Origin of the sequence: Ensifer sp. ENS10 (assembly GCF_014852025.1) — a bacterium.
Lineage (GTDB): Bacteria > Pseudomonadota > Alphaproteobacteria > Rhizobiales > Rhizobiaceae > Ensifer.
Genome location: NZ_JACVAS010000004.1, coordinates 505,880 through 547,470, shown reverse-complemented (window position 1 = coordinate 547,470; position 41,591 = coordinate 505,880). Strand labels below are relative to the sequence as shown.

The following is a 41,591-nucleotide window of genomic DNA, read 5'->3' as shown; positions in this document are numbered from 1 at the left end:
ATGCCGTCACTTCGCTGGTGAAGGAGCATTCCGGCGCCTACGGCATGGGCATCGACTACGCCGTCACCATGGTTCACAAGGGCGACGAACGCGTCAGCCACGGCAAGACGATCGGCCCGAACCCGGCGAAGTGAGCCCGGCCCGGACCAGCGAACATCCGCAATCGCTTCGGCGTGAATGGCAAGGCTGGCCCCGCAGGGGGCCGGCCTCTCCGTTTATGCGATGTCATTGTCAAAAGAAGATGCAGGAAGCTCGCGAGCGTCACCTGGGGCGGAAGCCCGCCCTGGTTCTGCGGCCTGGGATCGCGCAGCAGCAGGACAGCGGCTAGGGCTTTCTGGTGGTGATCCAGCTTGGGTCACCTCGTGTCGCAAGCCCTGTCGCGGGCGCTCGATTGCGACCTTGGCATTAAGGAATACAACTGCTTTCCAAATTCGATTGACAATTTGGATCCGCGCGCGCATTTTAGAAAACAATAATTTTCCTAATTTGGCGACGGGCGTTTTGGACGCCCCGCCACACCGGGGAAAGGAACCGGTCATGAACCAGCACACGCCAATCGCCATCATCGAAAACCCCTCGCCTACTGCGGAGACAATGCCGACCATTCGGCTCCCCGAGGAACTGCCTGCGATCTTGCCTGCCGTGACACCGGCCTCGAACATGCCCGCAAAGCGGTGGCTGCGCGGCCTGCTCTTCGCCTCCGTGGCCGTCGCGGCCGTGGCGGCCGCCGCCGATTTCGGGTGGGGGTATTGGACGACAGGCCGCTTCCAGGTGTCGACCGACGACGCCTATGTGAAGGCTGACAGCACGACGATTGCGCCCAAGGTCTCCGGCCATATCGCCGAGGTGCTCGTGGCCGACAACGAGCGGGTAAAGGCAGGACAGATCCTCGCCCGCATCGACGACCGCGATTTCAAGGTGAGCCTCGAGCGGGCCATGGCCGAGGTCGAGGCAGCGGAAGCCAACATCTCCAACAAGCAGTCGGCCCTGGTGGCTCAGCAATCCGCGATCGACGCGGCAAGGGCGACCGTCGAGGCCGACAAGGCCGACCAGACCTTTGCCGAGCAGGACGACAAGCGTTACTCCGAGCTTGCAAGACAGGGCTTCGGCACCATCCAGAATGCCCAGCAGGCGGCCTCGCGCATCATGGCCGCCCGTGCAGCGGTAACGCGTGACACGGCGGCACTTGCCAATGAAACCAAGCAGCTCGACGTGATCAGGGCCGAGGTCGCCCAGGCGAAGGCAGCACTCGACAGCGCCAAGGCGGCGCAGGACCAGGCCCGCCTGAACCTCTCCTACACTGCGCTTGCCGCCCCCATCGATGGCGTGATCGGCAACCGCACTCTGCGGGTCGGTCAATACGTGCAGGCCGGCACCCAACTGATGGCGGTCGTCCCGACGGAGGCGGCTTACATCGTCGCCAACTACAAGGAGACCCAGCTCACCGACGTCTATCCCGGCCAGAAGGTGACGGTCGAAGTGGACACCTTCCCGGGGCAGGTCTTCGAGGGTCACGTCGACAGCATCGCGCCGGCGAGCGGCCAGGAATTTGCGTTGCTGCCGCCGGACAATGCGACGGGCAACTTCACCAAGGTGGTGCAGCGCATCCCGGTCAAGATCGTGCTCGACCGCGGAACCCCACGATCGGTGACCTTGCGGCCCGGCATGTCGGTCTACCCGACCATCGACACCAACCCGACGGCGACCGAGGTCGCGTCAAAGTCGGGAAAGATCTACTAGAGCGCCGTGCGTTCAAGTGAACGCATAGACAAGGCAGGAGGGTGTTATGTCCACCATTGCTGATACAGTTGCGCCCGGTTCGCTGCCAGCCGCTGCGGAGCCATCGGAAAAGGCGAGCACGACGGCATGGATCGCAGTGCTCGCCGGCCTGATCGGTGCCTTCATGGCGATCCTGAACATCCAGATCACCAACGCCTCGCTGCTCGACATCGAGGGCGGGATCGGCACCGGCGTCGACAACGGCGCCTGGATATCGACCTCCTACCTGATCGGCGAGATCGTGGTGATCCCCCTTACCGACTACTTCAGCCGCGTCTTCTCGTTCCGGCGCTATATCCTGGCAAATGCGATCCTGTTCCCGATCTTTTCCGCGGCTTGCGCCTTCGCCCATGACCTCGGCTCGATGATCGTGCTGCGCGGTCTGCAAGGCGTTGCGGGCGGCGTGCTCATCCCCATGGCTTTCACGATGATCCTGACCCGGTTGCCCAAGACGCAGCAGCCGTTCGGATTGGCACTCTTCGCCCTGTCCGTCACCTTCGCGCCGGCGATCGGCCCGACGATCGGCGGCTACCTCACCGAGAACTACGGCTGGCAGTCGATCTTCTTCGTCAACACGCCCCCAAGCATCATCATGGTGGTTGCGCTCTACTTCACGCTCGAGAAGAAGCCGATGCAATTGTCCTTGCTCAAAGAGGGCGACTGGGCCGGCATCGTCACCATGGCGATCGGGCTCTCGGCTCTACAGACCGTGCTCGAGGAAGGCAATAAGGACGACTGGTTCCAGTCGCCGTTCATCGTCAAGCTCGCCATGATCGCAGCCGTGTTTCTGACCGCCTTCGTCATCATCGAGCTAAAGGTCGAAAAGCCGCTGGTCAAGCTACGCCTGCTCAAGCAGCGCAACTTCGGTGTCGGCGTTCTCGTCAACGTGCTGGTCGGCGTGGCGCTGTTCGGCACCGTTTACATCCTGCCGCAGTATCTGGGCCAGGTGCAGCGCTACAATGCCGAGCAGATCGGCTTCGTGCTGGCCTGGACCGGCTTACCGCAGCTCCTCATCATTCCGCTCGTGCCGGCACTGATGAAGCGGTTCGACGCGCGCTACGTCGGCTTCGTCGGCATCAGCATCTTCGCAGCGAGCTGTTTCATGAACACGACGCTCTCGCTCGACAGCGCCGGCGACCAGTTCTTCGTGCCCAATATCGTGCGCGCCATCGGCCAGGCACTGGTGCTGACGCCGATCACGGTGATCACGACCGCCGGCATCGCGCCTGGCGACGCGGCCGCCGCCTCCGGCCTGTCGAACATGCTGCGCAATCTCGGCGGCGCGGTTGGAACGGCCACGCTCGCGACTGTGTTGACCAAGCGGGAGCAGTTCCATTCTAACATCATCGGCCAGTCCGTCACGCTTTCCCGCGATGAGGTCCGTGACCGGATCAGCGATCTGACCCAGCACTTCATGACCCATGGCGTATCCGACGTCGCGGTTGCACAACACAAGGCGATCGCCGTGATCGGCGCGACGGTTCACCGCCAGGCGCTTATCCTGGGGTTCAGTGATACCTTCGCGGTGATCGGCACTGTGTTGGCGCTCGCCGCCATCGCCCTGCTTTTCACCCGGAAGATCCAGCTTGGCGGCGCAGGTGCGGGCGGCGCCCATTGAATGTCTGCAGGTCAAAAGACGTGCACTGAAAGGAGGCAGGTTATGAGCAATTCGACGCCCGGTCGTCTCTTTCTGGACGACCTCTATGTGGGCCAACGCTTTACAAGCGGGACCCACACGATCGACGCAGCACAGATCAAGGCTTTCGCTCTGCAGTTCGACCCGCAGCCGTTTCACATCGACGAGGCGAGGGCCAAGGACACGCTCTTTGGGGGTCTGGCTGCAAGCGGATGGCACACCGCCGCCATCACGATGCGTCTCAATGTCGAGACGGGCCTGCCATTTGCCGGCGGTCTCATTGGCGCCGGCGGAGAAATCAACTGGCCGGCTCCGACGCGCCCCGGGGACACGCTGCATGTGGAAAGCGAGGTCCTGGAGATCATACCTTCCCGCTCGAAGCCTGATCGAGGCATCGCCGTCGTTCTCAGCAGCACCATCAACCAGCACGGGGAAGTGGTGCAGAACCTCAAGGCCAAACTCGTCCTCCAGCGGAAAGCGGCGGGTTGACGCCGATTTAGCTCGAATATGCAGAGGCGGGCGACTTTCATTCCGTCGAGACGAAATCGTCCTCCCGAGAGTTCAGCAGCGCCGCCAGCGTGCGGAGGCCAATGTCGAGCTGATCCATTGCCGGACTGGCCAGCGCGAGCCGGACCGCGTTGGGCGCGTGGCCCGGCGTGATGGCGAAGGTCGTCGACGGGGTCAATGCAATGTCGCGCCTGGCGGCAGCCGCAACAAACGTCTGCGAACGCCAATGGGGCGGCAGCGTCAGCCAGAGATGGTAGCACTTTGGGTTGGCCTTGACCTCGAAGCCCTGGAGATGAGCGGCGGCCAGCTTCTGCCGCGCCTGCGCATCAAGGCGTTTCATCGTCATGAGCGCGGCAACGGTGCCATCGGCCATCATCCGCTCGGCCGCCGCAAAGGCAAATCCCGTCGCGGTCCATCCACCCGAACGCACAGAGGCGATCACACTTTCCCGTAGCCGCTCGGGCGGCACGATGAAGCCGAGCGCCAGGCCGGGCGCCACCTTCTTGGAGAGGCTGTCGACGACAATGCAGCGATCCGGTGCGAGGGCGGCAAGCGGCGGCTCGTCGTCAAGGAACCCATAGACATTGTCTTCGATAACAGGAAGATCAAGCATCTCGACGACCCGCAGAAGATCGGCCCGGCGCGCCTCACTCATCGTCGCGCCCAGCGGATTCTGGACCGCCGGCTGGATGTAGATGGCCGAGAGATGCGCCTCGCGATGCGCTTTTTCAACGGAGTCGGGGCGCACCCCGCCTTCGTCCATCGAAAGCGGCACCAACGCAATTCCGAGCCGAGCGGCAATGCCCTTGACGAAGGGATAAGTCAAAGCCTCGACACCGCAGCGCCCGCCCGCCGGAACCACAGCCGCGAGAGCCGCAGCAATGCTCTGCCGGCCATTGCCGGTGAAAACGAGGTGTTCAGGACTGGGCGACCAGCCGCCCTTGGAGAGATGCGCTGCTCCAATGTTTCTGATCGCCGGCGTTCCGATGCTGATCGCCTGGCGCGATGCAACGTCGAGCAAGGCAGGAGCAGCCAACCCCTCCAGGCTTCTTGCGATAAGCGCTGTCTGGTTGGGCAAGATCGGGTAGTTGAACTCGAAGTCGGTACGGACACCACGCGGCTCTGCGAGCGCCGCCACGCCTCGCCTCGCCTCCCCGGAGATGAAGGTGCCCCTGCCCACTTCGCCGACGACGAGACCGCGGCGCAACAACTCGGCATAGACGCGGCTTGCCGTGGATACGGCAATCTTGCGTTCATAAGCAAAGCTACGCTGCGGCGGCAGGCGGTCGCCCGGCCTGAGCGACCCAACCGCAATTTCCGCGGCGATCGTGTCGGCAAGCTTCAGGTATTCCGACCTCGACATTATTGCACCGAGTACAATGTTTCAATTGCACCGAGAATTATATCGGAACATTCTATTCTCATCAAATCCCATTCGCCCGGAACCGCGACGGTTTCGCAGGCCCGAGCGCTCTTTTCGAAGCGCGCTCAGGCTGGCGGCATCGCACGCCCGGAGCAAGGGCTGGAAACGAGACAATGCCTGTATTTCTCAACCAACCGACCACTGTCGCGTTCAACGCGCGCGAATGCGGAGGCACTCCGATGGAACTGACCGTCCCGACGATCCTGGTCGCCTTTGCCGGGGTATTCCTGATCTGCTTCATGAAGGGGGCGTTTGGCGGAGGCTTCTCCATAGTCGGCATCCCGCTGCTGTCGGTCGTGATGGACCCGGTCACCGCTGGCGGCCTTCTCGCGCCGCTCTTCGTGGCGATGGATCTGTATGGGTTGCGCTACTTCAAGCGGGCAACCTGGTCTGGCCCCGACCTCGCGCTGCTGCTTCCGGGGCTCGTGATTGGCATCGGGCTCGGCTATCTGCTGTTCCGCTTTCTCGATCACCGCACCGTCGCGATCGTGATGGCGGCAACCACCTTGCTTTTCGTCGGCCTGTGGCTGGCAAGGGGCGCAGAGGTCACGGCACGCCCACGCTCGACCCCGAAGGCGATTTCTGCCGGTCTCGCCTCAGGCATAACCACGATGGTCGCCCACTCGGGCGGACCGCCGCTGGCGATGTATCTGCTGCCGCTCGGTCTCAGCAAGGAGGTCTACGCGGGAACGACGAGCCTCTTCTTTACCGTCGGCAATGCAACCAAGGCCCTGCCGTGGTTGTTGCTGGCGAAGCCAACCGCCGATCTCGGAGTGCTGATGGCGATCTGCCTGCTCGCCATTCCAAGCGGCGTTACGCTCGGCTGGCGGCTCCAGGGCATGCTCGACCAACGGCAGGTCTATCGCGCCTGCTATGGATTGCTGGTTCTGGTGGCGCTGAAACTACTATGGGACGGCGTTTCCGGCTTTCTGGTCTAACCGTCGTATCGCCCACCTGCGCAAAGAAGATGCTTGCGACGGAGCAACATCTCGCGCCATAGGGGCGTATTGCGCAGGCTGCGCCCGCAAAGCTTTTCACTTTGCGTATTGACCTAAGTTTCTCAAAGGGTTGAAGTGCTCTGGCCATTCAAGCGAGGTACTTCACCCTGCAGAGCAGCGCCCCTTTCACAGCAGCAGGAGAGATGGGTCGGTTGATCCAGTCTTACCGCTGGGACGACAGCCCGCTCGGCCCCATGGAGGCTTGGCCGCCATGCCTGGCGGCTGCGGTCGACATCATGTTGCCGGCGCAGGCGCAGATCGTGATGTTCTGGGGCGAGGAGTTCGTCGCTCTCTACAACGATGCCTATGCGCCGACCATCGGAGACAAGCATCCTCGCGCATTGGGGCGCCCGGCGCGCGAAAACTGGGGTGAACTCTGGAGCGACCTCGAACCTCTGCTGCGACGCGTGCTGGAACGCGGCGAGACGGTGGTCGCGAAAGACCGTCCCTTCTACATCGAGCGACACGGTTATCCCGAAACGGCTTACTTCGATATTTCCTATTCGCCCGTCCGGGACGAAGAAGAGAGGGTTCGGGGCGTGTTCTGCATCGTCAATGAAACGACGGAACGCGTGAAATTCGAGGGCGCGCTGCAAGCCAACGAAGAGCGGCTTCGCGCCATTTTCTCGCAGTCGGCCGCCGGCATTTGCCAGATGGACCTGACGGGCCGCTTCCTCCTGGTCAACAATCGGTTCTGCGAAATCGTCGGCTATAGCGAAGCCGAACTGCTGACGATGCGGATGCACGACATCACGTTTCCCGAAGACGTCGCCCAAAGCGCTCGCCTGTTCAAGACGATGGCGAGCACCGGCGAAAGCTACGAAATCGAAAAGCGCTATCTGCGCAAGGATGGTGGTCTTGTCTGGGTGACGAGTTCGGTCTCCGCGCTTCGCGATGAGCGCGGCAATTTTCGCGAGGCGGCCGCCGTCATCGTCGACATCACCGAGCGCAAGCGAGCCCAGGAGGTCGAGCGTCGCCTTGCGGCCATTATCGCATCCTCCAACGACGCCATTCTCGGCATCGATCTCCGGATGAGGATTACGACCTGGAATGCCGGGGCCGAAAGGCTCTACGGCTATTCGGCCGAGGAAATGGTCGGCCGCTCCGTCATGACGCTGGTTCCCGAAGACCGGATTGACGAAGAGCCTGCGATCCTCAGGCAGGTCAATGCGGGCCTCAAGGTCGAGCCATATGAGACCAAACGGCTCCACAAGGACGGTCGAAGCGTCGATGTCCTGCTCAGCGTTTCGCCGATCTACGACGCCTATGGCAGCATCGTCGGCGCTTCGAAACTGGCCCACGACATAACCGTGCGGAAGGAGGCGGAGCGCCTGCAGACCGTCCTGGTCGGTGAACTGAACCATCGCATCAAGAACGTGCTTGCAACCGTCCTGGCCATTGCCCGGCAGACGCTCGGTCGCAGCGACAGCACGGACGCCGAAGAGGTGCAGGCTTTTGAAGCGCGGCTGGTTTCGATGGCACGGGCGCACGACCTGCTCACCCATGGCAACTGGGAAAGGGCGGAGTTGAAGGCGATCATCAACCAGGCGATCTCCCCCTACTCGCAGGAGACGTTCGTCGTTTCCGGCCCGCCGATCCAGGTTCCGCCGAGGATGGTCGTATCGCTGTCCCTGGCGCTGCATGAGCTCGCCACGAACGCCGCCAAATACGGCGCACTTTCGACCGGGAACGGGCGGGTCTCCATCACGTGGTCGCTCCAGGCCGGCACGCCGACCCGGCTGACGCTGCGCTGGCAGGAATCCGGCGGGCCGTTGGTAAAGCAGCCATCGCGCAAAGGATTCGGCTCGCGCCTGATTCAAACCCTGTTGGCTGCCGAACTGAATGGCCAGGTGGAGATCAGCTACCATCCCACGGGCCTGGTGTGCTCGGTCGACGCGGCCCTGCAAAGTGGGTGGGACGAACCCACCGCACCCTAACGGCGCATGGGCAACCCCCGAGCATCGCGCCCGGTAGCGGCTTACGCCCTGCCGGAGAGCACAAGCACACGATCCAATGCTGCGGCAAATCCCTTGAGCGACACGGAGAATGTCACGTTCTTTTCCGTATCGCTCGCAAAGGCACCGATCTTCAGGGCCGTTCCGCTGCGCAGCAATGCGACCGTCCCCTCGGTAAACGTCAACGACACGATGCAGCCGATGGGCAGGCAGGTGCGGAAGGGCGTTGGCTTGCCGCCGGTCGCCTCATCAACACCGAGGGTTACGCCCTTTTCCAGATAGAGGCCGAAGGGAAGCGCGAGGCTCCCCGCCAGAGCGGCGTTTTCAGCCGGCCGAAGTTCGAGCGTCAGCACGTGCTGGCCACTCTTGTGAAACTGCTGTTGCGACAGGATGCAATGCTTTTTACCCTCGGCCTCGGCGCAGGCGACGCTCCAGTCCTCATAGGTTTCAGAAAGCTGAGAGGGCGCGGCAGCCGTCCCGGCCGCCGCGTCCTCTCCGTAAAGCGGCGTGATGGCGACGAAGGTCGCCATCAGCACTGTCGATAGCCAGACGAGCCGACGCATCAGAAGCGCACATCAAGCTTGGCATCGACCGCATTCTGCGTCGTGCCGGAGCCGAACTGTCCGGTGTAGGTGATGCCAAGGCTGGCATTGCCGGTCAGCGCGAAATCGATGCCGGCCTCGATGATTGCCGCGTCTTCGGCAATCGGCGTACCGGCAACCGAGAAGGCGCTGCCCGTGCCGAAGGCCATGGTCGAGAACGGCGTCGTGTCGCCGAAGGCGTGCTGCCAGCCGAGCATGCCGCGCACCTTCGTATCTGTCGCGCCGAGGCTGAGCGGAGCAGAAGCGCGCAGACCGAGCGTCGTGAAGGTCGTGTCGGTCGTGTTGCTCTTGCTCGACAGGGCGGCCGCGGCACCGCGCTCGGTGAAGCCGTCGGTGTGCAGGCTGACATAGGCGAGGTTCGCAAAGGGCTCGAGCGCCACATCAGGCAGGTCGATGCGGTAGCCGACTTCGCCGAATGCCTGGAACGTCCCGGCGTCATAATCGGCCTTCAGCTGATCGGTGAAGCCGGGGAAGGCAACGCTGCGCGACGTGTTGATCGAATGCCAAGTGTAGGCGAGGCCGGACCTGAGCGCGACATCGCCCCAGCGACCGCCGCTATAGACGCCCAGGTGGTAGTTGTCGCTGTCACCGCTGGAGGCACGGCTGTCGACGTCGAAGTTCGTCCGGCTGTAGCCGGCCATGATGCCGATCAAGGCATTGTCCGAGACCGCTGCATCGAAGCCAGTGACGAAACCGCCCGTCGACTGGTCGAGGCTGCCGGCGTTACCGTTGCCGTCGGTATTGGTCCACGAGCCGAACACCTGGCCCCAGCCGACCATCGCCGGCGGCGCGGCGGGAACGGCGTTGACGGCGGCGACGGCACCGGTCGTGATCTTGTCTTCCGGACCATAGGCAAGGACCGGAACGCTCGCAGCACCCACGTCACCGAAGGCGTCGCGGATGCGGTCGTTCACCGCATTGCGCAGCAGGCTGCTGTCGTTGATCAGCGCGGTCTGCGCCGAAGCATGGACTTCGCCGGACAGTTGGTCGAAGGCACGACGTGCCGCGTCGCCGTCGAGGATGGTCAGCGCATTGTAGAGCCCGAGCGATGGGCCACTCTGGGCAAGTGTGTTGAGCGCAAGTGCCGTCTGCCGCTGGTTGCCGGTCGCAGCCTCGCCTTCGAAGACGCCGGGCTCGGTGGGCTTCGGCTCGCCTGGTTTCGGTTCACCGGGCTTGGGTTCTTCGCCGGGTTTCGGCTCTTCGCCTGGCTTTGTACCGCCGTTCTTGACCTTGATCTTGAGGTCGACCTGCTTCTCCTTCTGGTCAAGCGAGACCTCAAGGAACGCCGATTTCGAGATAGCCTCGGCAAACTTTCCTTCGATCGCACGGTCGGCTGTCAGGATCGTATAGGTCTGCCCGGTCTTGTAGCTCGTGTTGGGGTCGAGGGCGGTCACCTGGACATTCGTGCCGCTGCCGATCTTGGCGATACCGGAGTTTTCGTTGGTGCCAATGCTCTTGACGACGATCCTGTCGGAACGGCCGTCACCGGCAACATCCGCCTCGTAGATCGAACCGGTCGCCATATCCAGTCGGCCCATGACCGTCAGCGTGCCGGTGGAATTGTTGCCGGGCGAAATGATCGCCTTGGAGTCGATATACGTGTCGCCAACCGTGCCGGAGCCGCCGAGCCTACCGAAAGAGGTCGAGCTCGGATCGCGGATGCGGTTCATCTCGCCGAACACGTTCACCTCATTGGTATAGAAGCGATCGCCCTGTACCCGTCCCGTCTCACCATCGACGATGAGCGTGCCACCGGTCACTTCGAACCGGGTCTCGCTGTAGTCCAGGGGGCCGTTATCCGGGTCGTTATCGATCGTGTCGAGGTTGCTCTTCAGAACCAGCTTGCCACCGGAAACGTTCACCTTGCCGTTGAATTTCGTAAGGTCACCGTTGACGATGGTTTCCCCGGAGAAATTGCTGATCGTACCCTTGCCGGCGAGCGTGTTGGCAAACTCATAGCCGGTGTTCGTGTGGTTGAAGTTGACGTAACCCTTTCGCGGGCCAAAATCGATCTTCGTCGACGGATCGACCGTGCCTGCCGCCTGCGCCTGCCGAGCACGTGGCTCGGCGATATTATTCAGGTCGACCTTGCCGCCAATCGTCAGGTTGCCCATGCCTTCGTTGCTTATGCCACCGATATCGGAAAGCACGATGCCGCCGCCGGCCGAAAGCTTGGCGCCGTTGGCGACGGAAAGGTTGACCCGTCCGGCTTCGCCGATCGTCAGCTTGTCGGCGACCTTGAACTCGCTGCCGGCGCCATCGACATACACCTGAATGGTGTCGACGCTCTCATCCTCGCGCAGGACAGCAGTGTTGGTCGAGACCACGGCGCCGCTTTCGATCGTGAGGCTGTCGCCGACCGTGAGCTCGCCCGTGTTGATCCAACGCGAATTTTCACCGGTCACCAGAACCGTGCCGTTTTCGAAGTAAGCCGTCTTGGAGTTGATAAGGCCGCCGTTCTCGATCCTGACCGCAGCCGTGTTGAGCGTCAGGGCGCCGTCGGCGACACCCAGATAGTCGGTGGTGAGCATGGAGCCGGCTCCGCGCACCACGAGCGTTCCGTCTCCCTCCTGCAGAGCGCCGACATGGGTCTCCTTGGCCGATACCTTTCCGCCGTTTTCGACGATCAGAGTGCCCCGGCCGCCGTAGATGCCACCCTCAAAACCGCCGACATAGAGCACGCGGTACCCATTCGGATTGGCATCGACAATGTCCCAGGTCGACCCGGAACCGGAGACCACGACCGTACCTACGCTACCTCTCCCGTCGGCGATGTAGCCGTTGAGGCTCTTGACGACGGCACCGTTGTTGATGGTCAGGGTCGCGCCAGCGGGACGGCCGCGGATCACGAGATTGCCGTTGATCGTATGATCGCTGGACCAAGTCTCATCGTTTGGAACAAGCAGTCCGGCCGCTTTTGCCGGCGACGGCATGAGCGGCACAGCCGCCAGCATCATCGAGACGAGACCGACGCGGCCTAGCGCTGTCGAACTCAGAAGGTTGATTCTCGAAACGTCCGCCTTTGCACAGATATTCAATGTCTGCCCCTTTTCCTTTGCATCGATGGGCGCACAACTCCCAGGCGAACGGTGACGCCGGGAAAGCGCGGTCATGGGCCGGCTATAGCAAGCCCGCGAAGGGGGAGAATTCGGCTTTCTGCAAACGGCAAATTGCAGCGCTGAAGGGCTGTGGCTTTCTGCAAACGGCTTGATTTCGCCGACGAGCGTCAATCGACAAGCGTGCCGACTTCGCGGATAAAGCCTTGCATGGCGCGAACAAATGGCACGATGTCGGCGGATGAAGCAGAGTATGTCGCGGACGTTCGCCGGGCAACGCTCTCCAAGATGGGCGCCTTCATATCGGGTCTGGTGACGCCGCGCCGGTTTCGCACATCGATCATCATGCCCTTGCGGGTGGTGTGCCCCTGATCCCGACTTCGAAGCGGCAAACCGGCAAAGCCTGGGATAACCGCATTCCACAAACGGCGCGGAATCGCGACCGAGGCACCTGAGCTTTCTGCAAACGGCTTGAATTCGCCGACGAACGGCAATCGACATCGGCGCTTGCTTGAACCATAAAAATGGAATGAAACCAGAGGATGAGACCAAATCGGTGGACGAAAGCGCCTATAGCGCAAGCGTGCGGCGCGCGACGCTCTGGCTCGGATTCCTCTACTGGTTCGTAGAATTCATCATCAGCAGCATCCTGTGGGGCATACTCGGGATCGATCCGATCATGTCGGCGCCGGGAAAACTGCTGCTGATGATCTGCGGCATGACCTTTTCCTATGGCATCGCCGCGGCGATGTTTGGCGTGCGGCACCAGCACATCGCGGTCAAGATCGTCGTCGGCTTCGCCACCTCGCTCGTGGCCGCCTTTGCCAACACCGGCGTCGACTTTCTGCTCTACCTTCTCATCGTGCGTGCCGATCCGGTCACGGTCGACTGGACCAGCATCGGTTATACGCTCGTCTACAGCATGGCGACGTTCGTCGGGTGGTCGTTCTTCTTCGTCGCGCTGCTCTACAGCTTCGAGCTGCGTGAGCGCGAACGGCGCCTGGCGATCTCGCGCGAGGAAGCACTGGCCGCGCAAATGCGCGCGCTGCGCTACCAGATCAATCCGCATTTCCTGTTCAATACGCTGAACTCCATCACCGGGCTCATAGAGGAAGGGCAGACCGTTGCCGCGACCCGCATGGTGATGTCGCTTTCCAACTTTCTGCGTACGACCCTGGAGCTCGATCCTTTGCACGACGTGCGGCTGGCGGATGAACTGGCCTTGCAAGCCGGCTACCTTCACATCGAAGGCGAGCGCTATTCCGACCGGATGAAACTCAGGATGGACATTGCCAGCGGCCTGGAAGAGGCACTGGTGCCAAGCCTGATCCTGCAGCCCCTGATCGAGAACGCGGTCAAACACGGCGTTGGCCGCTCGCCTGAACAGGTCGAGATCGTCATCAGCGCCGCCAAGGTCGGTCAGTCGCTTGAGATTGCCGTCGAGAACGATATCGCCGCGGAGACCAATAGTGGGCGGCGCCAGTCCTCCGGCACCGGGATCGGCCTCAAGAATGTCGCCGATCGCGTCCAGGCGCGGTTTCCGGGGGTCGGGGCCTGTGTATCCGGGCTCGTGACGCCCAGGCGTTTCAGAGCCGCAATCACAATGCCCCTGAGGCTTGCATGAACGAAATCCAGACAGTCTCCCTTTCGATCCTCATCATCGACGATGAGCCGCTCGCCAGACGCCGCTTGCTGCGCCTGCTCGGCGCGATGCCAGGGGTCGAGGTCTTGGGGACGGCCGGCAATGTCCAGCAGGCCTGCAGTCTCATCGCCGAGCTGCAGCCGGACGTGATCCTGCTTGATATCCAGATGCCTGGCGGCACCGGCTTCGACATCCTGGAGCAAGTGGGCAGCAACGCGCCCGCGGTCGTCTTCGTGACCGCCTTCGATCACTATGCGCTTCGCGCCTTCGAGGCGGCTGCCGTCGACTATGTCACCAAGCCGATCGAGGCGAACCGCCTGCGCACCGCAATCGAGCGGGCACGCGTGGCGATTGCGGCAAGAACGAGCATCGAACGTGTGGTGGAACTCAACGAAACCGTGCGGGCGCTGCGACAGGCGCTGCGCAAACACGAAACCCAGTCGGCCGATCTCTGGATCAAATCCCGCGGAGAATTCGTTCGTGTCGCGCTCGACCGGGTCGTGCGTTTCCAGGCGGAGCGCGATTATGTCCGCATCCACATCGAAGGCCGGTCCTATCTGCATCACGAAAGCCTGGCTTCGCTTGAACGCCGGCTCGACCCGGCAGAGTTTCTGCGGCTTCACCGCAGCTCGATCGTGCGCCGCGACTGTATCGTGGGGCTGAAGCAGGCCCCCTTCGCAGCCCTCATTGCCCTTCTTTCCGACGGCAGCGAAATTCGCGTCGGGCGAACCTATGCGCGCCATATCCGGCCGACCACCGGCGAGCGCCCGCAAGCGGACTGAGGGCCGAAACCGGGGCGATGGATCGGCTTTAGCGCAAGACGCCGCGCAGCCGCGGCACCGCAAAATCCACGAAGGCCCTGAGCTTCATTGGCACGAGGCCCTGCGGGAGATAGACCAGCTGGACCGGAAGCGGCGGGTGTTCGAATGCCTCCAGCAACGGAACGAGCAACCCTTCCGAGACGGGACGCGCCACCTGATAGGAAAGCACCCGCGTCAGGCCAAGGCCGGAGATGGCGGCATCGACGGCCGATTCCGCCGTGTTTACGATCAACCGCGACCGGATCGGCGCCGCCAGTTCGCGTCCATCGTCAAGGAAGCGCCAGACATGGGCGGCCGTGACGTTTTCGAACGTGATGCAGTCGTGCTCGGCGAGTTCGTTCGGATGCCCGGGGGCGCCGTGCTGCGCAACATAGCCGGGGCTTGCATAGACCACGCGGCGGACTGAGCCGAGCCTGGTCGCCACCAGGTTGCTATCGGGAAGGTTGCCGATCCGAAGTGCCAAGTCGATATGGTCGTCAACGAGATTGGCAAACCGGTCACCCAGCGCCAGCCGCATATCGATCTCAGGATGAGCCTTCAGGAAGTCCACGACGACGGGAAGAACGTGCAGGCGACCGAAGACGATCGGGGCAGAGATCGTCAGGTCGCCCTTGACCGCGCTGTATTCGCCGGCGGCCACCCTTTCCGCCTCCTCGACCCGCGCCAGGATCTCCTTGGCGGCCTCGACATAGGAGCGGCCGGTTTCAGTCAAGAGAATCTTGCGGTTCGTGCGAGTGATGAGCTGGGCGCCCAGATGCGCCTCGAGCTCCGAGACCTTTCGGCTGACTGTGGCAAGCGGCATCTTGAGCTGCCGTGAGGCAGCCGACAGGCTGCCGCTGTCGATGACGGCGAGCAGAACCCCCATGGCGTCGAGGCGATCCATCTTTCCTTCCAAAAAACGGGAATCAGTCTATCGTTCCCGCAGTCTACTGCCAAAAATTGGAAAGTCATAGATTGATCTCGAAGGCGGTTCATCCCGAACCGTCGGAGGGCCGCGACGGTTCTCATGCTCTTCGAGGGACATCTCCCATGAAACTCTATCGCCATCCGCTGTCCGGCCATTCGCACCGGGCTCAGCTCTTCCTGTCGCTGCTCGGCGTACCGCACGAACTGGTCGACGTCGATCTCAAGGCCCGGGCGCACAAGGAGCCGGAGTTCCTGAAGCTCAACCCGTTCGGCCAGGTTCCGGTCCTCGATGACGACGGCACCGTCGTTGCCGACTCCAACGCCATCCTCGTCTATCTCGCCAAGAAGCTCGGCCGCATCGATTGGCTGCCGGAAGATCCGGCTTTGGCCGCCAGGGTGCAGAAGTGGCTTTCGGTTGCTGCCGGCGACATCGCCTTCGGTCCGGCGGCTGCCCGGCTCGTCACCGTGTTCGGTGCCAATCTGCGGGCGGAAGAGGCTATCGCCCGGGCCCATCGCGTGCTGGCGCAGATCGATGCGGAACTGACCGGCCGCGACTTCCTGCTCGGCGCCCGGCCGACCATCGCCGACGTTTCCCTCTACAGCTACGTTTCCGCCGCACCCGAGGGTAATGTGGATCTATCCGACTACCCGCAAGTCCGGGCCTGGCTTGCCCGCATCGAGCGTCTGCCCGGCTTCGTCGGCTTTGAGAAGACGGCCGTCGGCCTCGCCGCCTGACGAACCGGCCCGGGGCGGTCACACTGCCCCGCGCCTCACCCCAACGAGGTTTCAGATCATGCCGGACAATGCACAACAGAAACGGCCGGAGTCTCCCTGGCACGAAGGCGAACTCGCCATCCAGCGCAGCCTCGGCGTCGTCGAGCGCATGGATGCGACGGGGCGCAATTTCGTCCGCAGCTTCATGCCCGAGCAGCACCAGCAGTTTTTCCCGATGCTGCCTTTCGCCGTCTTCGGCGCAGTCGATGCGCAGGGTGACGTCTGGGCGACGATGCGCGCCGCGGCCCCCGGCTTCATGCAGGCGCCCGACGCCTGGAACCTCGACATACGGCTGCCCCGTGATCCAGATGATCCGGCGGATGCCGGCATGGGCGACGCACACTCGATCGGCATGCTCGGCATCCAGCTCGAAACCCGGCGCCGGAACCGGCTCAATGGCGCGATCCTGCGCGACGGCGACGACGGTTTCACCATTCGCGTGCGTCAGAGCTTCGGCAACTGCCCGCAGTATATCCAGCTCCGGCAGTTCTCCTTTTCCCGCGATCCATATGAGCCGGCATCGGAACGGCCGATCCGTTACGCGGCCCTCGACGATCGCGCCCGGGCGATCATCGCCAATGCCGACACCTTCTTCGTCGCCTCCTATGTCGACCGCGATACCGGCGAGCGGCAGGTCGATGTCTCCCATCGCGGCGGAAAGGCCGGCTTCGTTGAGCTCGGCGAAGATGACGTTCTGACGATCCCCGACTTCTCCGGCAACCTGTTCTTCAACACGCTCGGCAACTTCATGGTCAATCCGCGCGCCGGCCTGCTGTTTGTCGACTTTGCGACCGGCGACATGCTGCAGATGACCGGCAGCGCCGAGGTCATCCTGTCGTCGCCCGAAGTCGCCGCCTTTCAAGGCGCAGAACGCCTGTGGCGGTTCCGTCCCCAACAGATCGTTTATCGCCAGGACGGCCTGCCGCTCCGCTGGGCCTTCGAGGATGGCGGTTGGTCGCCCAGCCTGCTGACAACGGGTGACTGGGAACAGGCGAAGGTGCACCTGCAGGCCGCGGCCCTTGCCGAGGAGTGGCGCCCATTCCGCGTGGCGCGCGTCGAAGAGGAAAGCACGACGATCCGCTCGCTCTACCTCGCGCCGGACGATGGCGTCGGTCTCATGGCTCACCAGGCCGGCCAGCACCTGCCGATTCGGGTGAGGATAGACGCGGACGGCAAGGCGCTTGTCAGAAGCTACACGCTCTCTTCCGCCCCGACCGACGCCTTCTATCGCATCAGTGTCAAGAATGACGGCACCGTCTCGCAATACCTGCACGGGCTGAAACCCGGCGACCGGATCGAGGCGCGCGCGCCGGCCGGCAGCTTCACGATCGATGGCACCGAGCGGCGACCGGCGGTGCTGATCGGCGCCGGCGTCGGCATCACGCCGATGGTCGCCATGTTGCAGCACATCGTCCACGAGGGGCGCCGCAAGCGCCGCACGCGCCCAACCTGGCTTTTCCAGGCCGCTCGGTCCCGAGACGAACGCGCCTTCGAGCGGGAAATTGCCGCTCTGGTCGAGGAAGGCGAGGGCAACATCCGCCTCATACGCGCGCTCAGCCAGCCGGAGACCGCGACCGAAGGGCAGGACTATGACGTCGGCGGCCGGATCGATATCAGCCACCTCAAGTCCACCCTGCCCTTCGACGACTACGACTTCTATCTCTGCGGCCCGGCGGCTTTCACGCAGTCGCTCTATGACGGATTGCGCGGGCTTAATGTGGCCGATGCCCGCATCCATGCGGAAGCCTTCGGGCTCTCGTCGCTGACCCGGCGGCCGGACGGCGGTGTTGGGCCGATCATGCCACCGCCCGCCAGCGCTCCCGTGCACGTCGTCTTCGCGAGATCCGCCAAGGAGACCCGTTGGCAGCCGGGCGACGGCAACCTCCTCGATCTCGCCGAAGCGCGCGGGCTGACGCCCGAGTTCGGTTGCCGCAACGGCAGTTGCGGCTCCTGCAGAACGCCGGTGCTCGAGGGGAAGGTGACCTACCCGTCGCTGCCCTCCTTCCCGGTGGCAGAGGGCGAGGCGCTGATCTGCTGCGCCGTTCCGGCGGACGGCGAGGAACGCAAACTGCATCTTTCGCTCTGAGCTCTGGTTCGGCTATTGATGATGCACCACATCATCAGGCAGTTGACGTCGACCGAGCGGGATGCGCCATGAACGACCAACAGATACGCGATATCGTGCTCTGGCTTTCCGAACAGGGCCTGAAAGGCCTGGAAGAGCCGGAGTTGTTTGCCGGCTTCTGCGAGCAATGCCGCGCGGCCGGCCTGGATCTGGCCCGCGCGCTCGGGCTGATCGACACATTGCATCCGGAATTTGAGGGTCGCGCCTTCCAGTGGAACGACGAGAGCGAGGTCACGCCCGAAGTCATCCAGTACGGCTCGACGACCACGGGCGAAGCGCTGCTGAACTGGCAGAACTCGATCTTCTACCACATGCTTCGCGACCGAGCGGCAGAGCGCCGCATCCGGCTCTCAGCCGATGAAGGCACCACCTACAACATAATCGACAAACTGAAAGATGAAGGTCACACCGACTGCATCAGCATGATCCACCATTTCACCGAGCAGGGCCGTGTCGGCGAGATGGATTGCTTCTACTCCTATTGGACCACGCGGAGCGACAGCGGCTTCAGCGAGGATGACATTGCTGCGCTCCGGATCCTGCTGCCTACCCTTGCGCTTGCGGTGAAGGCCGGCTCATGCGTGCGCATCATCAGCACGCTCGCAGACGTCTATCTCGGCGCCGACGCTGGCCAGCGCGTCGTCAAGGGCAGCATTGCCCGCGGCTCGGCGGAACGCATCGAAACGGTCATGTGGTTCTCAGATCTGCGCGGCTACACGCGCATCTCGGACACCGCCGCCCCCGACGAGATCATCCCGCTCCTCAACGACTATTCGGGCACGGTAATCACCGCCGTTCACGACCACGGCGGCAGCGTGCTGAAGCTCATCGGCGACGGCGTGCTTGCGATCTTCAACGCCGACGATCCGGCAATCGCCTGCGCCAACGCGATTGCGGCGGAACGGCAGCTGCGCCGCATGCTGGCCGAGCTCAACGCACGCCGGCAAGAGGAGGGCAAGCCGACGACCGACGTCTATCTCGGCCTCCATATCGGCGAAGTCTTCTACGGCAATATCGGCAGCCAGACCCGGCTCGATTTCACCGTCGTCGGCCCGGCCGTCAACGAAGTGAGCCGCATTTCGTCGATGTGCCGTTCGGTCGAGCGGCACATGATCATGTCCTCTGATTTCGTCGAGGCCTGCCCGCCGGAACATCAGGTTCATGCGGTGTCGCTGGGTCGTTTCGCGCTGCGCGGCATCGCCCGGGCAAAGGAACTGTTCACCTGGGATCCGGAATTGCCGATGAATTGAAAAGGCGCGCCGTTACTGGCTCATCACGCCTTGAGAGACACGCGAGAGGTGGCGGTGCTGCAGTTCGGCCTGAACTTCACCCTGGAAGTCCATTACCTGCCGGCGTACCTCGTCTTCCGAGCACCCGCAGGCAAAAAGTTCGTCGGCAAGGGCGCGGCACCGGCGGCGCCAGAATTGCAGCGCTTCGGCGCCATGCAGGTCCTCGAGCTCGGCGGCAGCGGTGCGGATGGCGGTCAATCTCCTCGCCACTGGAAACGGAACGATCGTGCTCACATCGGATTCCGTGGCTTTCACTGATTGATTGCCTGCCATCGTCTCATTCGCCCCCTGGAACTTCGTGCGTTGACGCGAACGCTTGAAGACGCCCTACGCTTGTCGATATCGAGCACCTCAGATGCCTCCGATGTCCCCAATCGAAGGCGAAGCACTCTGGTGATTCCTGTTCTACGAAGCTTATGGTTAACGTTTCCTTCCCGCCGACGCCGCCAGGTGCGGATTGATCCTTTGCGAGACGGAAGATGTCGGCCCCGTCAAACACACGACACGGTTTTCCGCTTTTCTGGGTTGGTTTCCGGCACAAAACATGACATTGGAAATCATATTTCTGCTGACCCTCGGTCGCCGCCCCCCAGTGAGTGCACCTGCATGTTGAAGCGTTTCTTCGCGTTTTACCGCCCCTATCGCGGCCTGTTCATTCTCGACTTCTCCTGCGCCGTATTGTCCGGCCTGCTCGAACTCGGTTTCCCGATCGCGGTGAAGCTGTTCGTCGACCAGCTTTTGCCGAGCCAGGAATGGACGCTGATCCTCCTGTCCTCGGCCGGCCTTCTGCTGGTCTATCTGCTCAACACCGGCCTGATGGCGACAGTTACCTATTGGGGTCACATGCTCGGCATCAACATCGAGACGGACATGCGGCGGATGGCCTTCGACCATCTGCAGAAGCTCTCCTTCTCGTTCTTCGACAACCAGAAGACCGGCCATCTGGTCGGACGCCTGACGAAGGACCTCGAGGAAATCGGCGAAGTTGCCCACCACGGGCCGGAGGACCTGTTCATAGCGATCATGACCTTCATCGGCGCGCTGTTGCTGATGCTGATGGTGCACTGGCAGCTGGCGCTGATTACGGCCGCTGTGGTGCCGATGACCGCATGGGTCACCAGCCGTTACGGTGGCCGTATGACGCGGAATTTCCGCAACCTCTATGGTCGGGTCGGAGATTTCAACGCCCGCATCGAGGAGAATGTCGGCGGTATGCGAGTAGTGCAGGCCTTCGCCAACGAAGCCCATGAGCGCAGCCTGTTCGAGACCGACAACCAGAACTATCGCCGCACCAAGCTCGAAGCCTATCGCATCATGGCCGCGAGCACGTCGCTCAGCTACATGAGCATGCGGCTGACGCAGCTGATCGTCATGATCACCGGCTGCTACTTCGTGCTGACGGGCGAACTGACGAATGGCGGCTTCGTCAGCTTCCTGCTGCTGGTCGGCGTGTTCTTCCGCCCGGTCGAGAAGATCAATTCAGTCATCGAGACCTACCCCAAGGGCATTGCCGGCTTCAAACGCTTCCTCGAACTCATGGAAACCGAACCCGATATCGAGGACCGGCCGGGTGCTGCCGACGTCTCCGGCCTCAAGGGCGACATCACCTATCGCGGCGTCTCGTTCGGCTATAGCGCCGAGAAGCCGATCATCCAGAACATCGACCTGACGATCCATGCCGGCGAGACGATCGCCTTCGTCGGCCCCTCGGGCGCCGGCAAGACGACGATCTGCTCGCTGCTGCCGCGCTTCTACGAGGTCAGCGAGGGTTCGATCACCGTCGACGGTATCGACATCCGTGACATCACGCTCTCGTCGCTGCGCGGCCAGATCGGCATCGTGCAGCAGGATGTCTTCCTCTTTGCCGGCAGCATCCGCGACAACATCGCCTATGGGCGGCTTGGCGCGAGTGAAGCGGACATCCTGGATGCCGCGCGGCGCGCCAAGCTCGACGGCACGATCCAGGCATTGCCGGACGGCATGGACACGGTGATCGGCGAGCGCGGCGTCAAGCTTTCCGGCGGGCAGAAGCAGAGGCTGGCGATTGCCCGCATGTTCCTGAAGAACCCGGCGATCCTCATCCTCGACGAGGCGACCTCAGCGCTCGACACCGAAACGGAAAGGGCGATCCAGCAGTCGCTGGCCGAACTTTCCAAGGGCAGGACGACGCTGATCATCGCGCATCGGCTGGCAACGATCCGCGATGCGGACCGCATCGTCGTCGTCGACGGCAGCGGCATTCGCGAACAGGGGCCGCATGAAACGCTGCTCGCCGCCAAGGGCGCCTATAGCCGCCTCTATCACGCCCAGGCAGGCGCCGGCTGACAAAGCCGCGGAGCTGCAGGCATTGCATGCGGAAGGAGGGGGCGATACGAACGGCACACAACGTCCCCTACCCTCCGTCCCATAGACCTTCAGCGCCATGAACACTCCTGATCTTTCCGTCCTTGAACGCGCCCTCGCAGCCTTGCCGCAGCACTACCCCGGACCGGGCGGCGTTGCCGGTGTGGTCAGAGATGGCAAGGTCCTCTTTCGCCACGCCTGGGGCTATGCCGGCCTGACGGCCCGCAAGCCGATGACGATGGCGACGCGGATACCGATCTGCTCGATCACCAAGCATCTGACCTGCGCCGTTCTGCTGGATACGGTCGGCGATCCCGAGAAGCTCGATCGGGCGCTCGACGTCTATCTCCCCTTGCTCGAAGGCAAGCGCCCGACCGCTGCCCATCTCTGTCACAACCAGTCCGGACTTCGCGACTACTGGGCATTGACGGTGCTGCAGGGCGCCAGCCACGACGGCGTCTTCCGCCGCGAGGATGCACGCCCGCTGCTCTCCAAGGCGCGCTCGACACACTTCGAGCCCGGCACCCGCTATTCCTATTCCAATGGCAATTTCCGCATTCTCGCCGATCTCATCGAGGAGCATACCGGCCGCTCGATGGCGGAACTCTATCAGCGCTCCGTCTTTGGCCCCGCGGCCATGCAGACCGCCGCCCTGACACCGGATACGAGCCTGCCGCCGGACGGCGTCGTCGGTTACGAGGGCAACGAGACAACAGGCTATTTCGAGGCGCTGAACCGCATCTACTGGGCCGGTGACGCCGGTGTTTCCGCCTCGCTCGACGATATGCTTGCCTGGGAGTGTTTTATCGACAGGACGCATGACGATGCGGACGGGCTCTACCGGCGCCTTTCTGCACCGCAGACCTATGCCGATGGCCGCCCGGCACCCTACGGCTTCGGCCTCGCACACGAGACGATCGGCGATGCCGTCATCAGCGGCCATGGCGGTGCGCTTCGCGGTTTTCGCTGCCGCAGGCTCTACGCGCCGGCCGAGCGCCTCTCTGTCGTGGTGATGTTCAATCACGAAGGCGATGCCCATGCGGCGGCGGTCGCGCTGATGAAGATCGCCCTCGGCCACGAGGATACCGAGACCACATCCGGAAGCTGGGACGCCAAGGGCACCGGCAACTATCTGGATGCCGAAACGGGCCTCGCCCTTGTCACCAGGCCCAGCGGATCGTCCCGCGTCGAACTGCAGTTTGCTACCTCTCCCGAGTCGCTTTCCGTCAGCGCCGACGGCAGCGCCGGTTCGGCAGCAGTGACCCTGACAGCACAAGGCGCCTCGCTTCGCATGGAGCGGCCTCGCGAAAATCTGACGGTGAGCGCTGACCGCGTTTCCGGCACGGCACTTCCCGATATCGCCGGTCGCTATCACTCAGTTGAACTCGACGCCCATCTCGACATCGCTTCCACCAATGGTGTCTTCTACGGTGGCTTCGACGGTTCGCTCGGGACCGGCGCGATGCACGCCATGCGACCACTGGCCGAAGACGTCTGGCTTCTTCGCTGCAAGCGCTCGATGGATGCACCGGCACCGGGAGACTGGACCGTGCTTGTCCGACGCGACCAGCAAGGCAACGTGGCCGGCCTCACCATCGGCTGCTGGCTCGCCCGACGGATCGACTACACGAAGATCGGCTGACGCCGCGGTCGAAGCGACCGGATATTTTAAGCAGGGGTACGGCAGCGGGCCGCACACGACCAGGAACCGGAAGATCACAGCGTGAAGCAGAAGCGACCGACAGCCGCTCGAGAAACCGGACGCCACGCCGGGGCCGATGCCGGCAAGCGCGTGACGGTTGCCCGCGCACTTTCCAAGCTCGGCTATTGTTCGCGCACGCAGGCCGAAAAGCTCGTGCTCGAAGGGCGCGTCAGCGTCGGCGGACGCAAGATCACGGACCTTTCACACTGGGTCGCCGTCGACAAGGATCGCATCACGGTCGACGGCAAGCCGGTGCTTGCCGAAGAGAAGATCTATCTGATGCTGAACAAACCGCGTGGACTGGTCACGACCCGCCACGACCCGGAAGGCCGGCCGACCGTCTTCGATTGCCTGAGGGATATAGACACCTCTTTCCTGTCCCCGGTCGGTCGCCTCGACAAGGCGAGCGAAGGACTTCTGCTCTTCACCAACGACACGGTACTCGCCCAGCGCCTGCTTGATCCTGAAACCCATCTCGGCAAGGTCTACCACGTGCAGGTCGCCGGGCAGATCGGTGACGACCAACTCAAGCAGATGGTTGCCGGTATCGAGGAAGGCGGCGAAACCTTGCACGCAGCGCGGGCCGTCCACCTCAGGGGCGGCGACAAGAACACGTGGATCGAAGTCGAGCTGGAAGAGGGGCGCAACCGCCAGATCCGCCGCATGCTCGATGCGCTCGGCTTCGAGGTGTTGCGCCTGCTGCGGGTTTCAATCGGGACGATCGCTCTTGGCGATTTGCCGAAGGGGACGAGCCGCAGCCTGGCCCCTGAGGAAGTCGCCTATCTGAGGCGACGCACGGGTCTTTGACGGCAGACGACGGATCTCAGTTTCCAAAACGGGCCCTTGCCACACGCATTATCTCCCCAAAACGCGGCAGTGAACGCAGGCTGTCCAGATCGTTGTCGTTTTCCATCCATACCAACAATTCGGGGCTCATCTTCGGCGTGATACGCTCAAGCGCGTCCAGGGCCGCTTCGGCGTCACCACTGATCGCCCAGGCACAAACCAGATTTGCCTGCAGCTGGATATTGTCCGGCTCAAGCAGACTGGCGCGCGATGCCCATTCGTTGGCCCTCTCGCGATCGCCAAGGAGGGCGAGGATGCCGGCGCCATGCCCGATCGCACCGCTGTGATCCGGCTCAGCAGCGACGATGCGCTCGATCCGGGCCAAGGCACGGCGACAGGCCTCAAGTGCCGCCTGCGCGTCGCCCTTGCCCTGGTAACATTGGATAGCCATGGCGGCGGCGTTGTAGTCCGCGGGGGCCAGCGCCGCGGCCCGCTCAAAGTGGCGTATGGCGTCGTCATAGCGACGCTGCATGATGAAGGTTCGACCGGCAGCGAGATTGGTGGCGTAGTCGTCGGGCTCGAGCTGAAGGGCAATGGCACATTGCCGCTCCGCCTCCGCAAACTGGCCTCGGTATAGATACAATAGCGCCTTTGCGGCATGGGCGCTGGCGAGACCGGGATCGAGTTCGAGGGCGCGGTCGATTTCCAGCTCGCCTGTTTCCGCACCTCCGACGCTGCGCCGCAGCCGGTTGAGCGTTTCGCCAAGAAGGGCCCAAGCCCGTGCATTGCCGGGCTCCAGCTCGGTCACGCGACGGCAGAGCCGGATGATCAGCGGCAGATGTCGCTCGGACCCGGTGATGTGGTATTCGCGCGCCAGGAGAAACAGCTTGTAGGCTTCCGGATCGGTCGGCGCTTTGCGCTCCAATGCCTGGCGCTCCGCAGGTAGGAGCTGAAGCCGGAGCGCCTCGACGACGGCACTTGCCAGGTCTGACTGCAGCAGCAACACGTCCTTGATCTCTCGGTCGAAGCGCTCGGCCCAGACGGTCGCCTCGTTTGCGCCATCGATCAACTGCGCCGCCAGTCGCATTCGGTCACCGGCCTTACGCACGCTGCCTTCGAGGATGTAGGCGACGTTCAGCTGTTGTGCGACGATCCGCGCACTCTGCGCCTTCATGCCGAAGGAGGTCGCCCGCGAGACGACCGAGAGCGACGAGAGCTTGCTGAGGTCGATGATGATGTCTTCGGTAACGCCGGCACTGAAATAATCCTGTTCCGGATCGCCGCTCATATTGGTGAAGGGCAGGACGCAGATGCCGATCCGTTCGCGCTTGCCACCGGTCTCTGGCGGCCCGCCACGGTGGATGGCAAAGGCGCGGACAGCGCGCTCGATGTTCTTGAGCGACATCGGCCCGAGGTCTTCCAGGGCAAAGCTCAGCTTTCCGGCGACGTGCTCGCGGACCGCTTCGGAGAGGATGATCCCACCGGGCTCGGCGAGAGCCTGCAGCCGCGCCGCGATGTTGACGCCTTCCCCATAGAGATCGCCATCTTCGGCGATCACGTCACCCAGGTTGAGCCCCATGCGAAAGCGGAGTGAAGAGTCGGTTGCCGCGGCCACGCTCTGAAGCGCCATTGCGCATAGGGTCGCATCGACCGCACTCGCAAACTCGATCAGCGCGCCGTCACCCATCAGCTTGACGATCCGGCCATGGTGCCGCACCAGCGTCGGATCGAATGCCGCAAAGGCCGCCTTGACGCGGGCAAGTGTACCGGCCTCGTCGCGTCCCATCAGCTTGCTGTAGCCGGCGATATCGATACAGAGAACAGCGGTCAGTTTGCGCATCCAACCATTCCCATGGGCGAGCGCTCACTGTGAAGCTTTAGCCTCCCCGAGGGCAGTCCAACACACCCAGGCACAAGAAACAAGCGAAGACACCTGATCGCCCCTGAACTCAAGGACGCGGTACCACGCCGCCCTTGATGGGTGGAAATCCACCCACGCGATTGGCCGCATGTTTCCAAATCCACCCAAATCAATGCCCGCGCCCGACAAATACGCGCCGTCACCCCGCTAAGCCGTTGTCTGCTCTACGATTGCGTTTGCAAATGGGGGTACCCAGAACCGGCGCGGGAGGAAACCTTGCCGGCTGGCCGATATTTCATCCGGGAGGAAGAGATGAAAACCCTAAATGCCCTGCTCGGCGCTGTTGCCGCCCTGTCGCTTTTCGCCGTTTCCGCCAATGCACAAACCTATCCCGAACGCTCGATCACCATGGTCGTGCCGTTCTCGGCCGGTGGCCCCACGGATACCGTCGCGCGTCTCGTAGCTGAATCCATGTCGAAGGATCTCGGCCAGCAGATCATCGTCGAGAACGTCGGCGGCGCCGGCGGCACCCTTGGCGCCGGCCGCGTCGCTCAGGCCGATCCGGATGGTTACACCGTGCTGCTGCATCATATCGGCATGGCGACCAGCGCCACGCTCTACCGCAAGCTCGCCTATGATACGCTGAACTCCTTCGAATATGTCGGCCTCGTTACCGAAGTGCCGATGACCATCGTCGCCCGCAAGGATCTGGAGCCGGCCGACCTCAAGGGTCTCGTCGAGTACGTCAAGGCGAACAAGGACACCGTCACCGTCGCCAATGCCGGTATCGGCGCTGCCTCGCATCTCTGCGGCATGATGTTCATGAGCGCCATCGAGACACCGCTGACGACCGTGCCTTATAAGGGCACCGGCCCGGCCATGACCGATCTTCTCGGCGGCCAGGTCGACATCATGTGCGACCAGACCACCAACACCGCGAAGCAGATCCAGGGCGGCACGATCAAGGCCTATGCGGTCACCTCACCGGAACGCCTCAAGGTCTTCCCCGATCTGCCGACGACCGCCGAAGGCGGCCTACCGAACCTTCAGGTCGGCATCTGGCACGGTATCTACGCCCCGAAGGGCACGCCCGCCGAAGTGACCGAACGCCTGTCGAAATCGCTGCAGGTCGCACTCAAGGATCCGAACGTCGTCGCCCGCTTCGGCGAACTCGGCACCGAACCCTCCTCCGACGCCGATGCGACCCCGGCCGCGCTGAAGGCAAAGCTTGAGAGCGAAATCGCCCGCTGGAAGCCGGTGATCGAAGCAGCCGGCCAGTACGCCGACTGATCCATGGCTCGTCGCGCCGCGTCCCGGTTCACCCCGGAGCGCGGCGCCTTTGACATTGGGGAAGCTGCGACGGTGCCCGGAGAGGGGTCAAATGCCGTCAACCGCTGTTGACAGCTGTCAACGTGCGCCGCCCAATGCGCGAACCCGGCGTGACGTCGGCAATGCCAATGCGGGAGGCGGTCAGGAAAGCCTCGGCCGGCTGCCCCGCCCAGAACATATGGGGACACGATGAAATCACTCTCCTTCGACACCACCAATGCGCTCTGCGGCGGGATATTGACAGCGGTCGGGCTGTTCTTCACCTGGCAGGCCTTCAATCTCGAGCTTGGCACCGCCTTTCGCATGGGCCCCGGCTACTTCCCGCTGGTGCTCGCGATCATCCTGACGCTGCTCGGCATCGTGATCCTCGTGCAGTCCACCCGCGTCCAAGGCGAGCCCATCGGCCCGATCGCGCTGCGCGGCATGGCCTTCATCCTGCCGGCACCCATCTTCTTCGGCCTGACAGTCCGTGGCCTCGGCTTCGCGCCGGCGCTGTTCTTCACCGCGCTGATCGCCTGCTTCGCATCGGGCCGGATGAAACCGCTCATGGCGCTGGCGCTTTCACTGGCGCTGACCGCCTTCTCGGTCGCAGTGTTCAGCTATGGCCTCGGCCTGCCCTTCCAACGCTTCGGCCCCTGGGTCCAGTTTTAGGAGACGCGCGATGGAACTCTTCAGCAATCTCGCCCTCGGTTTCGCAACCGCGGCCTCCCCTGCCAATCTGCTCTTCTGCCTGATCGGCGTTTTGCTCGGCACCTTGATCGGCGTGCTTCCGGGCATTGGCGCCACGGCGACCATCGCCATGCTGCTGCCGATCACCTTCCAGCTCGAACCGGTCTCGTCGCTGATCATGCTCGCCGGCATCTACTACGGCGCGCAGTATGGCGGCTCTACCACCGCCATCCTGATCAACATGCCAGGCGAATCCTCCTCGGCGGTTACCGCGATCGACGGCTACCAGATGGCCCGCAAAGGCCGTGCTGGTGCGGCACTCGCCATTGCAGCGCTCGGCTCATTCTTCGCCGGCACCGTCTCGACGTTCCTCGTCGCAGTCTTCGCGCCGCCGTTGACCGAGATCGCTCTGAAATTCGGCGCGGCCGAATATTTCTCGCTGATGATCGTCGGCCTCGTCTCATCGATCGCGCTCGCCCATGGATCGATCACCAAGGCTCTGGCCATGGTGGCGCTGGGCCTGCTGCTTGGGTTGGTCGGCACCGACATCTATTCCGGCACGCCGCGTTTCACGCTCGGCATCCGGGAGTATGCTGACGGGCTGAACTTCGTCGCGCTCGCCGTCGGTGTCTTCGGCATCGCCGAAATCCTGCGCAACCTCGAAAGCGAACGCACCCGCGAAGTGCTGATGGCCAAGGTCACGGACCTGATGCCGACGCGGGATGACTTCAAGCGCATGTTCGGACCGGTCGTGCGCGGCACCATCATCGGCTCGGCGCTCGGTATTCTGCCGGGCGGCGGCGCGATCCTTGCCGCTTTCGCCTCCTATACGGTGGAAAAGCGCGTCTCGGACCGTCCTGAAGAGTTCGGCCATGGCGCCATCGCCGGCGTCGCCGGTCCGGAAAGCGCCAACAATGCCGGTGCGCAGACCTCGTTCATCCCGCTGCTCACCCTTGGCATTCCGGCCAACCCGGTCATGGCACTGATGATCGGAGCGATGATCATCCAGGGGATCGTCCCCGGTCCGAACGTGGCGTCCGAGCAACCCGCGCTCTTCTGGGGCATCATCGCCTCGATGTGGATCGGCAACCTGATGCTGGTGGTTCTCAACCTGCCGTTGATCGGGCTCTGGGTGAAACTGCTCAAGATCCCCTATTACGTGCTGTTCCCGATCATCATGGCGTTCTGCTCGATCGGCGTCTACAGCGTCAACTCGAACGTCTATGACCTCTATGCCGTCGCCTTCTTCGGCCTCGTCGGTTACCTGCTGTTGAAGCTGCGCTGCGAACCGGCGCCGCTGCTGCTCGGCTTCGTGCTCGGGCCGCTGCTTGAGGAGAACCTTCGCCGCGCCATGATCCTGTCGCGCGGCGATGCGACGACCTTCGTCACCCGACCGATCAGCGCGATCCTGCTTCTGATCGCGGCGTTGGTGCTCGTCGTCGTATTCCTGCCGAGCGTAAAGGCCAAACGGCAGGAGGTCTTTGTCGAGGAGGAATGATGGCTGCCAGCCATTTTCGCAACATTAACTATATAAATCAATAACTTAAGACGCAGCGCTTCCAACCGGACGCGCGGCGTTCTCTTGGCTGCGGCATTCTGCCCCTGCGCGGTTTGCCACATTGAGCTTTGTCAAGCCGCTCGCCTATTTCTCATTCATCGAAGAAAGAGACGAGGACGAAGCCGAGCGATGACACGTCACACGAAATCAAGGTGGGACAAGGCCCTGCGCACCCTGTGCGCCATGGCTCTTTTCCTGCTGGGTTTCGCCGACCTCGGCCCTGCCCTCGCCGCCCCAATCTCGTCAGCCGACTACGCGCTCTACGCCCTTCCCGACGGTTCACTGCCGGATTTCTGTCAAACCGGCAGTGACGCCGACGGGAAGGAAAAGCCGGCGCAGAAACATGTCTGCAGTGCCTGCCGGTTCTTCTGGGCGCTGCTGACGCCGCCGGATGACACCGTCGGCGAGCGCCTGCAAGGAAGCCTTGCGCCCACGGCTGCGGTGACCGCCGTACAGCCGCCAACACAGGTTCATTCGCCGAACTCCAGTCCGCGCGGACCGCCCAAAACCAACATCTGGCTTTGAAACCGCGTTGACAGCTGTCAACGCCCTCCTTCGATGTCGGATGGCAGCGAGGCGTCGTGCCTCCTTGTATCCGCAATGCGGACCTACCCCATGCCCGAAACCCAATCCACAGCCGCGCCCTCAGCGGCCCCTCCCTTGCGTCCTTGAGCAGACCGCCGCGTCTTCCTGCCCGCAGCCGTGTGGTCAGTGAAAACTTCACACTGCTTTTTGAAGGTGGCCGCAACCGCTCGCTCTTTCGCGTGCTCGGCGGCTGTATCGTCCTCTCTCAGCTGCTTGACGACGGTCGCAGGCAAATCACCGATGTGCTCGGTCCCGGCCGGCTTTTCGGTTTCACAGTCGATGGACGCAACATCGCCACGGCGGAGACCTTGAGCATCGCGCGTATCGAATCCCTGGGCGATGCCGAACTTCACGCAACCAATCCGGCTGTCGCCAGCGAGTTGAAGACGACGCTGCATCGGCTACAGACGCATGCCACCCTGCTTGGTCGCAAGACCGCGAGCGAGAAGGTGGCAAGTGCCTTGGTCGAGCTGTCGCGCCTGTTCAATCGCAGCCGCGTCCCTGCCCCGCTCAGCTTCCACCTGCATCTCACCCGGGCAGATCTTGCCGACTGGCTCGGGCTTACCGTCGAGACCGTCAGCCGCTGTCTCAACCGCTTCAAGCGCGAAGGCCTTATCGATTTCAGCCATCCGAAGACCATGCGCGTGCTCGATCCCGAACGCCTCAAAGCTGCAGCGGGCCTCACCCGCCAGCGTGCGACCCGCGGCGTGCATCCCCAGAATTGAAGATTTCCGAACGGTCCATCCCCGCCCGGACTGCCCCAGAAAAGGAAGAACAATGATTGCCAGACTTGTCTATAACGTGCCGGTGTTCGGCTGGATGCTGAAGGAAGCCGTACAGGGATCGCAGACGGCAAAAGTCCTGTTTGTGATCAACTGCGCATTGATCTGGCTGCTCGCGATCGTCGCCTTCGGCTACCCGGCGATCATCATCCCGGCGTTGGTTCTTGTGCCAGTCGTTTTCGTGCTGCTGATCCTGATCACCATGGGCTAATGGCTGCGCGCAAAAGTGCGCAGCGATTTCGCGAAAACGACATCCGAAATATCAAAACCTTGAAGCCCAAGGAGTGATTCTGAAAGATTGCGACGCGCTTTAGATCCATCCAGCGCATGGCCTAAAGCACCCCCCAGCCGCGGTAGCGTCCGCGGCCGGTCATTTCGCGGATGCCGAGTTCCCGCACGAGGTTCAACGCACCACGCGGCGTTACTCCGACATGCTGCGCGACGAGCGTGGCTGAAACGATCGGTCGGGACAGCACCAGCTCGATCAGCGCAGGCAGGCTGCTGTTGGAGCGGCGATCGCGGATGCGCATCTCCATCTGGGTCTTGGCCAGCGATAGGCGGTCGAGTTCCTTGAGACCCAGATCCGCGGTCACCGTCATCGCTTCCAGGAAAGCGCCCCATCGTGTCACTGGATCTTGCGAGCGGCGTCGTTCGTGCCGGACGACCTTCTGTCCGGCGTTGAAGGAGAGGAGATGCGAGGTAACCTTGCCGCGTGATCTCAGATAGGCGCCAACGAGCAGCGAACCCATCCAGTGTTGGCGGCGCAGCGGCTCGAGCCGCTCCCAGGCGTCGAAGAGCAGGGTGGCGCCAAGGCTGGCCGGCAGCTGATCCGCTGACGCGACCACCTGACGCCATTCGTCCATACGTGCGTCCTCGTCCCATTCCTCGTCAAAGAGCAGCCCTAGCTGCCCCATCGGCTCCTGTGCGGTCACGCGTGCCGCGCGCTCGGCGACTTCGAGCGTATCCTTGTCGTGCGCTTCCAGCAGCTGCTGTGACCGAGCGATCGCCGCATCGATGGCCGCAAACTCAGCGGCCATGGGATTGGCGTCCTCCTCGTCGTCCGCCTCAAGATGGCGATCGTTACCGGCGGCGGTCGATTGAGGCTCCAGCCTGGCCTCTGCAGGCGTACCGCCGGCACTCACCGGTGGAAGCTGTTCGCCTCGAAGGGCGGCGAGACCCTGAGGCGTAAACGCCCATGCGGGTTCGGCCAGCCAGATGCGCCGCCGCGCGCGAATAACCGAATGGGCAATCGTCAATTCATGCGTCGGGGCACGGGCATCCATATGGGCATCGTGCAGCACGAGATCCTCGACATGGACGAGTTCACCGGCAACCCATAGGGCAGCCGCAGCGTCGAAGAAGTGGCCACGCTCGCGGAAGCCGTCTTCGACCGCATGGCGGTTTGTTCGCTCGTCCAGTCGCGCCAAGCCATCTTCTGCCGAAATCAGCAGTGGAAGCAGTGTTGGATGATAGGGATCGGGGATCTGGTATCGCATTTCAAACTAAGGGTGCCAGTGTCGAAATGGAACGTAACACGATATTCATTTCCGTCACAGATGCGTGGTACCGCAGTCTTGGCTATTTGAAAGAACGCGCCGCCGGTGCGCCGGTATAGCGTGGCCTCCGCATATGGACTTATGCAGCTCAATCGTTCTCCGATTTGAGACCAGAACGACAAGGCGTCGGACTCTGGTGGCAATTACCGTCGGCTTGCAGTGGGCTAAGCGCATCGACTGTTGACAGCTGTCAACGCGCTGCGAAGTGATGAGCCAGTATCCATCTGGAGAAATGCGCTGAACACCTCAGATGGTTCACGCGAGAATGATCAAACCATCATCGAGTTCTCCGGGGCAGGGCGCGGCCAGAGGTTCGCCGGATTGGCTATCGCTTCCATGATCGTCTGCGCTGTCCGCTCCGGCGCTTCCGTGTTTGAAACCACCCGCCCGAGCTTATGCAGGTTTCGCTCGATCGCCTCGTGCGTGCGCACGACAGCATGCCCCATTCGTTCGCGCCCGACACGGTTCGCTTCCCGATCAATGACACGATCGATTGGCGCCCAAAGCGTGAAGACAGAGACCGGCGTTTCATGAGGTGGCCCGCTGCAAAACAGATCGAGCTTCTCGGCGTCGTCAAAAACATAGTCAAAAATGACCCTGGTGGCACCCATGGCCAGATAGGCAGCAGCGAGTGCAGCGCCAGCCCGGTATGTCGAACCAGCCCCCAGTGAGTTTCGAACATCTTCCGGGGCGAAATCGCGCAAAGCGTCGCCCGCGATGCTGATCGCACCGGGATGGCTCCGCGCCAGAACCCGACTTACCGTCGTCTTGCCAACGCCGGCCGGCCCGTTGATAACTACGACATGAGACATTGGCCAAGGCCCTCGGTTGATTCGTGCCCCAACATTGTTGGCGGAAGTGGAGTGCGGGACCAAGGGCTGAACTCAGCACTCCATCTTGAGAGCAGGCGGCTACATCGCTCTTTTATCCACGGAGATTGCTGGCTGAATTTCTGGCAGTCCTCGTTCCCGTCCGCCTCGAATTGCTCTTTGCCTCAAGCGCAGCCCGCTCCGTTGACAGCTGTCAACATGAGACGCGCGCACGCCGAAGCTCAACGTGCCGACGCCCTTCCGGCCCCACTAACGTTCGAAACCTAACCAGTGGAGCCGTCTTCGCAGGCAGCTGTTTCCAATCGTAGAGAGCCATCGGCAAAACCCGCGCTAGCGGATCATCCGGCCATTCCCAAAGCCGTCCGGGCGACGGAAGCAAACGCCCCTTTTCTTTCCAAAAGGGACAAAAACAACAATGTTATCGAGGAGATGGCGGGAGACTCAAATTGAATCCTGAGCACTACAATATCCCAAAGATATCAACGAATCCCTGCACACCCAGTTTCCCGCATTTGGTTGCCTTATACAAGCTCGCTTCGATCGGCGAGAGAAGTAACGGCTACATCAGAACATCGCACTCAGCTGCCTTCAAATGGCTGTCCTCCATTCATCCAACGACCGAAGCCTGGGCGCGTAGCCGTGCCGACAGCATTGCCGAGACAGCGAAGGATTGGCTCTTCGCGCGGCGCGTCAGGTCACGCAGATAGGCGCCGGCGGAATGAATGTGCTCAGCCCGCTCCAGAAGGCACGCAAGCACGGTGGCGGTCGTTTCCGGTCCGAGAGTGGCGCAGGCATCGTTGTAGGCGTCAGGGCTGATCCCAAGCATGTTTTTGACGACTGTGGCGGCTGTCAGGAGATCGCGCCAGTTGTCGATACGACCGGATGGGCCGTAGTCGCGGATTTGCGGGCAGGCCTTCAATACGAGTGGCAGCGGCGCAGCACGGTTGAGGGGAGGGGTCACCGGGGGATGCGAACGACGTTCCGGCGGCGGCGAAGCTTCGATATTTGCAGATAGACCACTCGCATTTTGGCCGACCGGCAGCACTTCCGTCGAAGCTTTGCGCGAAAATTCCACCCCAAGTCTTTCATCAGCCGGTTCAGATTCAGAAAGATAATCGGATTCTGAATTCTGTATGTGCCGCTCATTTTGGCGTTCATTGGCAGCCGTATTTTGTGTTTTCAGTAGATTTTCCAGACGATTAGTCAGTTCGTCCTGCAGCAGGGCAAGAACAGGGAGGAGGCGCTCGATTTCGGCGATGGAGGGCTTGCGCGAGAGGGACATAGAGACGGCCTGGCAGCGCGCTTCGGCCTCTTCAGCGTAGGCGACATCAGATAGGCGCAACAGATCGACCAGCTTTGCAACGTCACGGCGGCAGAGGCTCATGCGTTCGCGCATCATCTGAAGGTAACGCCGGTCAGCTTCCAGACGAGCAGCCTCAGCTTCGAACTCGGCCGCGCGAGAAAGCAACGGTGCAAGGTCGAACCCGAATGCCTGGCCAATCGCTCCCTTGCGGTCACGGCGAGCGTAACGCTTACCGTTGGGGCTATCGCGCCGGAAAATGAGGCCAGCCTCGACCAGGGTGGCGAGATGCCGCCGGAGCGTCGTCTCGGCCATGCCGTGTGTTCTCAGGGAAAGCTGAGCGTTGGAGGGAAACACGACGAGACCGTCGGCTGCCTCGAGTTCCGTCTTCGGGTAGAACGACAGCAATGCGTTCAAGACGGCAAGAGAGCGATCGGAAACGCCAAGGTTCGACTTGGCGGCGCAGACCGTTCGAAACAATTTCCATTTATCGACCTTGCCTTCGTCGACGGCCGAAGCGCTGGAAAGTTGGTGCGCCAACATCCCAAGCGACATCGCCCGCCGCCCGAAGGGCGTCGTGACAATCCCACAATCCATTTGTCTTCACCTTTTTCAAGGCAAAAGAAATTCGTTCGCCGAAACGACGTTGAAAACTCTTGACACCGATTCGCGGAAATGGGATTCTCTAGTTGCTACACGAGAGAAGGGTTTCCGCAGCGCTAGTCGTTCGGAAGCCTTTTTCTTTTGCTCTGTTTAGTCTCCTGTTTCCTCTTGGTATTCGAGGTACAGAGATTTGAGCCTCTGCCTCACGAAATCTGCAAAGCCCGGGGCCTTCTTCCTGCTGAAGGACAGCGTCGTTTCGCCATCCGTTTCACGGATCCGGACCGGGGTTGTATCGTCGGGCGCCACCCACGAGATGGCTCTGGCGCGCGCCTTGGAGGCGCTCAGGAAGGCACAAAGCGCATCAAAACGCTGATCGCTCCCGACCGTCTGAAATTGTTTTTCTTTGACAAAGACGTCTGCAGCTTCGGCCCTTCCGTCCTGGTCCAGAAGGTCGGCGAGCTCGAACCAACGACGCCGACCGATCGTCGGCGCCGGCCCAATCGCCTCGATCAGGGCGGTCGGTAGCCGACGAACGACGGAAATCATCTTTGAAAGTGCGGCCTTGTCGACGCCAAGCGAGGACATGATGATCTCGCGGGAGAAGCCGCGATCCTCAAGGCGCGTGGCGAAGAGTGATCGCTCGATGAAGGACAGATCCGTGCGAGTGTTGTTCTCCTGCCCCTGAGAGACGACCAACTGTTCGTCGCTGAGATCGCGGACAACCGCGCGGACCTTGCTGCCAAGCTCGCGTGCGGCTGCCAATCGGCGATGACCGTAGGCAACCTGGTAGCGCCCTTCGGCATCCGGATGCGGACGCACGAGGATTGGAACCTGTTGTCCGTGCTCGCGAATCTGTTCTGCTAGAGCGGATTGTGCATCTGCTCCGATCTCGAGACGATCGACGACGAAAGAGGCGTCGATGAGCGCAGGGTCGAGATCGACGATCGTCAGTCCTTCGGCAAGCTGGCGCTCCAATTCCTGGGCGCGCTCAACTTTCTGGGTGATATTCGACAGGGACCGCGTAATGCCGCCGACGGCGCTTGCTGGCCGCGTCCCGACACTCAGGCCGGCGATCGGCCGGGCTGTTGCCAGGCGTTCGAGAGCCGCTTCAGCGTCGTTTCCGGCCGTGTCGTCCGCAATTCCAATCAGATTCTTACGGGCCATGGATTACTTCCTCCCCCAAACCTGACGGATCAGTTCTTCGATCTCGCCATTGACCTGGTTCAGCGAATCCATGGCGCGGTCGTAGGTGCCGCGGACGAATTGCGAGCGCTCGACTTCGTAGAGTGTCTGCTTCGTCACGCCGGCATCGGAGATAGCCGTCGACTTCACCATCGCGTTCTGCAGCATGCGGTTGCCGAAAATGGCGCGCATAAAGCCGGTCATCTGGCTCTGCGGACCGTCATTCGGCTCGAAACGCGTGCCGAGATAGCGCATCCAGTCGTAACTTGTGCGCCCTCCGGCCTTCTCGACGACACTCATCAGCTCACTCGTCATCGACAGGAACTGCGACATCGACATGACGTCGAGCATCTGCGGATGCACGGTGATGAGAACGGATGTGGCGGCGCAGAGCGCCGACATGGTCAGGAAGCCGAGTTGCGGCGGGCAGTCGATGACGACGATATCGTAGAAACTCTCGATTTCCGCCAATACGTCGCCGATGCGCGCGAAGAAGAGGGTTTCGGCAGCGCCACCTACCATCATTGCCTTTGGCGTCTCATGCTCGAATTCCATGAGCTCGAGATTGCCGGGAATGAGGTGAAGGTTGGCCGTGTAGGTCGAACGGACGATGTCGGCGATCGGTCGCGGCTCGTCGTAGCGGATCGCGCCGTAAAGCGTTTCGCCCTCACCAACGTCCAATTCCGGCTGGTGGCCGAAGAGGGCGGAAAGCGAAGCCTGCGGATCAAGGTCGATCGCGAGCGTCCGGTAGCCGCGGAGGGCCAGATATTGGGCAAGGTGGGCAGATGTCGTCGTCTTCGCCGACCCGCCCTTGAAATTCATGACCGATATGACTTGAAGCTTCTCGTCGCCGCGGCGGTGCGGGACGTATTTCCCGGATTTGCCGCCTTCGTCGAGAACGCGGCGGATGCGCTCGATGTCCTCAACGGCGTACATGCGCCGACCGTTTGACAAGGGCGCCGGGCCGTGGCCCTCTGAGGCCACCTGCCTCAGGTAGCCTTCACCGATTCCAATGAAGGCGGCCGCTTCGGCAGGGCTGAAGAGGCGCATCGCCTTTTGGGCTTGCGGAGGGAAGATCTTCTTTTGATGCTGCTGCAGCTGATGCGCCAGTTCCAAAGCATCGGCAGCCAGAAGCGTCGGCAGATGCTCCTGTTCGTCGTGACCTTGAATTTTCTGTTGCAACATTGGGTTCCCCGAAAACTGCGCAAAAATCGTCATATCGGAACAATATGCGCAGATGCACTATGCTCCGATTCGGTTCGGTTTTACAAATGCATAGCGATCTATACCCAAGGCCCTGATTTGGCTGCGAATGAAGCCGGGATCGCGGCCGGTTGTCCGCGGACAACTGCGACTTCGTGGTGAAGGTTGCCACAGCTTGGCGGGTCATTTTCCGGTCGAGACGAGAAGCTCTAATAGAGTATAGAATTTATAGACTATTGACAGATGAGCGGATTGTGTCACGATTGTGTTTATCAGAGACGTGACGCGAGAAGGTTCGCTATGTTCTATCTTGGTGGAATGACCCTCGGTTATCTGGCGCCGCCGCCACCGAAGGCGACACGGCAATCGCGAGTGGAGGTCGGGACGGCTCCGGTTGAAAAGCCGGACTGCGATGAGTCTGACCGCAATCAGGAATGGGCGCGTGCGTTCCTGACGCCCTGGCATCTCCTTTATTGATCATCAGGCGGCGAGGTGTTTGCCGCTGCAGCTGTTGACACCTGTCAACACAGGTGTATCGCGGCATCCGCCGCCATGGTGGAAAAGCGCGAAACAGCGAGAGAAGGACTGTTTCACCGCCGGGAAATGATTAAGTTCGGTGTCATGGACACCAAGCAAGACCGAACCGTTTCGAACGATCAGCCCGACGATAATAGCCAAGGACAGCCCTTGTCGTTGCATCAGCGTATCCTCGGGGATGTGGAAGGACGCATCCTCTCCGGGGAGTGGCCGCCGGGTCACCGCATTCCATTCGAACACGAGTTGACTGAACAGTATGACTGCTCGCGAATGACCGTGAACAAGGCGCTGACCGAATTGGTCAAGCGCGGATTGATCGAGCGGCGACGCAAGTCGGGCAGCTACGTTACGTTTCCGCAGGTACAGTCGGCGGTCATGGAAATCCATGACGTCAAGCTCGAAGTCCAATCTCTGGGGCTCGACTATAGTTTTCAGCTGGACGAGCGAAAGGTTCGCAAGGTGGAGAGCCGGGACTTCGAACGCCTGGATCTTCCGACATCGGCGAGGCTGCTGGATGTAACGTGCCGGCATTTTGCCGGTGGGCGTCCCTTTTGCTTCGAAGAACGCCTCATCAGCTTAGCGGCGGTGCCCGAGGCGGAGGCGGAATTGTTTGAGGCCGCCGCACCCGGTTCGTGGCTGCTTGGCAAGGTGCCGTGGAGCACGGCCGAACACCGCATTCGCGCCGTTGCGGCGAACAAACTGGCGGCGCAGGCGCTCGACATTTCGACCGGCACCGCCTGCCTGGTCATCGAACGCCGCACCTGGAGCGGTCGTGCGCCGGTCACGCATGTGCGGCTGACCTATCCCGGTGATCGCCACGAACTCGTCGCTCAGTTCGCGCCGAGTCCGATCGGATAGCCGGCTAACGCTCCGCTACCGGCTGGCAACATGCCAGTTGTCCGCGGACAACTGGCTATTCTCCAACCACGCGCAAGACAGGGGCTGGGCCGTTGCCGGAAAAGGCGAAGACCTCGATCGGCTCGCCAATGCCCCTGACCGGATAGGAGCCGAGATGCTCCATGCTGGATGCGCAACCGGCCAGTTCGACGAAGGCCCGCGACAGAAGCACCGGCCGCTTCGTTTCCTTGGTCAGGCTCTCCAACCGCGAGGCGATGTTGACCGCGGGGCCGATCACCGTAAAGTCCAGCCGACGGCGCGAGCCGATATTGCCGTACATCACGTCGCCGACATGGACGCCGATCCCGTAGCCAAGGGGCTCACGGCCTTTTTGGACGTTGTCCTTGTTGAGGAGAGCGATCGCCGCCTCCGCCTCACGGATTGCCTGCAGCAGGTTTTCGGCAGCATCCGCTTTGCTGAGCGGGAAGATCGCCAGCAGCCCATCGCCCATGAACTTGAGGATCTCGCCGCCGTACCGCTCGATCGGTTCCGACATGGCGTCGAAATAGCCGTTGAGCAGATCGATCACGTCGTCGCGTGGCCACAGGTCGGAGAGTTTCGTGAAGTCGCGCAGGTCGCAGATCAAAATGGCGGCACCGACGGTAACGCCACTGCCGCGCGTCGTGGCGCCGGCGAGGATCTGTTCGCTGGCATGCGGGCCGACATAGGTTTCGAGCAGCGTGCGCACGAACCGGTTTTTCAGCCGGATTTCGCTGACGAGCGCCAAGGCGGGTAGAAGATCTGAGAGAAGGCCGACGTGCTCATCCTCGAAGCCGCCCTCTCGGTCGGTGGTGAAGGTCACGACATGGCGCTTGCCCAGTGTGTGTTCGAGCGGCCAGGCAATGTACTCGGTCAAGCCTTCGGCCTTCAGGTCGGCATAAAGCGAGTTTTGAGACTGCTCTTCCGTCAGGGCTTCCAGGTTCGTGCGAACCTCGGTGCCGCCGTTGTTGATCACATAGAGCGGGCTGTTGAGGTAGAGCGCGGTGTTTTGGGTCCCATAGTCGTAGAGATCGATTTCGGCCTCCGCCAGGCCCTTGCGCCACAGAATGCGGGCACCGAGCCACTGCGGGTGGTTGATCCGGAAATGCAGCGTCGCGCGTGCAACCGGGACACCGACTGCCTGCAGCCGTTCGCACATTTCAACGAGGATGTTGTCGATAAACCGCTCGTTGCGGGTTTCGATGATCAGCCAGTCGAGCACGCTCCGGCGCCGAGCGGCCCAATTTCCTTCCTCGAGCGAAGGTGAGGGGGCCTGTGAAGACATCTGCATCTGCAATTCTCCATGCTGGTTGAACGCTCAGCCGTTCCTCCGGCGAACGTTCGCGATGTATCGCTGCAAATGTGGAGCATCAGCGGCGGCTTGATAAGGGGGAAGCCGAAAGCTTTTGAGAAAAGGGGATAGTTACGTCGCATTCACGCCGATTGGTGCGCCAAGCGGCTCCCATCGAGAAGCGGCAAGTGCAAGCGGACGCGGGCCCCCCGCCACGGGCCGGCAAGGATGTCGACACGGCCGCCATGCAGACGGGCGATCTCCCGTGCCAGATTGAGCCCCAATCCGGCTCCCGTAGAACGTGGACGCAAGCGATAGAAAGGCTCGAATACGCGCTCGCGTTCCTCGACAGGAATTCCGGGGCCCTCGTCCTGGATTTCCAAACCGCCCGCGGCATTGACCTGCACGGTAATCGTGCCGGTGCCGCCGCCATGTTCGATGGCGTTGCGCAAGAGATTGGCGACAGCCTGCTCGATCTGGCGTCGCCGAGCGCTGACACGGGCCTCCGGCACCTCGGTTTCGAACGCCAGCTCGTAGCCTGCCTCGAACGCCAACGGCGCAAAGTCGGCGGCGGTGTTTCTCGCGAGTGCAACAAGGTCTACTACTTCGAGTGCGCCACCGGCATGCTCGAGCACCTGCCGGTCGAGAAGCTGCTGGGCGAGGTGGGACAGACGCTCGATATCCAGCCTCAGGCGGGCGCTTTCCGGGGCTTCCTGCAGAAGTTCGGCACGGGTTCTGAGGATCGCGATCGGGGTGCGCAATTCGTGCGCTGCGTCGGTGAGGAAGCGGTTGCGCTGGTCATATCCCTCGCCGAGCCGCGCCAACGCCTTGTTGAAGGCCCGCACCAAAGGGGCAATCTCCGTCGGTACGTGTTCGGTTTCGAGCTGAACCGCGCGATTGTCGATATCGATGCAGCCGGCCTGGTCAGCGGTCGATATGAGGCTTGCCAACGAACGCCGAACGACGGCCGGCGCCGTCACCAATGTGGTCACGCCCATGACCAGAACGATCGGCAGCAGCAAGCAAAGGATGAGCAGCGCGATCATCGGTACGACCTCGGTCCAGGTCGTCGTGCCGTCGAGGTC

34 protein-coding genes and 1 pseudogene (1 of these 35 cut by a window edge) are annotated in these 41,591 nt (G+C 62.3%); 21 read left to right on the top strand and 14 right to left on the bottom strand.

Annotated features, from left to right (window positions below; translation table 11 throughout):
* From IB265_RS18350 to IB265_RS18335, 4 genes and pseudogenes are all read left to right on the top strand, one after another.
* Nucleotides 1–134, top strand: a pseudogene (locus IB265_RS18350) (hydrolase); the annotation flags it as partial.
* A gap of 403 nt (nucleotides 135–537) precedes the next feature.
* A complete protein-coding gene (locus tag IB265_RS18345) occupies nucleotides 538–1,740 on the top strand; it encodes an HlyD family secretion protein (RefSeq protein ID WP_192494948.1) in 1,203 nt (400 codons plus the stop codon).
* Nucleotides 1,741–1,786: 46 nt separating this feature from the next.
* Nucleotides 1,787–3,397 (top strand): MDR family MFS transporter, encoded by a 1,611-nt coding sequence (locus IB265_RS18340; protein ID WP_057251276.1) that lies wholly within the window; start codon nucleotides 1,787–1,789, stop codon nucleotides 3,395–3,397.
* A 42-nt stretch (nucleotides 3,398–3,439) separates the two neighbouring features.
* Nucleotides 3,440–3,904: a MaoC family dehydratase gene (locus IB265_RS18335; RefSeq protein WP_057251275.1), complete on the top strand. Its 465-nt coding sequence runs from the start codon at nucleotides 3,440–3,442 to the stop codon at nucleotides 3,902–3,904.
* A gap of 37 nt (nucleotides 3,905–3,941) precedes the next feature.
* Here the strand turns inward: IB265_RS18335 and IB265_RS18330 are convergent, their stop codons facing one another.
* Entirely contained in the window at nucleotides 3,942–5,285 is a 1,344-nt protein-coding gene (locus IB265_RS18330; RefSeq protein WP_112994023.1) for a PLP-dependent aminotransferase family protein, read from the bottom strand.
* A 239-nt stretch (nucleotides 5,286–5,524) separates the two neighbouring features.
* Between IB265_RS18330 and IB265_RS18325 the strand changes: the two genes are divergently transcribed.
* Both IB265_RS18325 and IB265_RS18320 read left to right on the top strand, forming a co-directional pair.
* Nucleotides 5,525–6,283 (top strand): sulfite exporter TauE/SafE family protein, encoded by a 759-nt coding sequence (locus IB265_RS18325; RefSeq protein ID WP_057251285.1) that lies wholly within the window; start codon nucleotides 5,525–5,527, stop codon nucleotides 6,281–6,283.
* A 203-nt stretch (nucleotides 6,284–6,486) separates the two neighbouring features.
* A complete protein-coding gene (locus IB265_RS18320) occupies nucleotides 6,487–8,280 on the top strand; it encodes a PAS domain S-box protein (RefSeq protein ID WP_057251273.1) in 1,794 nt (597 codons plus the stop codon).
* 41 nt (nucleotides 8,281–8,321) lie between these two features.
* Here the strand turns inward: IB265_RS18320 and IB265_RS18315 are convergent, their stop codons facing one another.
* From IB265_RS18315 to IB265_RS18305, 3 genes are all read right to left on the bottom strand, one after another.
* Nucleotides 8,322–8,861: an invasion associated locus B family protein gene (locus IB265_RS18315; protein WP_057251272.1), complete on the bottom strand. Its 540-nt coding sequence runs from the start codon at nucleotides 8,859–8,861 to the stop codon at nucleotides 8,322–8,324.
* Nucleotides 8,861–11,938, bottom strand: a complete 3,078-nt coding sequence (locus IB265_RS18310) for an autotransporter domain-containing protein (RefSeq protein ID WP_057251271.1) — start codon at nucleotides 11,936–11,938, stop codon at nucleotides 8,861–8,863. The genes IB265_RS18315 and IB265_RS18310 overlap by 1 nt, the downstream gene beginning before the upstream one ends.
* Before the next feature lie 188 nt (nucleotides 11,939–12,126).
* The gene (locus tag IB265_RS18305; protein ID WP_057251270.1) at nucleotides 12,127–12,450 is read right to left on the bottom strand and encodes a hypothetical protein; all 324 of its coding nucleotides are present in this window, start codon (nucleotides 12,448–12,450) and stop codon (nucleotides 12,127–12,129) included.
* A 35-nt stretch (nucleotides 12,451–12,485) separates the two neighbouring features.
* Between IB265_RS18305 and IB265_RS18300 the strand changes: the two genes are divergently transcribed.
* Nucleotides 12,486–13,580: a sensor histidine kinase gene (locus IB265_RS18300; protein ID WP_057251269.1), complete on the top strand. Its 1,095-nt coding sequence runs from the start codon at nucleotides 12,486–12,488 to the stop codon at nucleotides 13,578–13,580.
* A complete protein-coding gene (locus IB265_RS18295; protein WP_057251268.1) occupies nucleotides 13,577–14,380 on the top strand; it encodes a LytTR family DNA-binding domain-containing protein in 804 nt (267 codons plus the stop codon). The genes IB265_RS18300 and IB265_RS18295 overlap by 4 nt, the downstream gene beginning before the upstream one ends.
* A 28-nt stretch (nucleotides 14,381–14,408) precedes the next feature.
* Here IB265_RS18295 and IB265_RS18290 read toward each other — a convergent pair whose 3' ends face one another.
* A complete protein-coding gene (locus IB265_RS18290; RefSeq protein ID WP_057251267.1) occupies nucleotides 14,409–15,302 on the bottom strand; it encodes a LysR family transcriptional regulator in 894 nt (297 codons plus the stop codon).
* Between the two features lie 146 nt (nucleotides 15,303–15,448).
* Between IB265_RS18290 and IB265_RS18285 the strand changes: the two genes are divergently transcribed.
* The 3 genes from IB265_RS18285 (at nucleotide 15,449) to IB265_RS18275 (ending at nucleotide 19,474) form a co-directional block, all read left to right on the top strand.
* Nucleotides 15,449–16,060, top strand: a complete 612-nt coding sequence (locus tag IB265_RS18285) for a glutathione S-transferase family protein (protein WP_057251266.1) — start codon at nucleotides 15,449–15,451, stop codon at nucleotides 16,058–16,060.
* Nucleotides 16,061–16,118: 58 nt separating this feature from the next.
* Nucleotides 16,119–18,185: a pyridoxamine 5'-phosphate oxidase family protein gene (locus IB265_RS18280; protein ID WP_057251265.1), complete on the top strand. Its 2,067-nt coding sequence runs from the start codon at nucleotides 16,119–16,121 to the stop codon at nucleotides 18,183–18,185.
* Nucleotides 18,186–18,253: 68 nt separating this feature from the next.
* On the top strand, nucleotides 18,254–19,474 hold the full coding sequence (locus IB265_RS18275) for an adenylate/guanylate cyclase domain-containing protein (protein WP_057251264.1): 1,221 nt from the start codon (nucleotides 18,254–18,256) through the stop codon (nucleotides 19,472–19,474).
* 12 nt (nucleotides 19,475–19,486) lie between these two features.
* On the opposite strand, the gene IB265_RS18270 is transcribed toward IB265_RS18275, so the two are convergent.
* Complete coding sequence (locus IB265_RS18270; protein WP_244495613.1) at nucleotides 19,487–19,747, bottom strand: DUF6074 family protein; 261 nt, start codon at nucleotides 19,745–19,747, stop codon at nucleotides 19,487–19,489.
* 372 nt (nucleotides 19,748–20,119) lie between these two features.
* Between IB265_RS18270 and IB265_RS18265 the strand changes: the two genes are divergently transcribed.
* From IB265_RS18265 to IB265_RS18255, 3 genes are all read left to right on the top strand, one after another.
* Nucleotides 20,120–21,838 (top strand): ABC transporter ATP-binding protein, encoded by a 1,719-nt coding sequence (locus IB265_RS18265; protein ID WP_057251262.1) that lies wholly within the window; start codon nucleotides 20,120–20,122, stop codon nucleotides 21,836–21,838.
* Between the two features lie 97 nt (nucleotides 21,839–21,935).
* Nucleotides 21,936–23,498, top strand: coding sequence for a D-aminopeptidase (locus IB265_RS18260; RefSeq protein ID WP_057251261.1), 1,563 nt, complete (start codon nucleotides 21,936–21,938; stop codon nucleotides 23,496–23,498).
* 81 nt (nucleotides 23,499–23,579) lie between these two features.
* The gene (locus IB265_RS18255; RefSeq protein WP_057251260.1) at nucleotides 23,580–24,365 is read left to right on the top strand and encodes a pseudouridine synthase; all 786 of its coding nucleotides are present in this window, start codon (nucleotides 23,580–23,582) and stop codon (nucleotides 24,363–24,365) included.
* 16 nt (nucleotides 24,366–24,381) lie between these two features.
* Here the strand turns inward: IB265_RS18255 and IB265_RS18250 are convergent, their stop codons facing one another.
* Nucleotides 24,382–26,184 (bottom strand): adenylate/guanylate cyclase domain-containing protein, encoded by a 1,803-nt coding sequence (locus tag IB265_RS18250; protein ID WP_057251259.1) that lies wholly within the window; start codon nucleotides 26,182–26,184, stop codon nucleotides 24,382–24,384.
* A gap of 333 nt (nucleotides 26,185–26,517) precedes the next feature.
* Here IB265_RS18250 and IB265_RS18245 point away from each other — a divergent pair, with 333 nt between their 5' ends.
* From IB265_RS18245 to IB265_RS18220, 6 genes are all read left to right on the top strand, one after another.
* Entirely contained in the window at nucleotides 26,518–27,495 is a 978-nt protein-coding gene (locus IB265_RS18245; RefSeq protein ID WP_057251284.1) for a tripartite tricarboxylate transporter substrate-binding protein, read from the top strand.
* A gap of 228 nt (nucleotides 27,496–27,723) precedes the next feature.
* A complete protein-coding gene (locus IB265_RS18240) occupies nucleotides 27,724–28,185 on the top strand; it encodes a tripartite tricarboxylate transporter TctB family protein (RefSeq protein WP_057251258.1) in 462 nt (153 codons plus the stop codon).
* Nucleotides 28,186–28,195: 10 nt separating this feature from the next.
* The gene (locus IB265_RS18235) at nucleotides 28,196–29,701 is read left to right on the top strand and encodes a tripartite tricarboxylate transporter permease (protein WP_057251257.1); all 1,506 of its coding nucleotides are present in this window, start codon (nucleotides 28,196–28,198) and stop codon (nucleotides 29,699–29,701) included.
* Between the two features lie 189 nt (nucleotides 29,702–29,890).
* Entirely contained in the window at nucleotides 29,891–30,286 is a 396-nt protein-coding gene (locus IB265_RS18230) for a hypothetical protein (RefSeq protein ID WP_156414642.1), read from the top strand.
* A 143-nt stretch (nucleotides 30,287–30,429) separates the two neighbouring features.
* Nucleotides 30,430–31,071 (top strand): Crp/Fnr family transcriptional regulator, encoded by a 642-nt coding sequence (locus IB265_RS18225; protein WP_162261295.1) that lies wholly within the window; start codon nucleotides 30,430–30,432, stop codon nucleotides 31,069–31,071.
* Between the two features lie 52 nt (nucleotides 31,072–31,123).
* Nucleotides 31,124–31,339: a hypothetical protein gene (locus tag IB265_RS18220; RefSeq protein ID WP_057251254.1), complete on the top strand. Its 216-nt coding sequence runs from the start codon at nucleotides 31,124–31,126 to the stop codon at nucleotides 31,337–31,339.
* A gap of 121 nt (nucleotides 31,340–31,460) precedes the next feature.
* On the opposite strand, the gene IB265_RS18215 is transcribed toward IB265_RS18220, so the two are convergent.
* From IB265_RS18215 to repA, 5 genes are all read right to left on the bottom strand, one after another.
* Entirely contained in the window at nucleotides 31,461–32,624 is a 1,164-nt protein-coding gene (locus tag IB265_RS18215) for an RHE_PE00001 family protein (protein WP_057251253.1), read from the bottom strand.
* A 329-nt stretch (nucleotides 32,625–32,953) separates the two neighbouring features.
* The gene (locus IB265_RS18210; RefSeq protein ID WP_192494947.1) at nucleotides 32,954–33,496 is read right to left on the bottom strand and encodes an AAA family ATPase; all 543 of its coding nucleotides are present in this window, start codon (nucleotides 33,494–33,496) and stop codon (nucleotides 32,954–32,956) included.
* Nucleotides 33,497–34,121: 625 nt separating this feature from the next.
* Nucleotides 34,122–35,411 carry a plasmid replication protein RepC gene (gene repC / locus IB265_RS18205; RefSeq protein ID WP_112994033.1) on the bottom strand — a complete coding sequence of 430 codons (1,290 nt, stop codon included), beginning with the start codon at nucleotides 35,409–35,411 and terminating at the stop codon, nucleotides 34,122–34,124.
* A 156-nt stretch (nucleotides 35,412–35,567) separates the two neighbouring features.
* Complete coding sequence (gene repB / locus IB265_RS18200; RefSeq protein WP_057251250.1) at nucleotides 35,568–36,581, bottom strand: plasmid partitioning protein RepB; 1,014 nt, start codon at nucleotides 36,579–36,581, stop codon at nucleotides 35,568–35,570.
* Between the two features lie 3 nt (nucleotides 36,582–36,584).
* Nucleotides 36,585–37,781, bottom strand: coding sequence for a plasmid partitioning protein RepA (gene repA, locus IB265_RS18195; protein WP_375293072.1), 1,197 nt, complete (start codon nucleotides 37,779–37,781; stop codon nucleotides 36,585–36,587).
* 642 nt (nucleotides 37,782–38,423) lie between these two features.
* On the opposite strand from repA, the gene hutC reads away from it, so the two are divergent.
* Nucleotides 38,424–39,197 (top strand): histidine utilization repressor, encoded by a 774-nt coding sequence (hutC, locus tag IB265_RS18190; RefSeq protein WP_057251249.1) that lies wholly within the window; start codon nucleotides 38,424–38,426, stop codon nucleotides 39,195–39,197.
* A gap of 55 nt (nucleotides 39,198–39,252) precedes the next feature.
* On the opposite strand, the gene IB265_RS18185 is transcribed toward hutC, so the two are convergent.
* Together IB265_RS18185 and IB265_RS18180 are read right to left on the bottom strand one after the other, a co-directional pair.
* Nucleotides 39,253–40,506: an adenylate/guanylate cyclase domain-containing protein gene (locus tag IB265_RS18185; protein ID WP_113480188.1), complete on the bottom strand. Its 1,254-nt coding sequence runs from the start codon at nucleotides 40,504–40,506 to the stop codon at nucleotides 39,253–39,255.
* Nucleotides 40,507–40,649: 143 nt separating this feature from the next.
* A protein-coding gene (locus tag IB265_RS18180; protein WP_113133310.1) for a HAMP domain-containing sensor histidine kinase crosses the window boundary here: on the bottom strand, nucleotides 40,650–41,591 show its 3' portion. The gene runs 516 nt beyond the window's last position; the window shows 942 of its 1,458 coding nt (coding positions 517–1,458); its start codon lies off the right edge, out of view; the stop codon is at nucleotides 40,650–40,652.

Coding starts and splice junctions, on each gene's coding strand:
- IB265_RS18345 (WP_192494948.1), top strand. CDS start 538: ATGAACCAGCACACGCCAATCGCCATCATCGAAAACCCCTCGCCTACT.
- IB265_RS18340 (WP_057251276.1), top strand. CDS start 1,787: ATGTCCACCATTGCTGATACAGTTGCGCCCGGTTCGCTGCCAGCCGCT.
- IB265_RS18335 (WP_057251275.1), top strand. CDS start 3,440: ATGAGCAATTCGACGCCCGGTCGTCTCTTTCTGGACGACCTCTATGTG.
- IB265_RS18330 (WP_112994023.1), bottom strand. CDS start 5,285: ATGTCGAGGTCGGAATACCTGAAGCTTGCCGACACGATCGCCGCGGAA.
- IB265_RS18325 (WP_057251285.1), top strand. CDS start 5,525: ATGGAACTGACCGTCCCGACGATCCTGGTCGCCTTTGCCGGGGTATTC.
- IB265_RS18320 (WP_057251273.1), top strand. CDS start 6,487: ATGGGTCGGTTGATCCAGTCTTACCGCTGGGACGACAGCCCGCTCGGC.
- IB265_RS18315 (WP_057251272.1), bottom strand. CDS start 8,861: ATGCGTCGGCTCGTCTGGCTATCGACAGTGCTGATGGCGACCTTCGTC.
- IB265_RS18300 (WP_057251269.1), top strand. CDS start 12,486: ATGAAACCAGAGGATGAGACCAAATCGGTGGACGAAAGCGCCTATAGC.
- IB265_RS18295 (WP_057251268.1), top strand. CDS start 13,577: ATGAACGAAATCCAGACAGTCTCCCTTTCGATCCTCATCATCGACGAT.
- IB265_RS18290 (WP_057251267.1), bottom strand. CDS start 15,302: ATGGATCGCCTCGACGCCATGGGGGTTCTGCTCGCCGTCATCGACAGC.
- IB265_RS18285 (WP_057251266.1), top strand. CDS start 15,449: ATGAAACTCTATCGCCATCCGCTGTCCGGCCATTCGCACCGGGCTCAG.
- IB265_RS18280 (WP_057251265.1), top strand. CDS start 16,119: ATGCCGGACAATGCACAACAGAAACGGCCGGAGTCTCCCTGGCACGAA.
- IB265_RS18275 (WP_057251264.1), top strand. CDS start 18,254: ATGAACGACCAACAGATACGCGATATCGTGCTCTGGCTTTCCGAACAG.
- IB265_RS18265 (WP_057251262.1), top strand. CDS start 20,120: ATGTTGAAGCGTTTCTTCGCGTTTTACCGCCCCTATCGCGGCCTGTTC.
- IB265_RS18260 (WP_057251261.1), top strand. CDS start 21,936: ATGAACACTCCTGATCTTTCCGTCCTTGAACGCGCCCTCGCAGCCTTG.
- IB265_RS18250 (WP_057251259.1), bottom strand. CDS start 26,184: ATGCGCAAACTGACCGCTGTTCTCTGTATCGATATCGCCGGCTACAGC.
- IB265_RS18245 (WP_057251284.1), top strand. CDS start 26,518: ATGAAAACCCTAAATGCCCTGCTCGGCGCTGTTGCCGCCCTGTCGCTT.
- IB265_RS18240 (WP_057251258.1), top strand. CDS start 27,724: ATGAAATCACTCTCCTTCGACACCACCAATGCGCTCTGCGGCGGGATA.
- IB265_RS18235 (WP_057251257.1), top strand. CDS start 28,196: ATGGAACTCTTCAGCAATCTCGCCCTCGGTTTCGCAACCGCGGCCTCC.
- IB265_RS18230 (WP_156414642.1), top strand. CDS start 29,891: ATGACACGTCACACGAAATCAAGGTGGGACAAGGCCCTGCGCACCCTG.
- IB265_RS18220 (WP_057251254.1), top strand. CDS start 31,124: ATGATTGCCAGACTTGTCTATAACGTGCCGGTGTTCGGCTGGATGCTG.
- IB265_RS18215 (WP_057251253.1), bottom strand. CDS start 32,624: ATGCGATACCAGATCCCCGATCCCTATCATCCAACACTGCTTCCACTG.
- IB265_RS18210 (WP_192494947.1), bottom strand. CDS start 33,496: ATGTCTCATGTCGTAGTTATCAACGGGCCGGCCGGCGTTGGCAAGACG.
- repC (WP_112994033.1), bottom strand. CDS start 35,411: ATGGATTGTGGGATTGTCACGACGCCCTTCGGGCGGCGGGCGATGTCG.
- repB (WP_057251250.1), bottom strand. CDS start 36,581: ATGGCCCGTAAGAATCTGATTGGAATTGCGGACGACACGGCCGGAAAC.
- hutC (WP_057251249.1), top strand. CDS start 38,424: ATGGACACCAAGCAAGACCGAACCGTTTCGAACGATCAGCCCGACGAT.
- IB265_RS18185 (WP_113480188.1), bottom strand. CDS start 40,506: ATGCAGATGTCTTCACAGGCCCCCTCACCTTCGCTCGAGGAAGGAAAT.